At 67.3% G+C, this 56,260-nt stretch carries 53 protein-coding genes and 1 pseudogene (1 of these 54 cut by a window edge); all 54 read right to left on the reverse strand.

The window, feature by feature from the left end; translation table 11 throughout:
* On the reverse strand, window positions 1-1,845 hold a 1,845-nt coding region (locus AC5P6X_RS19990), incomplete at its 3' end, for a methyl-accepting chemotaxis protein (RefSeq protein WP_495215582.1).
* Between the two features lie 370 nt (window positions 1,846-2,215).
* Entirely contained in the window at window positions 2,216-4,207 is a 1,992-nt protein-coding gene (locus AC5P6X_RS19995) for a chemotaxis protein CheA (RefSeq protein WP_005409520.1), read from the reverse strand.
* A 45-nt stretch (window positions 4,208-4,252) separates the two neighbouring features.
* Entirely contained in the window at window positions 4,253-4,618 is a 366-nt protein-coding gene (locus AC5P6X_RS20000) for a response regulator (protein WP_005409521.1), read from the reverse strand.
* Window positions 4,615-4,923, reverse strand: coding sequence for an STAS domain-containing protein (locus tag AC5P6X_RS20005; RefSeq protein WP_005409522.1), 309 nt, complete (start codon window positions 4,921-4,923; stop codon window positions 4,615-4,617). Before AC5P6X_RS20005 ends, AC5P6X_RS20000 begins: the two co-directional genes overlap by 4 nt.
* A gap of 286 nt (window positions 4,924-5,209) precedes the next feature.
* Window positions 5,210-6,424: a chemotaxis protein CheW gene (locus AC5P6X_RS20010; RefSeq protein WP_049448934.1), complete on the reverse strand. Its 1,215-nt coding sequence runs from the start codon at window positions 6,422-6,424 to the stop codon at window positions 5,210-5,212.
* Window positions 6,421-7,203 (reverse strand): ParA family protein, encoded by a 783-nt coding sequence (locus AC5P6X_RS20015; RefSeq protein ID WP_012480096.1) that lies wholly within the window; start codon window positions 7,201-7,203, stop codon window positions 6,421-6,423. Before AC5P6X_RS20015 ends, AC5P6X_RS20010 begins: the two co-directional genes overlap by 4 nt.
* 4 nt (window positions 7,204-7,207) lie before the next feature.
* Window positions 7,208-8,224 (reverse strand): flagellar motor protein MotD, encoded by a 1,017-nt coding sequence (gene motD / locus AC5P6X_RS20020; RefSeq protein ID WP_005409526.1) that lies wholly within the window; start codon window positions 8,222-8,224, stop codon window positions 7,208-7,210.
* 1 nt (window position 8,225) lies between these two features.
* Entirely contained in the window at window positions 8,226-8,966 is a 741-nt protein-coding gene (locus AC5P6X_RS20025; RefSeq protein ID WP_005409527.1) for a flagellar motor protein, read from the reverse strand.
* A gap of 101 nt (window positions 8,967-9,067) precedes the next feature.
* Window positions 9,068-10,897 (reverse strand): chemotaxis protein CheA, encoded by a 1,830-nt coding sequence (locus tag AC5P6X_RS20030; RefSeq protein WP_099604697.1) that lies wholly within the window; start codon window positions 10,895-10,897, stop codon window positions 9,068-9,070.
* 2 nt (window positions 10,898-10,899) lie between these two features.
* Window positions 10,900-11,505: a protein phosphatase CheZ gene (locus tag AC5P6X_RS20035; RefSeq protein ID WP_010482455.1), complete on the reverse strand. Its 606-nt coding sequence runs from the start codon at window positions 11,503-11,505 to the stop codon at window positions 10,900-10,902.
* Complete coding sequence (gene cheY, locus AC5P6X_RS20040) at window positions 11,505-11,897, reverse strand: chemotaxis response regulator CheY (RefSeq protein ID WP_005413247.1); 393 nt, start codon at window positions 11,895-11,897, stop codon at window positions 11,505-11,507. Before cheY ends, AC5P6X_RS20035 begins: the two co-directional genes overlap by 1 nt.
* A gap of 57 nt (window positions 11,898-11,954) precedes the next feature.
* A complete protein-coding gene (locus tag AC5P6X_RS20045; protein WP_005413248.1) occupies window positions 11,955-12,698 on the reverse strand; it encodes an RNA polymerase sigma factor FliA in 744 nt (247 codons plus the stop codon).
* Window positions 12,695-13,582: a MinD/ParA family ATP-binding protein gene (locus AC5P6X_RS20050; RefSeq protein WP_005409532.1), complete on the reverse strand. Its 888-nt coding sequence runs from the start codon at window positions 13,580-13,582 to the stop codon at window positions 12,695-12,697. The genes AC5P6X_RS20045 and AC5P6X_RS20050 overlap by 4 nt, the downstream gene beginning before the upstream one ends.
* Window positions 13,569-15,185, reverse strand: coding sequence for a flagellar biosynthesis GTPase FlhF (gene flhF, locus AC5P6X_RS20055; RefSeq protein ID WP_123958534.1), 1,617 nt, complete (start codon window positions 15,183-15,185; stop codon window positions 13,569-13,571). The genes AC5P6X_RS20050 and flhF overlap by 14 nt, the downstream gene beginning before the upstream one ends.
* A gap of 145 nt (window positions 15,186-15,330) precedes the next feature.
* Window positions 15,331-17,391 carry a flagellar biosynthesis protein FlhA gene (flhA, locus tag AC5P6X_RS20060; RefSeq protein WP_169449112.1) on the reverse strand — a complete coding sequence of 687 codons (2,061 nt, stop codon included), beginning with the start codon at window positions 17,389-17,391 and terminating at the stop codon, window positions 15,331-15,333.
* Window positions 17,392-17,435: 44 nt separating this feature from the next.
* Window positions 17,436-18,566: a flagellar biosynthesis protein FlhB gene (flhB, locus tag AC5P6X_RS20065; RefSeq protein WP_049448926.1), complete on the reverse strand. Its 1,131-nt coding sequence runs from the start codon at window positions 18,564-18,566 to the stop codon at window positions 17,436-17,438.
* 84 nt (window positions 18,567-18,650) lie between these two features.
* Window positions 18,651-20,900, reverse strand: coding sequence for a CocE/NonD family hydrolase (locus tag AC5P6X_RS20070; RefSeq protein ID WP_049448924.1), 2,250 nt, complete (start codon window positions 20,898-20,900; stop codon window positions 18,651-18,653).
* 116 nt (window positions 20,901-21,016) lie between these two features.
* Window positions 21,017-23,152 (reverse strand): putative bifunctional diguanylate cyclase/phosphodiesterase, encoded by a 2,136-nt coding sequence (locus AC5P6X_RS20075; protein WP_495215583.1) that lies wholly within the window; start codon window positions 23,150-23,152, stop codon window positions 21,017-21,019.
* A 164-nt stretch (window positions 23,153-23,316) separates the two neighbouring features.
* On the reverse strand, window positions 23,317-24,108 hold the full coding sequence (gene fliR / locus AC5P6X_RS20080) for a flagellar biosynthetic protein FliR (protein ID WP_005409539.1): 792 nt from the start codon (window positions 24,106-24,108) through the stop codon (window positions 23,317-23,319).
* Between the two features lie 13 nt (window positions 24,109-24,121).
* The gene (locus AC5P6X_RS20085) at window positions 24,122-24,391 is read right to left on the reverse strand and encodes a flagellar biosynthetic protein FliQ (protein ID WP_005413254.1); all 270 of its coding nucleotides are present in this window, start codon (window positions 24,389-24,391) and stop codon (window positions 24,122-24,124) included.
* An 82-nt stretch (window positions 24,392-24,473) separates the two neighbouring features.
* Window positions 24,474-25,253, reverse strand: a complete 780-nt coding sequence (fliP, locus tag AC5P6X_RS20090) for a flagellar type III secretion system pore protein FliP (RefSeq protein ID WP_005409541.1) — start codon at window positions 25,251-25,253, stop codon at window positions 24,474-24,476.
* A gap of 1 nt (window position 25,254) precedes the next feature.
* A complete protein-coding gene (fliO, locus tag AC5P6X_RS20095) occupies window positions 25,255-25,674 on the reverse strand; it encodes a flagellar biosynthetic protein FliO (RefSeq protein WP_005409542.1) in 420 nt (139 codons plus the stop codon).
* Entirely contained in the window at window positions 25,671-26,006 is a 336-nt protein-coding gene (gene fliN, locus AC5P6X_RS20100) for a flagellar motor switch protein FliN (protein ID WP_005409543.1), read from the reverse strand. The genes fliO and fliN overlap by 4 nt, the downstream gene beginning before the upstream one ends.
* Window positions 26,003-27,007: a flagellar motor switch protein FliM gene (gene fliM / locus AC5P6X_RS20105; protein ID WP_005409544.1), complete on the reverse strand. Its 1,005-nt coding sequence runs from the start codon at window positions 27,005-27,007 to the stop codon at window positions 26,003-26,005. The genes fliN and fliM overlap by 4 nt, the downstream gene beginning before the upstream one ends.
* A gap of 10 nt (window positions 27,008-27,017) precedes the next feature.
* Complete coding sequence (locus AC5P6X_RS20110; RefSeq protein WP_005409545.1) at window positions 27,018-27,533, reverse strand: flagellar basal body-associated FliL family protein; 516 nt, start codon at window positions 27,531-27,533, stop codon at window positions 27,018-27,020.
* 223 nt (window positions 27,534-27,756) lie between these two features.
* The gene (locus AC5P6X_RS20115; RefSeq protein ID WP_049448917.1) at window positions 27,757-28,914 is read right to left on the reverse strand and encodes a flagellar hook-length control protein FliK; all 1,158 of its coding nucleotides are present in this window, start codon (window positions 28,912-28,914) and stop codon (window positions 27,757-27,759) included.
* Window positions 28,914-29,381 (reverse strand): flagellar export protein FliJ, encoded by a 468-nt coding sequence (gene fliJ, locus AC5P6X_RS20120; protein WP_005413256.1) that lies wholly within the window; start codon window positions 29,379-29,381, stop codon window positions 28,914-28,916. The genes AC5P6X_RS20115 and fliJ overlap by 1 nt, the downstream gene beginning before the upstream one ends.
* Before the next feature lie 3 nt (window positions 29,382-29,384).
* Window positions 29,385-30,770 carry a FliI/YscN family ATPase gene (locus AC5P6X_RS20125; protein WP_005413257.1) on the reverse strand — a complete coding sequence of 462 codons (1,386 nt, stop codon included), beginning with the start codon at window positions 30,768-30,770 and terminating at the stop codon, window positions 29,385-29,387.
* A complete protein-coding gene (locus AC5P6X_RS20130; RefSeq protein ID WP_005409549.1) occupies window positions 30,767-31,408 on the reverse strand; it encodes a FliH/SctL family protein in 642 nt (213 codons plus the stop codon). Before AC5P6X_RS20130 ends, AC5P6X_RS20125 begins: the two co-directional genes overlap by 4 nt.
* Window positions 31,405-32,391 (reverse strand): flagellar motor switch protein FliG, encoded by a 987-nt coding sequence (gene fliG, locus AC5P6X_RS20135; protein ID WP_024958226.1) that lies wholly within the window; start codon window positions 32,389-32,391, stop codon window positions 31,405-31,407. Before fliG ends, AC5P6X_RS20130 begins: the two co-directional genes overlap by 4 nt.
* A gap of 7 nt (window positions 32,392-32,398) precedes the next feature.
* On the reverse strand, window positions 32,399-34,042 hold the full coding sequence (gene fliF, locus AC5P6X_RS20140; RefSeq protein WP_322533749.1) for a flagellar basal-body MS-ring/collar protein FliF: 1,644 nt from the start codon (window positions 34,040-34,042) through the stop codon (window positions 32,399-32,401).
* A gap of 13 nt (window positions 34,043-34,055) precedes the next feature.
* On the reverse strand, window positions 34,056-34,421 hold the full coding sequence (gene fliE, locus AC5P6X_RS20145) for a flagellar hook-basal body complex protein FliE (protein WP_005409552.1): 366 nt from the start codon (window positions 34,419-34,421) through the stop codon (window positions 34,056-34,058).
* Window positions 34,422-34,867: 446 nt separating this feature from the next.
* A complete protein-coding gene (locus AC5P6X_RS20150) occupies window positions 34,868-34,990 on the reverse strand; it encodes a hypothetical protein (RefSeq protein ID WP_262408386.1) in 123 nt (40 codons plus the stop codon).
* A gap of 211 nt (window positions 34,991-35,201) precedes the next feature.
* Window positions 35,202-36,679, reverse strand: a pseudogene (locus AC5P6X_RS20155) (sigma-54 dependent transcriptional regulator).
* A complete protein-coding gene (locus AC5P6X_RS20160) occupies window positions 36,676-37,053 on the reverse strand; it encodes a response regulator (protein ID WP_005409556.1) in 378 nt (125 codons plus the stop codon). The pseudogene AC5P6X_RS20155 and the gene AC5P6X_RS20160 overlap by 4 nt, the downstream one beginning before the upstream one ends.
* A gap of 14 nt (window positions 37,054-37,067) precedes the next feature.
* On the reverse strand, window positions 37,068-38,477 hold the full coding sequence (rpoN, locus tag AC5P6X_RS20165) for an RNA polymerase factor sigma-54 (RefSeq protein ID WP_088435876.1): 1,410 nt from the start codon (window positions 38,475-38,477) through the stop codon (window positions 37,068-37,070).
* Window positions 38,478-38,915: 438 nt separating this feature from the next.
* Window positions 38,916-39,548 carry a response regulator gene (locus AC5P6X_RS20170; protein WP_005413261.1) on the reverse strand — a complete coding sequence of 211 codons (633 nt, stop codon included), beginning with the start codon at window positions 39,546-39,548 and terminating at the stop codon, window positions 38,916-38,918.
* A gap of 92 nt (window positions 39,549-39,640) precedes the next feature.
* Window positions 39,641-40,219 (reverse strand): PilZ domain-containing protein, encoded by a 579-nt coding sequence (locus tag AC5P6X_RS20175; RefSeq protein WP_005413262.1) that lies wholly within the window; start codon window positions 40,217-40,219, stop codon window positions 39,641-39,643.
* Complete coding sequence (locus tag AC5P6X_RS20180) at window positions 40,216-40,509, reverse strand: hypothetical protein (RefSeq protein WP_005413263.1); 294 nt, start codon at window positions 40,507-40,509, stop codon at window positions 40,216-40,218. Before AC5P6X_RS20180 ends, AC5P6X_RS20175 begins: the two co-directional genes overlap by 4 nt.
* A complete protein-coding gene (fliS, locus tag AC5P6X_RS20185; RefSeq protein ID WP_005409561.1) occupies window positions 40,506-40,922 on the reverse strand; it encodes a flagellar export chaperone FliS in 417 nt (138 codons plus the stop codon). The genes AC5P6X_RS20180 and fliS overlap by 4 nt, the downstream gene beginning before the upstream one ends.
* Before the next feature lie 128 nt (window positions 40,923-41,050).
* Window positions 41,051-42,469 carry a flagellar filament capping protein FliD gene (gene fliD, locus AC5P6X_RS20190; RefSeq protein WP_043033573.1) on the reverse strand — a complete coding sequence of 473 codons (1,419 nt, stop codon included), beginning with the start codon at window positions 42,467-42,469 and terminating at the stop codon, window positions 41,051-41,053.
* A gap of 440 nt (window positions 42,470-42,909) precedes the next feature.
* Window positions 42,910-44,088 (reverse strand): flagellin, encoded by a 1,179-nt coding sequence (locus AC5P6X_RS20195; RefSeq protein WP_322546834.1) that lies wholly within the window; start codon window positions 44,086-44,088, stop codon window positions 42,910-42,912.
* A 72-nt stretch (window positions 44,089-44,160) separates the two neighbouring features.
* The gene (locus AC5P6X_RS20200; RefSeq protein ID WP_005413267.1) at window positions 44,161-45,381 is read right to left on the reverse strand and encodes a flagellin; all 1,221 of its coding nucleotides are present in this window, start codon (window positions 45,379-45,381) and stop codon (window positions 44,161-44,163) included.
* Between the two features lie 417 nt (window positions 45,382-45,798).
* Window positions 45,799-47,001, reverse strand: coding sequence for a flagellar hook-associated protein FlgL (gene flgL / locus AC5P6X_RS20205; RefSeq protein ID WP_329755682.1), 1,203 nt, complete (start codon window positions 46,999-47,001; stop codon window positions 45,799-45,801).
* Window positions 46,998-48,878 carry a flagellar hook-associated protein FlgK gene (gene flgK / locus AC5P6X_RS20210; RefSeq protein WP_005413269.1) on the reverse strand — a complete coding sequence of 627 codons (1,881 nt, stop codon included), beginning with the start codon at window positions 48,876-48,878 and terminating at the stop codon, window positions 46,998-47,000. Before flgK ends, flgL begins: the two co-directional genes overlap by 4 nt.
* An 8-nt stretch (window positions 48,879-48,886) precedes the next feature.
* A complete protein-coding gene (gene flgJ / locus AC5P6X_RS20215; RefSeq protein WP_099605992.1) occupies window positions 48,887-50,086 on the reverse strand; it encodes a flagellar assembly peptidoglycan hydrolase FlgJ in 1,200 nt (399 codons plus the stop codon).
* A gap of 1 nt (window position 50,087) precedes the next feature.
* A complete protein-coding gene (locus tag AC5P6X_RS20220; RefSeq protein ID WP_329755683.1) occupies window positions 50,088-51,230 on the reverse strand; it encodes a flagellar basal body P-ring protein FlgI in 1,143 nt (380 codons plus the stop codon).
* A gap of 2 nt (window positions 51,231-51,232) precedes the next feature.
* Window positions 51,233-51,925 carry a flagellar basal body L-ring protein FlgH gene (gene flgH / locus AC5P6X_RS20225; RefSeq protein WP_005409570.1) on the reverse strand — a complete coding sequence of 231 codons (693 nt, stop codon included), beginning with the start codon at window positions 51,923-51,925 and terminating at the stop codon, window positions 51,233-51,235.
* A 22-nt stretch (window positions 51,926-51,947) separates the two neighbouring features.
* Entirely contained in the window at window positions 51,948-52,733 is a 786-nt protein-coding gene (gene flgG / locus AC5P6X_RS20230) for a flagellar basal-body rod protein FlgG (RefSeq protein WP_088435880.1), read from the reverse strand.
* Window positions 52,734-52,835: 102 nt separating this feature from the next.
* A complete protein-coding gene (locus AC5P6X_RS20235) occupies window positions 52,836-53,585 on the reverse strand; it encodes a flagellar basal body rod protein FlgF (RefSeq protein ID WP_005409572.1) in 750 nt (249 codons plus the stop codon).
* 32 nt (window positions 53,586-53,617) lie between these two features.
* Window positions 53,618-54,841 carry a flagellar hook protein FlgE gene (gene flgE / locus AC5P6X_RS20240; RefSeq protein ID WP_005409573.1) on the reverse strand — a complete coding sequence of 408 codons (1,224 nt, stop codon included), beginning with the start codon at window positions 54,839-54,841 and terminating at the stop codon, window positions 53,618-53,620.
* Window positions 54,842-54,873: 32 nt separating this feature from the next.
* Window positions 54,874-55,557 (reverse strand): flagellar hook assembly protein FlgD, encoded by a 684-nt coding sequence (locus AC5P6X_RS20245; protein WP_005413273.1) that lies wholly within the window; start codon window positions 55,555-55,557, stop codon window positions 54,874-54,876.
* 23 nt (window positions 55,558-55,580) lie between these two features.
* On the reverse strand, window positions 55,581-55,988 hold the full coding sequence (flgC, locus tag AC5P6X_RS20250) for a flagellar basal body rod protein FlgC (RefSeq protein ID WP_005409575.1): 408 nt from the start codon (window positions 55,986-55,988) through the stop codon (window positions 55,581-55,583).
* A gap of 3 nt (window positions 55,989-55,991) precedes the next feature.
* Window positions 55,992-56,260, reverse strand: partial view of a flagellar basal body rod protein FlgB gene (gene flgB / locus AC5P6X_RS20255; RefSeq protein WP_005409576.1) — the 3' portion only. Its footprint extends 127 nt past the window's final position; the window shows 269 of its 396 coding nt (coding positions 128-396); its start codon lies off the right edge, out of view — the gene reads right to left on this strand; the stop codon is at window positions 55,992-55,994.

The following is a 56,260-nucleotide window of genomic DNA, read 5'->3' on the forward strand; positions in this document are numbered from 1 at the left end:
CTGGTGCACCAGGCTGGAGCCTTCGGCGACCTTGCCGACCGAATCATCGATCAGGCCCTTGATCTCCTTGGCCGCCGCAGCCGAACGCTGGGCGAGGGTACGCACTTCGCTGGCGACCACGGCGAAACCACGGCCCTGCTCGCCGGCACGCGCGGCTTCCACTGCGGCGTTCAGCGCCAGGATGTTGGTCTGGAAGGCAATGCCGTCGATGACGCTGATGATCTCGGCGATCTTCTTCGACGAGGCTTCGATGGCCGACATGGTGGTGACCACCTGGCCGACCACCTCGCCGCCCTGCGAAGCCACGCCATGCGCGCCGATGGCGAGCTGGTTGGCCTGGCGGGCGTGCTCGGCGTTCTGGCGCACGGTGGAGGTCAGTTCCTCCATCGAGGCGGCGGTCTCTTCCAGGTTGGCGGCCTGCTGCTCGGTACGGCGCGACAGGTCACTGTTGCCGGACGCGATCTCGCCAGCGGCGAGGGTGATGCTGGAAGCACTGGCCTGGATCTGGCCGACGATCTGGGTCAGCTGTGCGACGGTGGTGTTGGCGTCGTCACGCATGCGCGCGAACACGCCGTTGAACTGGCCGTCCATGCGTGCGGTCAGGTCGCCGGCGGCGATCGACTGCAGCAGCTGCGAGAGCTGGCCGAGGTTGCCGTCGGCCACCTGCATCATGCTGTTGAGCTGCTCGATCATCACGCGGAAATCGTGATCGAAACGCTGCGCATCACCGCGCTGGCTGAAGTCGCCGACGGCGGCGGCCGAGGCCAGCTGCTGGATCTGTGTGTTGATGGCCAGCAGGCTGGCCTTGGCCGCGTCCATCGACTCGTGCAGGATCGCGCGGCTGCCTGGCAGGCGGCGGGCGTCCGGGGCGAGGTTGCCGATGGCGTACTGGTTGAGCACTTCAATGGCATCGACGATCGCATCGAGGTGTTCGAAGATCACCGTGTTGATGCCGCTGGCCAGCTGGCCGTAGACGCCCGGGAAGTCTTCCGGAATACGGTGGCTGATGTCCGGGCCGGCATGCATCTGTGCCATCAACTGGGTCTGTTCGCTGAAGCGGCGCAGCATCGCGGTCATGTCGGCGGTGGCCGCCAGCATGCGGCCAGCCTCGTCCTTGCCGGTGCTCTGGGTGGTGACGCTGAGGTCGCCGCGTGCGACGGCCTGGATGGCGTTCACGGCCTTGCCCAGGGGGCCGGTTACTGCACGTGAGATGACGATGGCCAGCGCAGCGGCCACAAGGGACAGCAGGACGATGCAGCCGATGATGGCGATCATGCTGTTGCGATGGGTGGCGTTGGCGTCGGCGATCTTGCCGTCCATCTGGCCGGCGATGTGGGTGCCCAGGGCCTTCATCGCAGCGAACAGGTCGCGACGCGCCGGGCGCGACTGCTCGTCGGATATCTGCTGGGCCCGAGCGCCATCACCGGCGGCCACGGCGTCGCGCATCGCCTTGTTGGCGGCGAAGTAGCGGTCCAGCTGTGCGCTGGCCGCGCGATAGAGTTCACGCTCCTTGGCCAGCGCCGGCAGCGCCGAGTACGCCGCCAGCTCGTCATGCACGGCCTTGGCGGTGTCGTCCATGCGCTTGTTGTAGTCGGCGACCTTCTCCGGCTGGTCGAGCATGCTCAGCTGTGCAAGTTCATAGGTGCGGAATTCTCCCAGCTGCGAGCGCGCCTCGCCCAGGTGCTGGACCGAGGGGATGTCGTTGCCAGCCATCTCGCGCAACTGCGCGTTGGCTTCGCTCAGGCGCAGCAGTGCGAAGGCGCCGAGGATCAGGGTCATCAAGGTGGTGAGGGTGAACCCCACGGCCAGCTTGCGGGCGATGGGCAGATCTTGGAACCACTTCATGCAGGGTGCTCCAGGTGGGCAGAGTGCCGGCGTCTGTGCGCCGGTTCGGGGGTGGTTGCAGAGCGAACGGGGGTGCCCGGTGGGGTTCGGTGACGACCGTCATTGCGAAATAACGGCGCCGTCCGCGTGGACTTTATGGACGCAGATCACATTCGGTTGCGTAGGGATGACAGCGCGAAAGCGTTGCAGCGGCGTACTTTCGCTTGGATGAAGTAGTTGCGCCCGCAACCAACATGGCGACGGATTTCACAGAAGGGATGGGGTCGGATCCCTTTCCTGCGGAAAGGGATCCGACCCCCTTGGCAGAGCGCGCACAAACAAAAACCGCCGCCCCGAAGGGCGGCGGTCCAGTACACGCATGCAGCGTGGATCAGGCGGCCTGCGGCATCCGCAACGAGCGCACCAGTCCGCCGATGTCGACGATCAACGCGACGCGGCCGTCGCCAAGGATGGTGGCACCGGACACCCCGCCGATACGGCGGTAGTTGTTCTCGATGTTCTTCACCACCACCTGCTGCTGGCCGACCAGTTCATCCACTTCCAGTGCGATCTTCTGGCCATCGCCTTCGACCACGACCACCAGCGATTCACTGCCCGGCGCACGGTTGCCGTAGCCGTAGTACTCGCTCAGCGAGAGGATCGGCAGGTACTCGCCACGTACGCGCAGCACGCGGCCTTCGCCGGCCATGCTGCGGATGTCCTCGGCCTGCGGCTGCAACGCCTCAAGCACATAGGCCAGCGGCAGGATCAGGGTTTCGCCGGCAACCGCCACGGTCATGCCGTCGAGGATGGCCAGGGTCAGCGGCAGGCGGATCAGCGTGCGGGTGCCAGTACCCAGGCTGCTTTCGATCTGGACCTCACCGCCCAGTGCCTGGATGTTGCGGCGAACCACGTCCATGCCGACGCCACGCCCGGACAGGTCGGTGACCGCATCGGCAGTGGAGAAGCCTGGCTGGAAGATCAGGTCCCAGACCTGCGAATCGGTCGGGTTGTCCGGTACGGCCAGGCCGCGTTCGGTGGCCTTGGCCAGGATCTTGGCGCGATCCAGGCCGCGGCCGTCGTCGCTCACTTCAATGACGATATGGCCGCCCTGGTGCGAAGCGGCCAGGGTGATCGTGCCGGTTTCGTCCTTGCCCGCGCCGCGACGCACGTCGGGCATTTCCAGGCCGTGGTCGATCGAGTTGCGCACTAGGTGCACCAGTGGATCGGCGATCTTTTCGATGAGCCCCTTGTCCAGCTCGGTGCCCTCGCCGACGGTGCGCAGGCGCACCTGCTTGCCGAGGCGGCTGGACAGGTCGCGGACCAGGCGCGGGAAGCGGCGGAACACCGCGTCGACCGGCAGCATGCGCACGCCGATCACCGCTTCCTGCAGATCGCGGGTGTTGCGTTCCAGCTGGTCCAGGCCGGCGAACAGGCTCTCGGCGTGGACCGGGTCCAGCGCGTGCGAGACCTGCTTGAGCATGGCCTGGGTGATGACCAGTTCGCCGACCAGGTTGATCAGCGCATCGACCTTGTCGACGCTGACGCGGATCGACGTTTCGGCTTCCTGGGTGGCAGCACCGCCGGCGGCAGGCGCAGCAGGCGCTGCCGGCACGACGGCAGCAGGTGTGGAAGGGGATGCAGCAACGGGCGCCTGGGTTGCCAGGCTCGGCGGCGCTGCCGGACGGATGTCCAGCTCGCAGTCGTCCAGCACCCAGGCGAAGGTGTCTTCGATCTTGCTGCGCGGCACCTTGCCGACCAGGCCCAGGTCCCACGCCAGGTGGGCCTCGAGCGGGTCGAGCTGGGCGAAGCCCGGCAGGCGTTCCATGCGCGCGGCCACCTGCAGCGAGCCGAGGTGTTCCAGTTCGCGGATGATGCGCAACGGGTCGTTGCCGCTCATGAACAGCGAGGGTGCCGGGGTGAACCCGATCTGCCAGGCTTCCGGCGTATCGTCCACCTTGGCTGCGGCAGCGGCCGGCGCGCTCGGTGCGGCCTGGCCGGAGAGAACGGCTTCGAGGCGCGCCTTCACTGCGGCGACCGCCGCGGGGTCTGCGGCCTGGCCATGTTCGGCTTCGCGCAGCAGGGCGCGCAGTACATCCACCGAGGACAGCATGGCATCGACGGCATGGCCTTCCAGGGCCCGCTTGCCGGCACGCAGCTCATCGAGCAGCGTTTCCAGCACGTGGGTCAGGCCGGCGATGGCATCGAAGCCGAAGGTGCCGGCGCCGCCCTTGATCGAGTGGGCGGCGCGGAACACCGAATTGATGATCTCCGCGTCCTGCTGCCCCGATTCCAGGGCCAGCAGGCCAGCCTCCATCGCGTCGAGGCCTTCGCGGCTCTCCTCGAAGAAGGTGGCGTGGAAGCGTTGCAGGTCCATGCTCATGGCAGTGGTGGTCCGGAAGCGAAGAAGGGGAGCGGTGCGGGGCGATCAGCCCAGCACTTTCTGCACGGTGGCGACCAGCTGTTCCGGATTGAACGGCTTGACCAGCCAGCCGGTGGCACCGGCGGCCTTGCCTTCGGACTTCTTGTCGGCGGCCGATTCGGTGGTCAGCATCAGCAGCGGGGTGAACTTGTAGTCCGGCAGCTGGCGCAGTTCGCGGATCAGCGCGATGCCGTCCATGTTCGGCATGTTGACGTCGGTGACCACCGCGTTGAAGCGCTGGCCCTTGGCGCGACCGAGCGCGACCGCGCCGTCTTCGGCTTCTTCGACGGCAAAACCGGCCGAGGTGAGGGCGAAGGAAACCATCTGGCGCATCGACGCCGAATCGTCCACCACCAAGATACGTGCGCTCATGCAGCGTTCTCCACAGATTTCAGGTTGTCATGGGTTACGTCCAGGCCCAGGGCCTGGGTGACGCCCAGCAGGCGCGCGGCGTCACGGAAGGTTGCGGTGCAACCGTGGAAGCCGGTGCCCAGGCCTGCCTCGCGGCGGGCCTGCACGAATGCACACAGCACCTGCACGGCGGCCGTGTGGATGCGGGCGACCTGGCTTGCATCCAGGGTCAGCTCGCCTGCCTGCGCCACCAGCGGGGCGAGGCGGTTCTTGAGCTCGGTGCTGCTCTCGATGCCGAGATCCTCACCCAGTTCGACAGTGCTCATCGTTGCTCCGGACAAACGGTTCCGTGATCCATAACGGCACCCCGGCGGGGTTCTTTAGAGGAATCGACGCGGTGCGTCGGTGCGGTCGCAGCTGAAAAGGGGACGGAGGGGATCAAGTCGCAAGCGACCTGGCTCTACTGCAGCCCCCTCGGCAACGGCGACCGCGCAGTGGGGACGTAAGGTGTTGATCCAACGGATCAACTCCTTGCGTCCCCGACAGGTACCGCGTCGGCGCAAAGCGCCGAGCCACTTGCGACTTAATCCCCTCCGTCCCCTTTTTTCCAGATCAACTCAACAGCCGTGTGGCGTCCAGCAGGATCATCGGGCGCTGGCTGACCCGGGCGACGCCGCGGAACAGATCATTGGAGATCTGGCAGATGCGGGCGGTATCCGGGGGTTCGATCTGTGAATCGGTGAGGTTGGCGACATCTTCCACTGCCGACACGCGCAGGCCGATGGTCTCGCCGTCCTCTTCCAGCACCACGATGCGGGTCAGGGCATCGTCTTCTGCCGCTGCGGCGCCGAGGTGCAGGCCGAGGTCCATCACCGGCACCACCTGGCCACGCAGGTTCATGATCCCGAGCATCGCCGGTGCCGTGCCACGCAACGGCAGCAGTGGCACCGGCAACACCACTTCCTGCACTTTCAGCAGTTCCAGCGCATAGGCCTGAGTCCCGCAGCGCAGGCGCAGCCAGCGCGAGGTGCGCTCGCCGGCGCGGCGGTTCTGCGGGTGCGGACTGCTGGCGGGCTGGTGCGCCTGCGCCTGCAGCTCCTGCCAGGTACCGGGACGGTTGGTGGCCGGGGCATCCAGGGCGACGCGGGGCGGCGGCGCGGCGGCAGCACGCGCGGCCGGGGCGGGCGCGGGTGCAGGGCGCGGTGCCGGGGGCGCAACCACGGCCGGTGGCGGCGTGGGGACATCCTCGCCACCAGCAGCGGCTTCGAACGCAGCCTGCAGACCGGGGCTGTCAGTGTGGGCGAGCTGATGGCTGTCGGCCGCGTCGGTCTCGTAGATCACTTCGTCGGGCAGGTCGTCCCAGGTGGGCTCCGGGCCGGCCTTGGCCGGGGCCGTCTCGTGGATCACCTCGTCAGGCAGGTCATCCCAGGTCGGTTCGCGCTCGGGAGCGGCGACCGGCATTGCGGCGGCCTCGAAGGCGGCTTCCAGTGCTGCGTCGTCCTGTGCAGGGGCAACGGCAACAGCGTCCGTCTCATAGATCACTTCAGCGGGCAGATCGTCCCAGGTGGGCTCGCGCTCGGCCGTTGTGGCCGCCTCGAAGGCGGCTTCGAGCGTGGCGTTGTCCACGGCAGGCTCCGCGGCGACGGTGTCGGTTTCGTAGATCACCTCGGCCGGCAGGTCATCCCAGGTCGGCTCGCGTTCCGGTTCCGATGTGCTGTCCGGAGCCGGGGCGGCGCTGTCCGGCGTTGGCAGCACGACGGCCGCCGGGGCGATCGCTTCGCCCAGCAGTTCGTCCAGGTAGTCGTCCAGTACGCCGGTGCTGTTCATGCGGCCTGCTCCAGGGCACGGGCATCCTCAACGAGGATCCAGTTCAGTGCGCGGCGATAGGCGGCCAGGCCGCGGCCCGGGTAGTCCTCACCAACGCTGGGCAGGGTCAGGCCTGCGGCATTGCTGATGCGGGTGTCGATCGGAATGGCGTCTTCCCAGACGCGGGTGCCGTGGCGATCCTGCATCGTGCGCAGCGACTCGTTGCCGGCGCGGGTGCGGCGGTCGAACAGGGTCGGCAGGATCGAGATCGGCAGCGGGCGGCGGCGCGAGCGCTCGACCATCTCGCCGGTGCGGACCATGCCGTCCAGGCCATGCAGGGCCAGCGGCTCGGCCTGGGTGGGAATGATCAGGCGGTCGGCAGCGGCCAGTGCGTTGATCATCAACAGGCCAAGGGTGGGGGCACAGTCCAGCAGGATGTAGTCGTGCTGGCCCTGGTGACGCGCCAGTGCGTTCTGCAGGGCCAGGCCGAGGCCGGGCTGGTTGGCGCTGCGGCGCTCCAGCGTGGCCAGCGCCGACTGCGCGCAGACGTAGTCCAGGCCGTGGATGCTGCTGGCATGGCACAGGCTGGAAAGATCGGCCGGCGGGGCGCCGAACAGTTCCAGCACGCCCGCCGGCGGCGGATCCACCGGCACGCCGAAGGCGCGGCTGAGCGAGGCATGCGGATCGAGGTCGATCAGCAGCACGCGATGGCCAAGCGCGGCCAGGCCGCGGCCGAGGGCGAGGGTGGTGGTGGTCTTGCCGACTCCGCCCTTCTGGTTGGCGACTGCCCAGATGCGCATCGGTTTACTCCTTCATTGCCGGGGGAACGGCGGCGCCGACGCGGCTGCCAGCCGGCACCGGCGGCAACTTCACCGGTGCGATGGGGGAGGTGGGGGCGGTGGCCGGAGTTGCGGCGGCCTGTTCGGTGGTGCTGTCGTCGACGGCGCCGGTGGCCGCATTGAGGCGCTGGCCAAGCGGATCCACCGAATGCGAGGTGTCGGCCAGGATGATGACCATCACCCGGCGGTTGCGGTTGCGCCCCTGCGCGCTGTCGTTCTCTTCGCGCGGACGGAACTGGCCATAGCCAACCATCGCCAGCCGTGATGGCTGCACGCCCTGGTCGGCGAACAGGTGCACCACGCTGGCGGCGCGTCCGGCCGACAGTTCCCAGTTCGAAGGGAAGGTGGCGGTGGCGATCGGCACGTTGTCGGTATGGCCTTCCACGCGCACGCTGTTGGGCACGTCACGCAGCACCTCGGCCAGGCTGGCCAGCGTCTGCCGTGCATGCACGTCCAGCGCGGCCGAGCCGGTGGGGAACAGGATGTCGCTGTTGATCTCCACTTCGATCCACAACTCGGTGCGGCGCACGCTGATCATGCCGCGGTCGATCAGCGGCGCCAGTGCGGCGGTGAGGCGGTCGGCGATGCTGTTGAGCTGGCGCTCGGCACGGGCGATCTGTTCCTGGTTGTGCACGGAGACCGGCATGCGCATCTGCGAGGCCATCGACGGCAGCAGGGTCGGGTCGTGCGACGGCGCGGGCGCGGAGGGGCCGATCTTGGTGCCGGACTTGATCACCGAGGGGCTGTCCCAGCCGCCACCCTGCACCTGCTTGTTACCCACCTGCACCGGGTTGATGGTGCGCGGTGCGCCGCCGAAGGCATCGGTGAGCGCGTCGGCCATGATCCGGTACTTGCCCTCGTTGACCGAGGAGATCGCGTACATGACCACGAAGAAGGCGAGCAGCAACGTCATCAGGTCGGCATAGGGGATCGCCCATGCTTCATGGTTGGCGTGCTCTTCGTGGTGCTTGCGGCGGGCCATGTCAGTGCAGGAAGCCGGAGAGGTTGGTTTCGATGTTGCGCGGGTTCTCGCCCTGGGCGATCGAAATCAGGCCTTCAATGACCATTTCGCGGTCGCGGGTGTTGTGCGAGATCACGCTCTTGAGCTTGGCGGCGATCGGCAGGAACAGCAGATTGGCCGAGGCGATGCCGTAGATGGTGGCGGTGAACGCGGCGGCGATGCCGTGGCCGAGTTTGCTCGGGTCGGCCAGGTTCTTCATCACCGCGATCAGGCCGAGAACGGCACCGATGATGCCGAGCGTGGGCGCGTAGATGCCCATCGCTTCGAAGACCTTGGCGCCGGCCTGGTCCTGGTGCTCCTGGCTGCCCAGTTCGATCTCCAGCATGTGACGCATCGATTCGGGTTCAACGCCGTCCACCAGCAGCTGCAGGCCCTTGCGCAGGAACGGGTCCTGCTGCGCTTCCACCTGCGATTCCAGGCCCAGCAGGCCCTGGCGGCGGGCGATGTTGCTCCACTCGACGATCTGCTGGATCAGTTCGCGGCGATCGCTGTGCGGCGGGCGCACGACCCAGCGCACGATCTTGAACGCATGCTTGAACACCGCCGGCGAGGTGTGAAGCAGGATCGCGGCAACGGTACCGACGATGACGATCACGAACGCCGCAGGCGACCACAGCGACGCCAGGCCGGCGCCCTTGAGGATGCTGCCACCGACCAGCGAGGCCAGGGCGAGAAAGAGTCCAATGAGGCTGAGTCTATCCATGGTTCCGGTATCGGCTTGTATGAATGGGACTTGAGACACCGGGAGAATGCGTACAGACGGTAGTCACAGTTTTCGGGTCGCCGGGCCTTGCCCGGCGGCGTTCAGCGTATGCCGTCCACGTCCAGGATCAGTGCCATGCGACCATCGCCGATCAACGTTGCACCGGCATAACCGCGCAGGCCGCGCAGGGCTTTTGGCAGTGGCTTGATGACCACTTCCTCGCGCCCGCGCACCTGGTCCACGACCAGGCCGAAGCGCGCTTCGCCGGCCTGCAGCACCACGATGGTCAGCAGGGTTGACGCGGCCGGCGTCACATCCAGCCACTGGCGCAGGTCGACCAGCGGCAGGGTGTGCGAGCGGCGATCAAGCACGGCGCGGCCATCGAACCAGCCCAGCGAGGTGCGCGGCGCGTGCAGCACTTCCATCACGCGTGCCAGCGGTAGCGCGTAGACGTCCTCGCCGGCCTGCACCAGCAGGGTCGGCAGGATCGCGAGGGTGAGCGGCACGCGGATCAGGAAGCGGCTGCCACGACCCAGTTCCGACTGGATCTGGATCTGGCCGCTCAGTTCGCGGATGCGCGACTGCACCACGTCCATGCCGACGCCACGGCCGGAGATGTCGGTGACCTGCTGCTTGGTCGAGAAGCCGGGCAGGAACACCAGGTGCAGGCATTCCTCGCTGCTCAGGCGGGCGGCGGCTTCCGGATCGATCAGGCCTTTCTCACGCGCCTTCGCGCGCAGCTTCTCCGGGTCGATGCCGGCGCCATCGTCCTGCACCTCGATGCTGACGTAGTCGCCTTCCTGCTGCGCCGACAGGCGTACATGGCCCATCCGCGGCTTGCCTTGTGCTTCGCGCAGGTCGGGCATTTCCACGCCATGGTCGATGGCGTTGCGGACCAGGTGCACCAGCGGATCGGCCAGTGCTTCGACCAGGTTGCGGTCGAGTTCGGTTTCGGCGCCGACCAGCTCCAGGTCCACTTCCTTCTTCAGCGAGCGGGCGACGTCGCGGGCGACCTTGGGGAAGCGCGAGAACACCTTGCCCACCGGCTGCATGCGGGTACGCATCACCGCCGACTGCAGGCGGGCAGTGGCGATGTCCAGCGTCGATACGGCGCGGTCCAGCTCCTCGTCGCGCAGGCGTGCACGCAGGGTCTTCAGGCGGTTGCGGGAAAGCACCAGTTCGCCGATCAGGTTGACGATCGCATCCAGGCGCTTGGTGTCCACGCGCACGGTGTGCTCGGCCTCGGCCATCGGCTTGGCCGCCGGCTTGGCGGCGGGCGCCGGTACGGGCGCCGGGCGCGGTGCAGCGGCAGGTGCCGCCGCGACGGTGGCAGCAGGCTTCGCGCCTGGCGCAGCGCCGCCGTGCAGCTGGTCCAGCAGCGCTTCGAACTCGTCTTCGCTGATCAGGCCGTCGTCGGCCTTCCTGGGCGGCGCGACCGCGGTCGGTGCGTTGCCGCCATGCAGCTGGTCGAGCAGGGCCTCGAATTCGTCGTCGGTGATCAGGTCGCTGCCGGCTGCCGCAGGCGCGGCCGCAGCGACCGGCGCGGCAGTGCCACCGTTCATGTCGAACTGCGCGATCAGGTCCGGCGGCGCATAGCCTGGCTCGGTGCCGGAGGACACGGCGTCCAGCATCGACTGCAGGTAGTCCAGCGATTGCTGGGCGGCGTCGAAGTGGTGGGCCTGCAGCACCGCCTGCCCGGCACGCGCGATGCCCAGGGCCTCTTCAGCGGCGTGGCACAGTTCGACCATCGCGGTGACGCCAAGGAAGCCGGCACCGCCCTTGAGCGTGTGGTATCCACGGAACACCGCGTTGAGCTGCTCGGTGTCCTGCGGTGCCTGCTCCAGCGACACCAGCTGTTCGCCCAGGCGATCCAGGATTTCCTGTGCCTCGATGATGAAATCGGCAGTGATGTCGTCGGATACCGCGCTCATGCTTACAGCCCCAGATCCGACAACAGGTCGTCGGCGTCGTTCTGCGAGACCGCGTGGCGGTCCAGTCCCTTCAGTGCCGGCCCGGCCAGTTCCGGGTCGGTGCGATGCTGTTCCGGCGGCAGGCCGAGTGCGCCGAAGCCCTCGTGCACGCGGCGGACGATGCCGACCACGCGACGGATGATCTGCCCGGTCAGGTCCTGGTAGCTCTGGGTCAGGGCGATCTCGGTCAGGTTGTGGCGGATGCGCTCGAGCTGCGCGTCCTGGCCCGGCTGCAGGCCTTCAGCACGCAACTGTTCGGTCAGGCTGCGGCATTCCTCGGCCAGGTCCAGGGTGCGGTGCGTGGCCTGTTCGGTCATGGCCACCACGTGGTCCAGGCGTGCGCAGGCGTCGTCCAGCTCACCGGCCTCGCTGGGCACGGTCGGCAGCTCACCCAGTGCCTGCCCCAGCTCGCGGGCCAGCCGCGAGAGGCCGCTCATCATCGGCTGCGTACGCAGCGCGACCAGTCCGTCGATGCGCTGCCGCCAGGCGGCCTCGTCACCGGACTCGAGTGCGTCCAGGGCTTCCTGCAGGCGCAGGGCGAGGGCGCTCTTGTCGACCGTGGTATCCATCAGGCGCTGGCCGCCAGGCGTTCGAAGATCTTGCCGAGCTTCTCTTCCAGCGTCTGCGCAGTGAACGGCTTGATGATGTAGCCGTTCACGCCGTTCTGGGCGGCTTCGATGATCTGTTCGCGCTTGGCTTCGGCGGTGACCATCAGCACTGGCAGGGTCTTCAGCTTGGCATCGGCACGGATCGCCTTCAGCAGCTCGATGCCGGTCATCACCGGCATGTTCCAGTCGGTGACCACGAAATCGAACGGCTGGCTCTGCAGCAGCGACAGCGCGGCATGCCCGTCCTCGGCTTCGGCGGTATTGGTGAAGCCCAGATCGCCCAGCAGGTTCTTGACGATCCGACGCATGGTCGAGAAGTCATCGACGATCAGGATGCGCATGTTCTTGTTCAAAGCAGAGTTCCTTTGTTGTTCATTCCGGGCGGCCGGGGGCAGCCGCCTCGGGCATGTTCATTCTTCCAGGCCGGCGTCCGCCGCCTCGAAAATCTTGAGCCGGCCACGCAGGCGCAGCACCGCCTGGCCGTGGATCTGGCAGACCCGCGACTCGCTCACGCCGAGCACCGCGCCGATCTCCTTCAGGTTCAGTTCCTGCTCGTAGTAGAGCGAGAGCACCAGCTGTTCGCGCTCGGGCAGGTGGCCGATGGCCTTGCCCAGCTCACGGCCGAATTCACCACGCTCCAGCACCTGCTGCGGGGTCGGGCCGCCCTGGGCGACGGTGTCCAGCTCGCCCTGGTCCTCGATGCGCGACTCCAGGCTCAGCACCTGGCCACGTGCGGCGTCCTCCATCAACCGCAGGTATTCGGGCAGCGGCATCTCCATCGCGGCGGCCACCTCGGTGGCGCTGGCGGCGCGGCCGCTGCTCTGTTCTAGGCGGCGGATGGTGGCGGCGGCATCGCGGGCACGGCGGTGCACCGAGCGCGGCACCCAGTCGCCACGGCGGATCTCGTCGATCATCGAACCGCGGATGCGGATCGAGGCATAGGTCTCGAACGAGGCGCCCTGGTCGGCGTCGTAGCTGCGCGACGCTTCGATCAGGCCCATCATGCCGGCCTGGATCAGGTCGTCCACTTCAACGCTGGCCGGCAACCGCGCGGCCAGGTGGTGGGCGATGCGCCGCACCAGGTCCGAATGCTGGGCGATGACCTCGTTGGCCGCCGAGCGCTGGACTTCCCTGTACTGGGCTGCGCCTTTCATGCGGCCACCCCGCGCTGCTTGAGGATGCGCTCGAGGAAGAACTCGACGCCGCCACGCGGTTCGGTCGGCGCCTGCCAGCGTGCGGTGCGACGCGCGATCTCGGTGATCGCCAGCGCGGCCGGGCTGGACGGGTAGGCCTTCACCACCGGCTGCTGGCGCTGCACCGACAGGCGCAGCCAGTCGTCCTGCGGCACGCAGCCCAGGTAGTTCAGCGAGACATCGGCGAGGAACTTCTCGCAGACGCGGGTCAGCTTTTCGTACAGCACGCGGCCCTCGTTGGGGTCGCGCACCATGTTGGCCACTACCTGGATGCGGTCCACGCCGCGTTCGCGCGACAGCACCTTGATCAGCGCGTAGGCGTCGGTGATCGAGGCCGGCTCGTCACAGACCACCACCACGGTGTCCTGCGCGGCCTGGCAGAAGGTCAGCACGCCGTCGGTGATGCCGGCGGCGGTGTCCACCACCATGATGTCCAGTTCGCGTTCCAGCTCGGAGAACACGTTGACCAGGCCGACGTGCTCGGCCGGGGCCAGCTCGGCCATGTGCCGGCGGCCGGACGCGGCCGGCACCACCAGCACGCCGTTCGGGCCTTCGACGATGACGTCGTCCAGCGAGCAGCGGCCGGCGACCAGGTCGGCCAGCGTGAAGGTCGGGTTCAGCCCCAGGATCACGTCGATGTTGGCCAGGCCCAGGTCGGCGTCCAGCAGCAGCGTGCGCTTGCCCATGCCGGCCAGTGCCACCGCCAGGTTGGCGGACACATTCGTCTTGCCCACGCCGCCCTTGCCGCCAGTGACGGCAATGGTGCGCACAGGGCCGAGCGGCTCGCTGCGGGTGGCCGACAGCGGGAAGGTCTTGGTCAGCTTGGCGTACTCACGCGACGGCATGGTTCAACTCCGGGTTGCAGGGCATATCGGCCGCGCGGCGCAAATCTTCAAGGCGAAGTACGAGATTGGCCGCACTGGCCCGGTGCAGGTCCTCCGGAACGTCCTGGCCATCGGTCACCCAGGTGATCGGCAGGGCGTGGTCCACGGCCACTGACAGGGCGTTGCCGAAGCGGCCGGTCTCGTCCAGCTTGCTCAGCACCAGGCCCTGCAGGTTGGCGGCGCCGAAGCGGCGGACCACCTCGTCCATGTCGCCGAAGCTGGTGTTGGCCGGCAGCACCAGCAGGGTGCGTACCTGGCGGGCGGCGCGCAGCCACTGCAGCTGCGCGGCCAGCGCGCGGTCGCGCGGGCCCAGGCCGGCGGTGTCGATCAGCACCAGCTTGTAGTCCTTCAGGCGCTCCAGCAGCTGGTCCAGGTCGGTGCCGCTGTTGGCCTCGTGCACCGCGATGCCGAGCTGGCGGCCGTAGCCGTACAGCTGCTCGCGGGCGCCGATGCGGGTGGTGTCGGTGGTGACCAGGGCCACGTCGCGCGGCGCATGCTTCTCGGCGAAGCGCGAGGCCAGCTTGGCGATGGTGGTGGTCTTGCCGGCGCCGGTCGGGCCGACCAGGGCGATCACGCCGCCTTCTTCCAGCGGGTCGACCGGAGCGATCGGCAGCTTGCGCGAGATCAGCCCCAGCATCAGGCCGCGGCCACGATGGGCTTCGGTCTCCAGCGGGATCTGCATGGCCACGTCGCGGGCCAGCCCGGCGTCGAAACCGTACTCGTCCATCAGGTCCAGCGCGGTGGCGCGCACCGGGCTGCCACGCAGGCGCTCGTCGGTGAAGCGGTTCATCTCGCGCTCGATCACCTGGCGCATGCCGGCCACTTCCTGGCGCAGCTGGCGGATCTCGGCGTCGTCCTGGGCAACCACGGTCAGCGTCGGTGCCGGGGCCAGCATGGGGGCCGGGCTGGCTTCGCCGGCGGCTTCGGCCGCTGCCGGTTCGCTGGCGGCGATCCCGGGCTGCGCTTCGGTCACGGCAGCGGTCGGCAGCGGCGGCGGCTGCACGGCCGGGGCCACGCTTTCGTGATGCATGTCGCGCGGCGGGTCGATCTGGAAGCGGGCGCGGTTGGCCGGCACGGTGGCGGCCGGTGCAACGATGGCCTCGGCGAACGGGGCGAAGCTCTGTTCGGGCAGCGCCGGTTCGTTGACGGCGGCGCGCGCCAGGGTGGCGGCGAAGCCAGTGCTGCCACGGGTCGGCACGATCTCGTCGGCGCTGTCCAGGGTACGGCCGGTGGCCCCAACGGCCGCACGGGCGAGGGCGGCCACGGCCGAGGTGGTGGCGGCGACCGGTTCCGGCGCGGGGGTGCTGCTGCGGCGGCGGGTGACCGCGGCGATCACCGCGTCAGCAGCGGTGCGCGGCTTGGGTGCCGGCGGCGGTGCGACATCACGGCGCGAGGCTTCCAGTGCACGCTGCACGGCGCTCTCGTCGTAGTTGGCCGCGGCGACGATCTCGACGCCTTCCTCGATCCGGCGGTTGGACAGGATCACGGCGTCAGGACCATGTTCCTTGCGCACCAGGTTCATGGCCGAGCGCATGTCGGCGGCGACGAATCGTTTGATTTTCATGCTGTGGTCACGGGACGAAGACGGCGGGGTGGCGGTCGGAGAACTCGGGTGGTCGGTGGTCTGCACGGTGCGGGTTCCCCTTGGTATCTGTCTGTTGCGTTGGTTCGAAGGTGGTGTCTGTTTTCTGGCGCATCGGTGGGCGGCGTCAGCTGATCGTTCCGACCAGCTTCAGGCGCTTGTCCTCCGGCACCTCGCTGTAGGCCAGGACCGACAACGACGGAACGCTGTGGCGGACCAGGCGCGCCAGCGCGGCGCGCACCGGGCCCGGTACCAGCACGACCGCCGGCTCGTTTCGCGCTTCCTGCTTGCTGACACATTCGGCCAGGCTCTGGTGCAGTCGCTCTGCGAGTCCGGGTTCCAGCGCGGCGCCGTTGCCCTGCGTGGACTCCTGCAAGACACGTTCCAATTGCGGGTTGAGGGTGAACACCGGCAGCTCCGCCGACATTCCGGCGATCTCCTGCACGATGAAGCGGCCCAGCGCGGTGCGTACGGCAGCGGTCAGCACCGCCGGGTCCTGGCTGCTGGGCGCGTGTTCGACCAGCGCCTCGGCGATCTTGCGCAGCTGGCGGATCGGGATGCGCTCCACCAGCAGGTTCTGCAGCACGCGCACCACCGCCGACAGCGGCAGCGCCTTCGGCGTCAGATCTTCGACGAGCTTGGGCGCGCTCTTGGCCAGGTTGGCCAGCAGGTGCTGCACTTCCTCGTGGCCGAGCAGTTCCGGCGCATGTTCGCGGATCAGGTGCGAGAGGTGGGTGGCCACCACGGTGGCCGGGTCGACCACGGTGTAGCCCAGCGTTTCAGCCTGGGCACGCTGGTGCGGCTGGATCCAGGTGGCATCCAGGCCGAACGCGGGATCCTTGCCGGCAATGCCCTCCAGGGTGCCCAGCGCGCTGCCCGGGTCCAGCGCCAGTTCGCGGTCGGGGTGGATCTCGGCGGTGGCCACCGGCACGCCGTGCACCAGCACGCGGTAGCCGTTGGCGGGCAGTTCCAGGTTGTCGCGGATATGCACCGACGGGATCAGGAAGCCGACGTCCTGGGTCAGCTTGCGGCGCACGCCCTTGATGCGCGCCATCAGTTCGCCGCCCTGGTTGCTGTCCACCAGCGGGATCAGCCGGTAGCCGACCTCCAGGCCCAGCGGATCGACCGGGCGCAGTTCGTCCCAGCTCAGTTCGGCGGTCGGCGCAGGTGCCGCCGGGCGGCCGAGTGCATTGAGTGCGGCCGCGTCATTGCCGGCGGCTGCCGGGTCGGTGGCTGCGGCCTTGCCCTTGCGGTAGACCTTCCAGGCGATGAAGCCGAGGATCGCGGCCAGCGTCAGGAAAGCGACGTTGGGCATGCCCGGCACCAGGCCGACCACGCCGATGATGCCGGCGGTGATCGCCAGCGCGCGGTACTGGCCGAACACCTGGCCGGTCATCGCCTGGGCCATGTCCTGCGAGCGCGAGGCGCGGGTCACCAGCATCGCCACCGCGCTGGAGACCAGCAGGGCCGGCAGCTGCGCCACCAGGCCGTCACCGATGGACAGCAGGGTGTAGGTGGCAGCGGCTTCGCCGAACGGCATGCCATGCTGCAGCACGCCCACGGCCAGGCCGCCGAGCATGTTGATGAACAGGATCAGGATGCCGGCGATGGCGTCACCGCGGATGAACTTGCTGGCGCCGTCCATCGCGCCGTAGAAGTCGGCTTCCTCGCGCACTTCCTCGCGCCGCAGCTTGGCTTCTTCACGCGTCAGCAAACCGGCGTTGAGGTCGGCGTCGATCGCCATCTGCTTGCCGGGCATTGCGTCCAGGATGAAGCGCGCGGTCACTTCCGAGACGCGGCCGGCGCCCTTGGTGATCACCACGAAGTTGATGATGGTCAGGATCGCGAACACCACGATGCCGACCGCATAGTTGCCGCCGATCACGAATTCGCCGAAGGCGGCGATGACCTTGCCCGCGGCATCGTGGCCGTTCTGGCCGTTGAGCAGGATCACGCGGGTGGACGCCACGTTCAGCGCCAGCCGCAGCATGGTGGTGATCAGCAGCACGATCGGGAAGATGGTGAAGTCCAGCGGGCGCTTCACGTAGACCACCGCCAGCAGCACCATCAGCGAGATGGCGATGTTGAAGGTGAACAGAGCGTCGAGCACCGGCGCGGCCAGCGGCACCACGACCATGGCCAGCAGGGCCAGCACGATCAGCGGCGCGCCAAGGCCCTGGCGGATCATTTCCAGGGCACGGCGGGTGTTGAATCCGGTGGAGGGCTGGGCGCTCACGGGCGGCCTCCCTTGCCGAATTCATCCACCTGGATGTGCGGGGCGTCCGGCATCGGGCCAGTGCGCCAGGCGCGCAGCTGGTAGACGTAGGACAGGACCTGGGCGACGGCCGAATACAGTCTCACGGGGATTTCCTTTCCGAGTTGGCCTTCCCGATACAAGGCGCGTGCCAAAGGCGGGGCGGAGACGATCGCGACCTTGTTGCCGTCGGCCACCTCACGGATGCGCAGGGCGGTCTCATCCACGCCCAGGGCGACCACGGTGGGAGCATTCATGGTCCCACCCTCGTACTTCAGGGCCACCGCGTAGTGCGTCGGGTTGACCACCACCACGTCGGCGGTGGGCACTGCCTCCATCATCCGGCGGTTGGCCATCTGCTGCTGCAGCTGGCGGATGCGGCCCTTCACCTCGGGGCTGCCCTCGCTCTCCTTCATTTCCCGGCGCAGCTCTTCACGGGTCATCTTCAGCTTGCGCATCCAGTTCCAGCGCTGGTACGGCGCATCGATGGCGGCCAGCACCAGCATCGCGCCGGCGGTGGCCAGCAGCAGGCGCAGGGTGAAGCCGAGCCCGTCGGTGATGGCGGTCTCCAGCGGGTGGTGGATCAGCCCGCGCAGGGTGTCGAAGCCGGTCCAGACCACCAGTCCGGCGGCCACACCGACGAACGCCACGCGCAGCAGCGATTTGGTGAACTCGGCAATGGCCTCGGGGCCATAGAGGCGCTTGAGCCCGCTCATCGGGTTCATGCGGTTGATGTCGGGCAGCAACGCCTTCTGCGACCAGCGCAGGCCGCCCATCACCAGCGGGGCGACGAAGCTGGCCAGCAGGCAGACCAGCACCAGCGGTGCGATCACCAGCATGAACTGCAGCAGCAGGTCGCCGAAGTGGCCGAACAGTTCCTTCGGGTTCTGCCGCAGGCCCTGTTCCGGGCTGAGCGCCTGCTTCATCCAGGCACTGGCGCCACGGCCGATCGAGCCGCTCATGGCCATCACCGCCAGCACGCCGGCACCGAACACGGCGGCGGTGCCAAGTTCGCGCGAGCGCGGCAGGTTGCCTTGTTCACGGGCGTCGCGCAGGCGTTTTTCGGTAGGTTGTTCGGTCTTTTCGCCGGCGGATTCGTTCTCGGACATCACAGGCACTGCGGCAGGGGATGCCGGGGTGCGTGCAAGAAGTGTTCCGTGATGGGCCGTTGCCTATCCACGCATGGTATGGATCTACTGTAGGGAGTCGCTGGCGGGGCGCAGGGGAATCGTCAGAACACTGTCGCTGTGCCAATCCACCTGCAGCGGGGTGCCCGCATCAGCGGCCGATTCGTCGCTGACATCGCGGCCGCTGCCGTGGTTGACCTGGTGCATGGCGTCCTTCAGCACGTCTACCTTCACCAGCAGGCGGCTGCCGGCAGCCAGGCGGCGGGCGACCATGCGCGTGCGATCGAAGGGCAGGTGGGTCCATTGGCCGGGCTGCAGCAACTGGCGCGTGCCCGGGTCACGCACGTGGCTGGCCCGGCCCATGTAATAGGACAGCTGCATCCGGTGTCCATCGGCCATCAGCTCGTACAGGGTGACGGTGAAATCGAAGTCGCGCTTGTTGATCCTCACCTTCAGGTCGCCGGAGAAGCCGCCCACCAGATCCATCGGGCCGGTAAAGGGATCGGTGGCAAAGGACAGCGCCGTATCCCTTTCGTCCTGTGCTGCGATGATCGGGAAGGGGTAGTAGCCATGCCGCATTTCATTGCGGTCGGCCAGGTCCACGGTCTGCCCCAGCTGGCCCGGCGCTGGCGGCTGTTCCTGCAGGCGGTGGTAGCCATCGGCGGAAGCGGGTGCGGCCGACAGGTGGTAGCGGTGGTGGGCACCCGCGGCGGCGTCCAGTGTTGCCGCATGCCCCCAGCGATTGGCGCCCATCAGCTGGTAGTTCACGCGGTCAGGCACCAGCGCCGGGCGAGGGGCGCCGCGCAGCACATGGTCCAGCCACTGGAAGGTCAGTGCGGGCGTGTCGAACTGCGCGACGGCGTCCAGGTCGTATCCACGCAGCTGCATCGGCTTGAGCGCCGACTGCGCACCGCGATGGTCATAGGGGCCGATCAGCAGGGAGTGATCGGCATCGGGGCGGTGCCGCAGGTGGTCCTTGAAGTACTGCAGTGCCGAGATCTGGCCGTCGTCGTAGTAGCCGGTGATGGTCAGTACCGGGATGCGGATGTCGTCGAACTGATCGCCATAGGGAACCATCGACTGCCAGTAGGCGTCGTACGTGGGGTGATCGAGCCAGCGCTGCAGCCAGGGGTTGGATGTGCCGTCGATCTGGTCGATCTGCCGGTAAGGGCGGCCGGAGGCATACCAGCGGCGCGGCAGCTGCGACCAGCGCTCGTTCTGATCGTAGGTATCGTTGTCCAGCATCGGGCCATTGGCCACATAGAACGCCCAACCGTAGTTGGCACTCAGGAACACGTTGTTCTCCATCGGCAGGCCCTGGCCGGGGATGGCGGCAACGTAGGGCACGATGGTCTTCAGTGCGGGATGGTGATGGCGCGCTGCTGCCCAGGCGGTAAAGCCCTCGTAGCTGCCGCCATACATGGCGACCCGGCCATCGTTCCATGGCTGGTGGCTGATCCAGTCGATGGCCGCATTGGCGTCCTCGCCGTCATGTTCGTAGGGAGCGATGGTGCCCGTGCCCTGGCCCTTGCCGCGCGCATCGACCACGATGCCGGCGTAGCCATGCGCGGCGGCCAGCAGCATCTTCTGCCGATTCTTGGGTGGATCGGTGTAGATGGTGAACAGCATGGCCGCAGGCAGGGGCACCGATGCGGCGCGAGGGCGGGCCAGCTGCGCCGACAGCACGACGCCATCGCCAACGGGGATGCGCAATGCGTCGTCGATGGCGAAGCGGCGCTGCTCTTCCGCCGCGACCAGCGGAGGGGCCAGGGCAGCGGCCAGGGTCTGCGCACGCAGTACCGCCCGCAGGCGCAGCAGTTCCAGGGCGACAGCCTCGGCAATGGTCGTCGCCCCCGCCTGTGCCGCGACGGCCTGCTCCAGCTGGGCGCGCACCGGGGCTGGCTCAACCGAGAGTGCGGCACCGGCCTGCACCGCGGCAACGTCGTCGAGGGCGGCGAAGGTGGCGTGGAAGGCGCGCGCATACTCCGCTGCGTCCTGCTCGCCGGCGGTGACGAGCAGCAGCATCGGTACCCAGCGTTGCACTGCTGCGGTATCACCTTCGCCTGCAAGCGATGCGCGTGCCTGCTGGATCGATCGCCGCGCTTCGGCCGTCTGGCCCGCCGCCACCAACGCGTGGCCGCGCTGTACATCGGTCAGGCTGGGCGACTTCAGCACGCCCTTGCCAAGGGCCTGCAGGGCAGCGTCGACCTGGGCCGGGGAAGCATCGGCTGGCAATGACCACGGCAGATCAGCGGCGTTGGCGTGGCCAACAGCAAGGGCCAGCAACAGGCCAGCAAGGGGGGTGCGTAGGGCCACGGGCGCTTCCTTGGATGACGGTGGAACGGCGCATCCACGCGTGGCGTGGATCTACCGAAGGCCAACCAATGGTAGCGCCGGGCCGTGCCCGGCGGGAGCCGAGCGCAGGCTCGGCGCTACCGGGGCGCGTTGTCGCTGGGCGGTGGGCTCTGCGCCAGTTCCACCCGCGGCCGGGGCAGGTCGTGCAGCTGCATGAAGCGCGCCGCATCGACCGGCCGTCCCAGCAGGTAGCCCTGCAGGTAGTCGCAGCCCAGGCGCTCCAGGTAGGCGCGCTGGGCGGCGGTCTCCACGCCCTCGGCGACGATGTCCATGTCCAGCGCATGGCCCAGCGCCACGATCGCCGAGACGATCACCACGTCCTCTGCACTGTGTTCCAGGTCGCGCACGAACGCATGGTCGATCTTGATCTCGGTGGCTGGCAGCCGCTTCAGGTACAGCAGGCTGGAATAGCCGGTGCCGAAGTCATCGATGGAGATGCCTACGCCCAGCGCCGACAGCGCCTGCAGCAGGCGCAGGCTGGTGTCGGTATCGCGCATCACCGTGCTTTCGGTGATTTCCAGCACCAGGTGGCGCGGGGCGATGTTGTGGCGTTCGATCACCGCGCGCACATCCTGCAGCAGGTGCGGCGAACTGAACTGCACCGGCGACAGGTTCACCGACATCGACCAGCCTTCGTGACCGGCATCGTGCCAGCGCCGCAGCTGCAGGCAGGCCTGGTCCAGCGCCCAGCGCCCGATCTCGTTGATCGCGCCGCTGCGCTCGGCCAGGCGGATGAACCGATCGGGCGGAATCAGGCCATGCTCCGGATGGTGCCAGCGGATCAACGCTTCGGCACCGGCCACCTTCTGCGTGGCCACGCGGATCTTGGGCTGGTAGTGCAGGAACAACTGCTCGCTGCCGATGGCCCGGCGCAGGTCGGCCAGCAGCCGGAACTGTTGTTCGGCGCTGTCATTCATCCAGTCGGCGAACAGCACGAAGGCGTTGCGCCCGGATTCCTTGGCCTGGTACATCGCCGCGTCGGCAAAGGCCATCAGCTGCCGCTCGCTGGCGGCGTGATCCGGGCAGATCGCCACGCCGATGCTGGCGGTTACCTGCAGTTCGTTGTCCGGCAGCAGCGGTCCACTGCCGACCGCCTGCAGGATGCGCCGGGCGAGGGTTGGCAGATCCTCATCGTGCTCGATGCGCACCACCAGCACGAACTCATCGCCGCCCAGGCGCGCCAGCATGTCATGCGGGCGGAGCAGCTGGCGGGTGCGCTCGGCCACCGCCACCAGCAGTGCGTCACCCGCCTGGTGGCCATAGGCGTCGTTGACCTGCTTGAAGCCGTCCAGGTCCATGAACATCACCGCGAAGCGGCTGCCGCCCTGTTCGGCCTCGGCCAGTGCCTGCACGATGCGGCGCTGCAACAGCAGGCGGTTGGGCAGGCGGGTGAGCGGATCATGCAGTGCGGCCTGGGTCAGTTCCTGCTGCGCGTCGGTCAGCGAGGTACTCAGCATGGAATTGCGCAGCCGCAGCAGCTGCGCCTCCACCCGCTGGTCCAGCCAGGACACCACCAGCACCACCGCGAGGATCGCGACCGTCAGCACCACTACCAGCATCGCCAGCCACTCGTTCTGCAGGCCATCGCCGACCGCCGCGCCGCAGATGCTGCCTTCCGGAAAGCGTGCGGCGGCCATGCCGGTGTAGTGCATGCCAACGATGGCCAGCCCGAGCAGGCCAGCGGCTGCCAGGCGATCACCGATGCGGGTGCGCTGCGCGCGCAGGCGGAATGCCACATACAACGCAGTCCATGAGGCGGCGACCGCTACCATCAGCGAGAACAGCAGCCAGCCCGGGTCGTAGTCGATGCCAGGCTGCATGCGCATCGCCGCCATGCCAACGTAATGCATGCCGGCAATGCCGGTGCCCATCAGCAGCGCGCCACCGGCCAGCCGAGGGTGCGGCAGGGTACGCAGTGAAACCAGCCATAGCGCGAACACCGATGAGGCGATGGCCAGGGCCAGGGAGAGCAGGGTGATCGGCAGGTCGTAACCGGGCGGAATGGGCAGGTCGAAGGCGAGCATGCCGATGAAGTGCATCGACCAGATGCCCAGGCCCATGGCGAAGCCACCACCGAGGCGCCACCACCAGGCCGCGCCCTTGCCGGGTGCGGTGACCGTGCGCCCGGCCATCGCCAGCGCGGTGTATGAAGCCATCACGGCAACCAGCAACGAGATCGCCACCAGCCACGGGTTGTACGTGCCTACCAGCATTCGTCAGTCTCCCGGACCTGCCTGTCGACGGAAACCACGGTGGGGCATGCATGAGGCAGGCCGACGCAGGGCGGCGGCCACGTGCGGCATCCCCCCGGTTGCCGCGCATTCACTCTAGCGCGCAGACCCGGGGGAAGGGCAAGCGGTAAAACGTGATGATCGGGTCAGTGTGTGACCGCGTCCGCAGCCTGGAAGGCGGCATCGAACAGGCGCTGTACCGGCGGGCCCATTTCCCCGGCCAGCAGGGCCAGCAGGAACAGGCCCAGCAGCAGTGAGACCGGCAGGCCGAGCTGGATCGGATTCAGTGCCGGGGCAGCACGCGCCAGCACGCCGAAGGCGAGGTTCACCGCCAGCATCGCCACGGTCAGTGGAATGGCCAGGGTCAATGCGCCGCGCAGCACCGTCAGCAGGAAGGTCGGAGCGATGCTGAAGAAGGCGTGCGGGTCCGGCAGCGGGGCGCCGATCGGCAGCGCCCGGTAGCTGTCCACCACCAGCGAGATCAGCGCCAGATGGCCGTTGGCGGTGAAGAACAGCAGGCCGAACAGCAGGTAGAACCACTGCCCGATCACGCCGGAGGTGCCACCACGAAGCGGGTCGCTCATCTGCGCGAAGGCCAGGCCGGTGCCCTGGGCGATCAGTTCGCCGGCCATCGCGCCGGCCTCGAACACCAGCCGCAGCAGGAAGCCGATGGACACGCCGATGGCCAGCTCGCGGGCGATGGTCAGTACGGTGGCAGCATCGAAGCCGGTCCAGTCCGGAACCGGCGGCAGCAGCGGTGCCAACGCGATGGCAAGGGTACCGGCCAGGATCACGCGGATCCGTGCCGGCACCGCACGGGTGCCGACCATGGGCATGGCCATGGCCACCGCGCCGATGCGCAGCATGGTCCACAGCACGGTGCCGATCATGCCGAAGGCCTGCAGGCCGTCGGCAGCCATCTGGGTGGCGGCGTCCATCGAGGCGCGTGTCCTAGCCGATCAGGTGTGGAATGCGCTGGAACAGCAGCGTGGTGAATTCAACCAGGTGGCCGATCAGCAGGCTGCCCAGCGCGAACAGCACCGCGGTCAGTGCCGCCGCCTTGGCAACGAAGGCGATGGTCGGTTCGTTGAGCTGGGTCGCGGCCTGCACCACGCCCACCACCACGCCCACCACCAGCACGGTGAGCAGCAGCGGGCCGGCCACCCACAACACGGTGATCAGGCCGCCACGCAGTTCGGTCAAGGCAAGTTCGGGAGACATTCGGGGTCCATCTGCTTGTGTGGAGTCGAGCCGCGCTCGACTGTGCTTCTGTAGAGCCGAGCCATGCCCGACTGCCTCTCAATCACGCCGGATTGAAGCTCGCCGCCAACGTACCCACCGTCAGCACCCAGCCATCCACCAGCACGAACAGCAGGATCTTGAACGGTGCCGACACCAGCATCGGCGACAGCATCATCATGCCCATCGACATCAGCACGCTGGCCACGACCAGGTCGATGATCACGAACGGGATGAAGATCAGGAAGCCGATCTCGAAAGCGGTTTTCAGCTCGCTGGTGACGAACGATGCGACCAGTACCGGGAACGGGATCGCGTCGGGGCTGGCGTAGGTGCCGTGCCCGGCGATGCCGGCGAAGGTCATCAGGTCGGTCTCCCGGATCTGCGCCAGCATGAAGCCGCGCAACGGCGTGGTGGTCAGCGTCCAGGCGGTCTGGAAGTCGATCTCGCCATTGAGGTACGGCGCCATGCCGGTGCTCCAGGCCTTGTCCCAGGTCGGCATCATCACCATCGCGGTGAGGAACAGGGCCAGGCCCAGCAGCACCTGGTTGGACGGCGTCTGCCCGGTACCCAGCGCCTGGCGCAGCAGGCCCAGCACGATGATGATGCGGGTGAACGAGGTCAGCACCAGCAACATCGACGGGATCAGGGTGATCGCCGTCATCAGCAGCAGGGTCTGCAGCGGCAGGCTGACCGGCGCACCACCGATCTTGCCGACGTTGATGTCCGGCAGTGGCGTGGTCGGTGCGCCGGGTGCAGCGAAGGCCAGTGCCGGCAACAGGCACAGGGCGAGCATCAGCAGCCACGGCATCAGGGTGGCAAGACGGGTACGGGTGACACGCATGTCAGGGGTCCTTGCGCAGCCGCTGCTGCAGCAGCTGGGCGAAATTCGGAAGATTCTTGAAGTCCGGCACGCGCACGGGCGCGGGCGGCGGCAGCGGTTCGGGCAGGGTGTGCAGGGTGTTGATGCCGCCGGCGGTGACGCCCAGCAGCAGCTGCTGGCCGTTGACCTCGACCACCACCACGCGCTCCTTGGCACCGACACTCAGGCTGGCCACCACCTTCATGCCTTCGGCCGGGCGGAAACCACTGCCGGGCAGGCGCTTGAGCAGCCAGCCGAGGCCGATGACCAGCGCCAGCACTGCCAGCAGCGCCAGCACCGCGCCGAACAGGCTCGGTGCGGCGGCTGCGTGCTGGCCGATCTGCGGGCCGGCCGGAGCGGCGGTCTTGCCGACCGCCAGCAGGGTGGAGGCCAGCAGGCTCAACGCAGTCTCCGGATCCGCTCGCTCGGGCTGACCACATCGGTCAGGCGCACGCCGAAGCGGTCATTGATCACCACCACTTCGCCATGGGCGATCAGGGTGCCGTTGACGAACACATCCAGCGACTCGCCGGCACCACGTTCCAGTTCCACCACCGAACCCTGGTTGAGCTGCAGCAGGTTGCGGATCGGCAGGCGCGCGCGACCGACTTCCAGCGACAGCGTCACCGGTACGTCGAGGATCACGTCCAGGTTCAGGTCCGGGCCGTTCGCCTCATCGGCCTGCAGGCTGCTGAACTGGGCCGGAGTGGGTTCGAGGGCGTCGATATCGTTCATTGCGGGTCTTCCTGGATGACGGGTACGCGCGGGCGGGTGCCCGGCGGATGGGTAGCGGTGATCTTCACGGCGTTCATGCCGTTGGCGATGCCGAACTCGCCGGTGAACACCGGGATGTTCTCCACGCACACCGGCACCTGCGGGCTCAGCTCGATCGGCAGGATGTCGCCGACCTTCAGCTGGGTCAGGTCACGTAGGGTCATGCGCTTGCTGGCCAGTACGCTGGACAGGGTGACTTCGGCGATGTTGAGCTGTTCACGCAGGGTCTTGCCCCAGCTCTCGTCGCGGTCGTTGCGGTCGCTCTGGATGCCGGCGTCGAGCAGCTCGCGGATCGGCTCCAGCATCGAATACGGCAGGGTGACGTGGATGTCGCCACCGCCGCCATCGAGTTCGACGTGCAGGCGGCACACCACGACGTATTCGCGCGGCGTCACGATGTTGGCGAAGTGCGGGTTGATCTCCGAGTTGATGTACTCGAAGTCGACGTCCATCACCGGTGCCCAGGCCTCGCGCAGGTCGGCGAAGGTCTGCTTCAGCAGCAGGTGGATCACCCGCATTTCGGTGGCGGTGAACTCGCGGCCTTCGATGCGGGTGGGGTAGCGCCCGTCGCCACCGAAGAAGTTGTCGACGATGGCGAACACCAGGGTCGGCTCGAACACGATCAGGCCGGTACCGCGCAGCGGCTTGAAGCGGATCAGGTTCAGGTTGGTCGGCACATACAGCGAGTGCATGTAGTCGTTGAACTTGATCAGCTCGATGCCGCGCACCGACAGCTCGGCCGAGCGGCGGATCAGGTTGAACAGGCCGATCCGCCACAGGCGCGCGAAACGCTCGTGGACCATTTCCAGGGTTGGCATGCGACCGCGGATGATGCGGTCCTGGCTGGCGAAGTCGTACGAGCGCGCTTCGCCTGACGGCGGTTCCGGATCGGTTTCGACCGCGCCACTGTCCACGCCGTGGAGCAGGGCATCGATCTCGTCCTGGGACAACAGATCATTCATCGGTGGGCCCTTACTGGGTCACGAAGCTGGTGAACAGCAGGTCGTCGGCACCATTGCTGCCGGTCTCGGCCTTGAGCACTTTCTGCACTTCGGCCAGCGACGCAGCCTGCAGCTTCTGCTTGCCGGCGACATCGGCGATCTGGTCCGGGCTGACCTGCGAGAACAGCATCAGCAGGCGTGCGCGGATGGCGGGTGCATGGGTCTTGATCGCTTCCAGCGCAGCCGGGTCACGGGTCATCAGCTGCACTTCCAGCTGCAGGTAGCGCGGACCGTCGACCGGGCCGTTGAGGTTGACCACGAATGCGGGGTCCAGCGCGAAGTACTGTGCCGGTGCCGGAGTGCTGGCCTTCTTCGGCGCCTGCGCGGTCTTCTCTTCGTGCTTGGACTGGGTGAAGAACCAGACGCCGCCACCGGCGGCAGCGGCGGCCAGTACGGCCACCAGCGCGGTGATCAGAATCGGACTACGCGGCTTGGCGGCCTTGTCCTTCTCGGCGGTCTTCTTGGTTTTGTCAGCGGCTGCGGCCACGGGGTGAAGCTCCTGAGGGTTGCTTCACCGGGATATGCAAGGGGTGTGCCGAAGGCGGGGCAGAGGGGTGCGACGGAATTCCGTCGGGGGGGCGGTGGGGCCGTGCGGAGCAAGCTCCGCACCCACCAACGCGATACTGGCAGGTGCGGCTCTATTGCCCGGGTGCCCTGGTGGCTGCCGACCGCCCGGCCCTGGTGGGTGCCAACCTTGGTTGGCACGCCTGTCAGGCGTATGCGTCCAGCAACCCGCGCTGGCGGATCAGCTGTGCGGACGACACGTTGGTGTCGCCCGGCGACGGTTCTCCGTCACCGGCGGTCCCACCGTTGCCAGATGCTCCCGACGCATTGCCGTCACCCCCCGGGGCCTGGTGGCCAACATCAGCGTGTGCCAGCTGGAAGCCCTGTTCGCCCAGCAGCTCGCGCAGGCGCGGCAGGCTGCTTTCCAGTGCCTGCCGCACGTCCACGTGCGGGCTGCTGAAGCTGGCATGCACCTTGTCGCCGTTCAACTGCAGGCGCACGTCGACCGGGCCCATATCGTCCGGGCTCAGGCGGATATGGGCGTGGCCGATTTTCTGGTCGGCCAGCCAGCCCAGGCGTGCGCCAATGGCCTGGTCGAAGCCGTCGTCACCCAGCACGGGCTTGGGCGTGGGTTCGCCATTGAAGATCGCGTTGCCGGTGGCGAGCGCCGCCTTCAGGTCCTGTACGGCGGCCCCCGCCGGTGCATGCAGCAGTGGTGCACTGGCGCGGTCGCCAACGGCGGCCACGTCACTGCCTTCGCCGCGCTCGCTGCGCTTGCCGGGCAGGATCATCTCCGGCAGTGGCAGCGCGCTGGCATCGTCCGCGCTGGTCGCCGCCGGTTTGCCGTCGGCCGTCGCTGCGGCGGCCGTTGCTGGGGCAGTTGCAGGCAGTGCCGGATTCGCGGCAGGGGCAACGGGCAGTGCGCTGCCGTCGCTGGCCTGCGACGGTGCAGCGGTGGTCGGCAGGGCAGCGGCCGCATCCACGGGCGTCGGCATCGCCAGCACCAGGCCGGCCAGACCGAGCGGCGGCCAAGGGGCGTCTTCGGTCGCGGCGGATTTGTCCTTGTCGGTAGCGGGTGCAGCCGGGGTCACGGCAACGGGCGCTGGCGGCGGCGCTTCAGCGGTTACCGCTTCGGCGTCGCTGCGTTCGCCTGGTGCCTGGCCACTGCTGTCAGTGGTCGACGGCTGGCTCGTCGTGGATGGCGACGGCGTGGTGGCGCTGCCGGCAGGGCCGGGTGCAGAGGGCGCGCCGTCCTGCAGCAGCTGGCTGAAGTCCTTTCCGCCTTCGCTGCGCGGGGCGCGCGCCGCACTGTTGCTGGTGGCCGGCGTGGCAGGGTTGGCACTGCCGGCGAGTGGGGAGGGCATCACGAGCGACCTCCCTGCTCGGTGCCGTCCTGGTCTTCGGCCTGGACAAGGCGCGCGCGGCGCGCGCCGATATCGTCCATCTCGCGCTGGTCGCGGCGGTCGGTCACCACTTTTTCCTGCGCGCGGTAGCTCGCGGCCAGCTGTTCCAGCACGGCCTTGTCACGGCTGGCCAGGATCAGCCGGGCGCGCTCGGCTTCCACCTTTTCGCGGTTGCCATTGACCGTGGCCTGCTGCTGTTCGACGGCACTGTCCAACCGGTCGAGGAAAGCGCGTCGGTTCAGCAGCTGCGCCGGGCTGGTGGCGGCCATCTGAGCGTTGGCGTACTCCTCGGCGTAGCGGCGCAGTTCGTCCAGTCGCGATAGATGGGTATCGAGCACGCGCTGGCGTTCGGCAAGGTCGCGGGCAACCGCGTCCTCGTGTTCCTGGGCCCGCTTGAGCAGGGGATCAATGCGCTTGGACTGGTTCATGGCTTAACTCTCTTGTTCCACCAGGCGCTGCAGCGCCGCCTGGCTGTGCGGGAGATCTGCGGCCTTGGCAACGTCCTGGCCGAGGAACTCCATGATTTCCGGCCAGCGTTCCAGGGCTTCGTCGGTGGCCGCGTCGTTGCCGCGCTGGTAGGCACCGATGGCGATCAGGTCACGGTTGGCCGAGTAGGCCGAGACCAGTCGCTTCAATTTGCGGATGCGCAGGCGCCACGGCTCGTCGGCGATTTCCGTGACCACGCGGCTGACCGACGATTCGACGTCGATGGCCGGGTACAGGCCGCTGTCGGCCACGCGCCGCGAGAGCAGGATGTGGCCGTCGAGGATCGCGCGCGCCGCATCGGCGATCGGGTCCTGCGGATCATCGCCCTCGGTCAGCACCGTGTAGAACGCAGTGATCGAGCCACGGCCCTTGGCGCCATTGCCGGCGCGTTCGACCAGTGCCGGCAGCTTGGCGAACACCGACGGCGGGTAGCCGCGGGTGGTCGGCGGCTCGCCCACCGACAGGCCGATCTCGCGCTGTGCTTGGGCGAAGCGGGTCAGCGAGTCCATCAGCAGCAGCACGTTCAGTCCCTGGTCGCGGAACCATTCGGCGATGGCGGTAGCGCGGTAGGCACCGTGCAGGCGCGCCAGCGGCGGCCGGTCGGCGGGACTGGCCACTACCACGGCGCGGCGCAGGCCTTCCTCGCCCAGCGTGGTCTCGACGAAATCGCGCACTTCGCGGCCACGTTCACCGATCAGGCCGACCACGATCACGTCGGCGGCGGTGTAGCGGGTCATCATGCCCAGCAGCGTCGACTTGCCGACGCCGGAGCCGGCGAACAGGCCGACACGCTGGCCGCGGCCGATCGGCAGCAGCGCGTTGATCGCGCGCACGCCCACGTCCAGCGGCTGGGTGATCGGTTCGCGCGCCAGTGGATTGATCGACACGCCGGCCATGCCGACATGGCCTTCGGCGCGGATCGGGCCCTTGCCGTCCAGCGGCACGCCATCGCTGTCGATGACGCGGCCAAGCAGGCCTTCGCCCACTTCCACGCCACCGCGGCGCGCCGATGGCACCACGCGGGCGTTGGGCAACAGGCCATGCAGCTCGGCACTGGGCATCAGGTAAGTGCGCTCGCCGGCGAAGCCGACCACTTCGGCATCGACCCAGCCGCCGTCGACCACTTCCACCTTGCAGCTGGCCCCCAGCGGCGCCTCGCAGCCGACGGCTTCCAGGGTCAGTCCGACCGCGCGGCGCAGCACGCCTTCGCGGATCAGGCCACGGCCATGCGCGGTATCCACGCGCAGGCCGTCGAGCCGGCGGGCCAGGCGCAGGTTGCGGGCCATGGCCCAGTCGGCCGGTGGCGGCGTCGGCTGCGGATCGGGATTCATGCATTGGCTCCGGTCTGGCGGATCACCGCGTCCAGCGCGCCGCGCAGGCGGGCTTCCAGGGTGCCGTCGATGCGCACGGCTTCGGCGTGCACGCGAAGATCGCCGCGGCTGAGGCTGGTGTCTGGCACCAGGCGCTGTTGTGGCGGCAGGCTCAACAGCGGGGCGAGGGCGGCGATGTCGTCGGGGTGCAGTCGCACTTCGACCTCGCGGGTGCTGCCACCCACCGCGTCGATGGCCTCACCGACCAGCTGTGCCAGCAGTGCCGGGTCAGCTTCGTAGGCGCGGCCGACTAGCGCACCGGCGATGCGTACCGCCAGTTCGCCCAGTGCGCCGACCACTTCGTTCTCCAGCCGCACCAGCGGTCGGCTGAAGTTGTCGAGGATGCCTTCGATCTGCGCGGCGAGGCGACGCACTTCGGCTTGGCCCTGGCCGTAACCTTCAGCATGGCCGTGCTGGAAGCCTTCCTTCTCGGCGCTGTCCTGGATGGCCTGGATTTCCTCCAGGGTCGGCAGCTGCAGCGGCGGCTCCGGCTCGTGTTCCGGGTCCGGCTCGGTGAGTTCGAACGCATCCTCCTGCTCCAGCACCGGTTCGGGCTGGGCCAGCAGGTCCGGGGCAAGCCAGCGCACGACGTTGCTCACAGCATGGCCTCCGCGCTGCCACCGATGGTGACGGTGCCTTCATCGGCCATGCGCTTGACGATGGCCAGGATCTCGCGCTGTGCGCCTTCCACGTCGGACAGGCGCACCGGGCCACGGGCTTCCATGTCTTCCAGCAGGATTTCGGCCGCGCGCTGCGACATGTTGCGGGTGATCTTGTCGCGCACCTTGATGTCGGCACCGCGCAAGGCCAGGCCCAGGCGCTCGCCGCTCACTTCGCGCAGCACCAGCTGCATCTCGCGGTCGTCGAGGTCGACCAGGTCGTCGAACACGAACATCAGGTCCTGGATGCGGTTGCTCAACGGCGCATCGATGCGCGCGATCTCGCCCAGGATCGCCTGGTCCTGGCCGCTGTCCATGAAGTTCAGGATGTTGGCCGCGCACTGCACGCCGCCGATGTTGGACGATTTCAGGTTCTGGTTGCCGGCGAACTGGCGCTCCATGATCTCGTTGAGTTCATTGAGCGCGTTCGGCGGAATGCCGTCGAGGGTGGCGATGCGCAGCAGCACGTCGACGCGGGTACGGTCCGGCAGCAGTTTCAGCGCGTCGGCGGCCTGGTCGGTTTCCAGGTGCGCCATCACGATGGCGATGATCTGCGGGTGCTCGTTGCGCACCAGGTCGGCCACCGCACGCGGGTCCATCCACTTCAGCGCGTCCAGGCCGGTGGTGTTGCGGCCGAGCAGGATGCGGTCGATCAGGTTGCCGGCCTTCTCGCTGCCCAGCGCCTGCACCAGCATGTTGCGGATGTAGTCGTCCGAACCCACGCCCAGCGAGGTCTTCGAGCCCAGCTCCTGGCCAAACTGGTCCATCACCCGTTCCACCTGCTCGCGGGTGATGTCGGTCATGGTGGCCATGGCGATGCCGATCTTCTGCACTTCCTTGGGTTCCATGTGGCGCAGCACTTCGGCTGCGTCCAGTTCGCCCAGCGAAAGCAGCAGTACGGCGGCGCGCTGCACGCCGGTCAGTTGAGCCTCAGTCATTGGCCACCCAGCCCTTGACCACCTGGGCCACGCGCTTGGAGTCGGTCTTCACGGCTTCACGCGCCATCCGCAGTCGTTCCTCATATGAATCCACCGGCAGGGCCAGTGCATCCGGCCCGGCCAGGCTTGCCCGGTCGGCGCCCAGCGCCGGCAGCGGGGTGCCATCGTCATCGACCAGCTGAACGTCCGCGGTATGCGGTTCCAGTGCCTGCTCGTCGTTCTTCTTCTGGCCGGTGATCGCGCGCAGCGCCGGGCGCAGCACGCCAAACAGCAGTGCCAGCACCACCACCGCGCCGAGCAGCATGCGGCCGGCATCGTGCACCCACGGCAGCTCCCACCACGCCGGGCCTTCGACCGGCGTGGTGTCACGCACGAACGGGGCATTCATCACCGACACGGTGTCGCCACGCTCGGCGTTGAAGCCGACGGCCTGCTTGACCAGCGCTTCGACGCGGGTCAGTTCGGCAGCCGACAGCGGCTGCGGGCTCATCTTGCCGTTGGCACCGGCACGCGGCACGTTGTCCACCAGCACCGCCACCGATACGCGCTTGATGCGGCCGGCCGGCTGGCGGGTGTGCTGCAGGGTGCGGTCCAGCTCGTAGTTGCGGGTGGCGTTCTTGCTGCTTTCGGTCGGGGTCTGCGCGGTGGCCGGTGCAGCCTGCTGGCCCGGCGGGCTGTTGCTGGTGGCACCCGGCACACCCTGCGGGCCAGGGGTGCTGGTGGTGTTCTCGCTCATCTGCTCGCTGCGCAGCTTCTGCGGCTCACCGTTGTAGAGCTCGCGGGCCTCCTCGGTTACCGAGAAATCCATGTCCACGCTCACTTCCGGGTTGACGCGGCCAGGGCCGGTCATCGGTTCCAGCAGCTCGCGGATGCGCTGGTTGAACGAGGTTTCCTGGCGGCGCACCTGCTCGAACTGGGCAGCGTTGACCGCCGCTTCGCTGTTCGGGTCGGTGATGCTGAGCATGCGCCCACTCTGGTCGACCACGGTCACCCGCTCCGGCGCGAGATCCGGGATGCTGGCCGCAACCATGTGCACGATGGCATCCACCTGGCTGCGTTCCAGCTGCTGGCCACCACGCAGTTCCAAGGTGACCGAGGCACTGGCTACGTCGCGCTGGCGGGTGAAGGCGCTGGGCTTGGGAATGGCCAGGTGCACGCGCGAATCGCGCACCGGGCGCAGCGTGTTGATGGTGCGCGACAGTTCGGTTTCCAGCGCGTGCTGGTAGCGCGCGCTTTCGACGAACTGGCTCACACCGAAGCCCGGGTCGCGTTCCATCAGCTCGAAGCCGAGCTTGCCACTGTCGGTCAGGCCGGAACCGGCCAGCTTCAGGCGGGCGTCGTGCAGGTTCTTTTCCGGCACGGTGATGCCACCGGTGGCCGGGTCGAGCGCGAACGGAATCTGCGCGGCGCGCAGCAGGTCGGTCGCTTCAGCGGTGGCCTTCTGGTCCAGGCCGGTGTACAGCGGGACCATGCCCGGCTTCTGCGACCAGAAGAACACGGACAGGCCTGCCGCCACCGCCACCGCGATCATCGCCATCAGGCCCAGCCGACGGGTGATCTGCAGGCTCTGCAGGCGGTCGAACCATTGCCCGGCCTTTTCGGCGTTCAGGCTGTCCTTGGAGAGCGTCAGTGCCATGCGTCTCTATTCCTTACAGCGGCATGTTCATCACGTCCTGGTAAGCCTGGACGAGACGGTTGCGGACTTCCACGGTGGCGCGGAAGGCGATCTGGGACTGCTGCGAGGCGACCATCACCTTGGCGAGGTCGGCGCTGGGGTCGCCCATTTCGAAGGCCTTGGCGAGGGCGCCGGATTTCTGTTGCGCATCGTTGACGCCGGCAATCGCACCACGCAGGGTTTCGGTGAAGCTGGCCGGCTGGGCCTGCGGTGCATCCAGCACCGTGCCCGGCAGGGCGTTGCTGCGAGGCGTTTCGCCCAGCGGGTTGAGCGCCGGCTGTCCCATCTGGGTCTGATAGGAGCGGATCTGCGAAAGGATCGAAGTGACGGAGTGGGACATCTGCAACGGTTCCAGAAACAGGGATGGGGTTGTCTGCTGTAGCCAGTGCAAGTGCCGTGCCGAAACCGGTTTTCGATTCAGTGAAGTGAGGGTGGGGGTGTTTGGTGGCAGGGCTGCGCCCTGCACCCGCAGAGGCCACGTCAACATCAACGTCAAAATCGGGCTATCCGTGGGGTGGCGGGGTGGGGCCGGTTACGGGGGACGCCGTAAATCCGTCCATGGAGGCTCGGTCGCGCCATCCATGGCGCTCACGCCCCCGCAACCGGACCCCCCCGCCTTCGACAGTTGGCCGCGATCTATTGGAACCTGCTGCTGATGGTGCTTCTGATGGTGCTTCTGATGATGGTGGGTGCCGACCGTTGGTCGGCACGGGGTCGGATCCCGTTGCAACGCAACGGGCTCTGGCTCCGGTCGTGGCGCCATTTAACCGGCGTCGGTTTTCTGGCCTATGGCTGCAGGGTCCATCGGCCGGAATTCTGGCGCTGGTCGAGCGTGGCGGGCGGTGTGCAGCCGATTGCGGTGGCAATGCCGGGGCAGAGCAGGGCGGCGAGCAGGGTGAGGCGATGCATGGTGGAGCCTCGTTGGGAGGTCCCACTCCATCCCCCGGAACGCGGCAACGTTGTCTGTAGGAATTCGTGCAGATGCGCGGCGTTGTCAGCGCGCGGCCACGGTCTCTATCCACGCATGGCGTGGATCTACTGACGTCGTGCAGCGGTGCCAGAAACACCAACGCCCGGGCAAGCCCAGGCGTTCGTGCCCCCTTCATGCTGGTAGCGCGCTTCAGCCGGCCAGTTCGGCCTGCTCGCGTTCGATGCCGTACTTGCGCAGCTTTTCCACCAGGGTGGTGCGGCGCAGGCCGAGCAGCTGGGCGGCGTGGGCGACCACGCCCTGGGTACGTTCCAGTGCTTCGTTGATCAGGCCCAGTTCGATGTTGGCCATGTGGTTGCGCAGGTCCATGCCTTCGTCGGGCAGGGCGGCCGGTGCCGCCGGGCGATTGACGGCGATGCCGTGCTCCAGCGCCGGCTGGTTGCCGCTGCCGGGCGTGTGGAACGAGAAGCTGCGCAGGTCCAGTCGTTCTTCGCTGGTGGCGGGCTGTGCCGGCGCCGGCGTAGCGACGGCGGCCAGCGCGGCATCGCCACGGTAGCGGGCCGGCAGGTCCTGTACGCGCACCGATCCACCCGGATGCAGCACGGCCAGGCGCTCGACCAGGTTGGTCAGCTCGCGCACGTTGCCCGGCCATTCGTAGCCCGCCAGTGCCTGCAGGGCTTCCGGGGTGAAGCGCACTTCGCCACGGCCGGTGCGCGCCAGCTGTGCGGCGATGGTTTCCACCAGTGCCGGCAGGTCCTCGCGACGCTCGCGCAGCGCGGGTACTTCAATGGGGAACACGTTGAGGCGGTAGAACAGATCCTCACGGAACTTGCCTTCGGCGATCCGCGTTTCCAGATCACGGTGGGTCGCGGCCACGACACGCACGTTGCAGCGGATGGTCTGGTTGCCACCGACGCGCTCGAAGCTGCGTTCCTGCAGCACGCGCAGCAGCTTCACCTGCATCGGCAGACTCATGTCGCCAATTTCGTCCAGCAGCAGGGTGCCGCCCTCGGCCATCTCGAAACGACCCTTGCGCGCGGTCAATGCGCCGGTGAAGGCACCCTTTTCGTGACCGAACAGTTCGCTTTCCAGCAGGTCGGCCGGAATGGCGCCGCAGTTGATCGCCACGAACGGGCCATCACGGCGCGGCGAGCGCTGGTGGATGGCGCGCGACACCACTTCCTTGCCGGTGCCGGATTCGCCCAGCACCAGCACGGTGGTGTCGAACGCGGCCACCTGCTCGATCATGGTGCGCAACGCAGTGACCGCCGGGCCGTTGCCGGTCGGCCCCTGCTCCTGCGCGGCACCTGCCTGGTGCTCGGCATCCAGGCGCTTGAGGCTGGCGCGGCGCAGCAGCGCTTCCATCTGCGCGTGGCGCAGCGGCGTCTCCAGTGGCCAGATGTTGGCTTCGTGCAGCCCGTGCTGCTGCGCGAAGGCTGCGGCATCACCGTCGGCCAGCAGTACCGGCGGTGGCAGGCTGCTGCCGCCCAGCCAGTTGTAGAGTGCGGTGCTGGCGGCGTTGTCGTCCAGGCTGCCGACGATCACTGCCATCCAATCGTTCTGGCGCTGCCGGCCCAGATCGAATTGAAGTCCATGAACTCCAGCAGGGCAACGGTGCGCTCTGCACGCACGGCGTCGTTGTCCAGCACAAGGATGCGCGATTCGCTCACGACTGTTCCTCCCTGAGGCCTTCCAGGATCGGCATGACTTCCTGGATGTAGGACAGCTTGCTGACGAAATTGTCGGCACCGGCACGCAGCGCGTGCTCGCGGTGCTCGGCGTCGTCGAAGTGGCTGGCGATCACGATGTACGGTGCGTCGTCCTGCGACTTGATCAGGCGGGTGGCCTGCAGGCCGCCCATCTCAGGCATTGCCAGATCCATCAATACGACCTGCGGGCGCAACGTTTCCGAACGCTCGATCGCTTCCAGGCCGTTGCCGGCGCTGCCGACGATCTGCAGCCAGTCGATCTTGCGGAAGTGGCGCATTGCCGCGTTGATGAAGCCCTCGTGGTCATCGACCAGCAGGACGGTAAGCTTGTTCATGTGCAACATCCTTTTCAGCCCACCCGGGCCAGCTGTGGTTGCCTGGCGCCGAGCCGGCGCCGTTCACGGGCCGGGGCGATGTCCAGTTGTTCCCGGTATTTTGCGACGGTTCGGCGGGCAATGTTCACCCCCTGGCGTGACAACAGGCCGGCGATCGCCTCATCGGCCAGTGGCCGACCGGCCGGTTCGGCGTCGATCAGGCGGCGGACCATGGCCTTGACCGCCTGCCCGGAGACGCTGGCGCCTTCCAGTCGGACGGCGAAGAAGTGCTTCAGTTCGAAGGTGCCGCGCGGGGTCTGCAGGAACTTGCCGGTGGTGATGCGCGAGACGGTGGACTCGTGCATGCCGATTTCCTCGGCCACTTCCTTCAGGGTCAGCGGTGCCATGGCTTCCTCGCCACGCACCAGGAACGCGGCCTGGCGCTCCACTATCACCCGCGCGGTGCGCAGCAGGGTGTCGTAGCGCATCGACAGGCCGCGGCTGAACCAGCGCGCTTCCTGCAGCATCTCGCGCAGTGCCGGGGCGGCCTCACTGGTCTCTGCCAGCGCCTGTTCGTACTGGCTGTTGATGGAGACGCGGCGACTGGTGGCCGGGTTCAATGCCACTTTCCACTGGCCATCGGCGTGCCAGGCGACCACATCCGGAACCACAACGGCACTGCGTTCCGGCAGCAGGCTGTCGCCTGGGCGTGGCTGCAGCGACAGGATCAGGCGTACCGCTTCGCGCACATCGTCGATCTCGGCGTCGTGCTGGCGGGCGAGGGCGGGGTAATCATGTGCGGCCAGCGCATCGAGCGCGCCGTCCAGGATGCGCGTGGCCAGGTGGCGGGCAGGCACCGCGCCGTGCAGGCTGCGCAGCTGCGCCTGCAGGCCCTCGCGCAGGTCCTGGGCGGCCATGCCGGCCGGGTCACCGTGCAGCAGCTGCTGGCGGATGGCTTCGACGCCGTCGGCGTCGATGTCGAACTGGGCGCTGGCCAGCAGCTGCAGCTGGCCCAGTGGCGCCTGCAGGTAGCCAGCCTCGTCGCAGTGGTCCAGCCAGAATGCGGCCACTGCCAGCTGGCGATCATCCATGTCCAGCGACAGGCGCTGCAGCACGCGCAGCTGCGGGTCGGTGGATTCGCCGGCGGCGATGCGCGCCATGCGGTCGTCGTCGCCGTCCTGCCAGCTGGCGCCGGCCACGTCCCACATCGACGACTCCGGCAGCTCGTCGAACGCGGCGGTTTCCAGCGTCGCGGTGGCAACGTCGGTGGCGTCGGCGGCCGGTGCTTCGGGCTCTTCGATTTCCAGCAGGGGATTGGAGTCCAGCAGGCGCTGGATTTCCTGTTCCAGGTGCAGGCCATCAAGCTGCAGCAGCCGGATCGACTGCAGCAGCTGCGGGGTGAGGTGAAGTTGTTGGCCCAGCTGGGTCGAGAGTGCAGCCTTCATCGTGGTTCCCCGGCGCCGCTCCCCGGCGCCTTGTGGAACGCATCTTGCTTTTGATCCGGCGGTGGCGGAATCGGGGGGTTCCTGAGGAGCTTCGTGAATTTCCTGACGGCGTGTAGGGGTATTCCCTACAGCGGCGCGGAATGTTGACGATGATCGCTGCTAAGTTGCTGATTTCCGGTGCAAGGCCCGGATTGATCGGGCTGCGCCGTGTACGGATTCCTGTCGGGGAGTGTCGGGCTGACGGGAATTCGACGCTGGGTGCGGGTTGGCTGCGTCGGCTGTCGATAGAGACGATCACCGGTAGAGTCGACTGTCAGTCGACTGCTCTCCGATCAGACCAAGGAAAAGTCCCGCGCTCCGCGCGCAAGTCGACTGACAGTCGACTCTACCAACAGCCCACTCTACCCAGCCATCGCTTGGTCACGCCGAGGCTGGCGCTTACTCCAGCTCGTGCTGATGGCGCGCGGCCAACAGCAGCAGATCGTTGGCGCGACGGCAGCCCAGTGACTCCATCATGCGTGCGCGGTGGGTTTCCACTGTCTTGACGCTGATGCCGAGGTCGGCGGCGATTTCCTTGTTGCTCTCACCCTTGCCGATGCGGCGCAGGATCTCGCGCTGGCGCGGCGACAGCGCGGCGATGCCGGTGGGCTTCTCGCGGCCGAGCATCGGTGCCAGCATCTTGGCGGAGATCTGCGGGCTCAGGAACACCTGGCCGGCATGCGCCGCGCGAAGCGCCAGCTCCAGTTCCTGCGGCGCCGCATCCTTGACCACGAACCCGACCGCGCCGCGGTCGAGGGCATCGCGCACGTGCGCGGCGTCGTCGTGCATGGTCATCATCACAACCCGGGTACCGGGCGCGCGCAGCCGGATATCGCTGAGCGCTTCCAGACCCGTACGGCCAGGCAATGACAGGTCCATCAGGACCACGTCCGGGGCGTGCTGCAGGGCCAGCTGCAGCGCCTGTTCGGCGTTGCTGGCCTCTGCAACCAGCTGCACGTCGGCAAACCCCTGCAGCAGCCGCGCCAGGCCGGCGCGGACCAGGGTGTGATCGTCGACGATGAGAACTCGCACAGGCACGCAGCAGGTCCGTGTAGGGGAGTCCACCTTAACTTAGCTGAACGGGCGCGCCAAGGCTTGCCCGCCAAGCGCGATGGTGGCAGGTTTCAGCGCGCCCGGCGTGCCTCGGCCACCTGACGCCGGTGCAGGCGGAACAGGTGGCGCTCCATGGCCATTTCCAGGCCATCGCCAAGGCGCTGGAAGCGCAGCCACAGATAGTGGCCGCCGCCGCCATCGGCCGCTTCGGCAATCACTTCCACCGGCAGGTCGATATGGTCGGGCAGCCAATCACTGGGCTGCAGACGGACCAGGCCCGCCTGGCCGGGGCTGGCGCCACTGCGCGGGCCCAGTTGCAGGCGGATGCCGCGGCGCGACCAGCGCACCGGGCGCAGGGTCAGTTCCTGGCCCTGCTGGCGGACCAGGCGGCCAAGCAGCACCATCGCCAGATCCAGCTTCGCCTCCAGCCGCTGCAATTGCAGGCTGGCTTCATTGCGGTCGTCATGCTCGTCAACGCGACTGTCTTCAACCAGCGCCAGGCTGCGCAGCAGGCCCTCGGCACTGCCGGTACGGCCGGTGCCACTGCCTGCCTGGAATTCGGCGGGCAGTGCCAGCTCGCAGCTGAGCGTTTCGTCGAACAGCTCGCTTTCGGCGGGATGGTGCAGCGACGTTGTCGGCAGTTGGGTCATGCCAGCGATTCTGCCTGCAGGTAGGCATGGGCCGCGCGAAGAGAGCGCTGGCCGTCATTCATCAGTGCTGCCACCGCATCGCGACGCTGGCGCAGCAGGCCCAGCAGGTTCTGCTGGCGCTCGAACAGCGCACTGAGCGGTGCGTGGTCGTCCGAGGTCAGCGGCTGGCTGAGCAGGGCATGCAGCGTGCTGTCGTGACCGTCGAGCAGGCTGTCGGCCTGGTCGAGGGCGTCTTCGCCCAGGGCCTTTTCGAAGGCGTCCAGCTGGGCGTGCAGTTCGTGCAGGCTCATGGCGCCACCGCGGCCGGGCGGCGCTGTTCCTGCGGGATTGCATTCCAGGCGCTGTCGATCTCGCCCAGCAACTGCAGGGATTCATCGAGGGCGGCACGGTCGTTGTGCAGGTTGGCCTCGGTCAGGCGCTGCAGCACGTAGTCGTAGAGTGCCGACAGGTTCCCGGCGATTTCACCGCCAGCCTCATGATCCAGCGAGCCATTGAGGTGGCCGACGATCGCGCAGACCTCGCCGATCGCCTTGCCCTTGCCGGCCTGGTCGCCGCGCTCGAGGCTGGCCAGGGCGCGCCGCACGCGCTCCAGCGCGCCGGCCAGCAGCATCGCCACCAGCTTGTGCGGATCGGCATCGGCGACCGCACTGGTCACTCCCACCTGGCGGTACTGCTCGGCATATTGACGGCTGGAACCGTACATTCGTGATTCTCCTTGCGCGGGGTGCCGCCGGCGGGTCGTGGGGACCGTTGCCGGCGGTGCGGCGTTGATTGCTGTTGCGTCCGTTATCGGTGCGTTACACGCCAAACTTGAGCGTTGCACGCAGTCCTTTAGCGGTTCAGCTGTGCCAGCTGCTGCTGCAGCGACGTATTGCTCTGCTGCAACTTGCCCATCAGGCTGTCCAACGCGATGAACTGCTTCTTGTAGCGCTCTTCCACGTTCTTCATGCGTGTGTCGAGGTCCTTGCGGCGCTTGTCGATGTTGTCCAGCGTGGTGTTGAGGCCCTTGGTGCGGGCGACGAAGGCGCCTTCCTTGCCGACCGTGGTGCTGACGTAGCCGTCGACCATGGTGTAGAGCGTGCCGGCACCGCCGGTGTCACCGGTGATTGCCGAGCGGATCTTCTCGGGCTGACTGGCCAGCGCGGCGGCAAACTTGGTGGCGTCCAGCACCAGGCTGCCGTCGGCGTTGGGGTAGCCACGCGTCTGCAGTCCCAGCGTTTTCGGGTCCAGGCCATCGGCGGACAGTTCCTTCAGCACGCCCGACATCACCGAGCGCAACTGGCTGGAGGCACCACGCATCTGCGCGTCGCCGGTCAGCGTGGCGGCTTCCTTGGTCTTGGCGTCGTACTTGGTCTCGGTGTTGATCGCCGCGATTGCTGCGTTGTAGGCGGTCACGAACTCCTGCATCACCTTGGTGGCTGCAGTGGTATCGGTGCTGATCACGACGGTGCTCTTGCCCTTGACCTTGAGGTTCAGGGTCAACCCCGGCACGGCGTCGGCCACGGTGTTGCTGGCGCTGACCACCGTGACGCCATCGATGGTCAGCTCGGCATCGGCTGCCGCGGTGTTTTCCTGGAGGCTGCCCACCAGTGCGGTCAGTTTCGGGTCGCTGCCGCCGTATTCGAGCTTGATGGCATTGGCGGCGCCGGTCTTTTCCTGGGCAATCGACAGGTACTGGTTGTCGCCCGAGGCGATCAGGGTCGCCTGCACGCCTTCCTTGCGGCCTGCGGCGTCGATCTTGTTGCGCACGGTGGTCAGCGTATCGCCGGCTTCCACCTCGACCTTCATCGTCTTTGCCTTGTCGCCGACGCCAACGGTCAGCGTCAAGGTTCCGGCGCCGAAGGTGTCGGTCTTCCCTACCGAGGTATTGGCAATCAGCTTGTGTGCGGTGGCAAGGGATTTCACCTCCACCTGGTGGGTGCCATTGGAGGCCGCTGCCTTGGTCGTCCCCAGGTCGTACAGTGCCACCGAGGCCGTCAGCACGTCGTCGGTGTTGGCCGGTTGGGCCTTGCCGGTGGCGGTCACGGTGCGGGTATCGAAGGCGGTGGTGGCCTTCAGTGCGGTCAGCGCGGTCTTCAGCTTGTCGAAGGCTGAAGTGACAGTGCCGATCGACGACAGCTGCATCTTGGCCTTGGACTGCTGCAGGTTCAGCGCGTTGTCGGCGGGCTTGCGGTCGGCTGCGACCAGCTGGTTGACGATGTCCGAGATGTTCAGTCCCGAGCCAATGCCACCGTATCCAAAGCTTGCCATGTGATTCTCCTGGTATCCGGGCCTGGCCGTCGTGCGGTGGCCCGTCGTCAACGAAAATAGCGGCCTGCGCCGCTGGGTCTTGAGGACTTCGTTGATGCACGTGCCGTGCCAATGGTCTGGCGCAGGTTCTGGCACGCGGGTTGCAGGAAGGATGGGGCAGGGTGCGGGTAGGTTCACCGCGGGCTGCCGGGAGTCTGCAAAAAGCCCTCCCCCAATGCAGGGGAGGGATCAGGCTACTGACAATCGGGGGGAGACGAAGCCGCCCGGTACGTACAGTCAAAGGTACAGCGCTGAAAGAGAGGTCCGCAGGAGCGGGCGATGCCAAGCCGGTTCGGGAGTGATCCCGGGCCGGGCATGGCCCGCGCCTTCGTGCATCGTGGCTTCCCGGTTGCCGCTACCGTCGGTTCGACCCGACGGTAGCGGCGCCTTCTTGCCGTGGATCAGCGCAGCAGGCTGAGCACGCCCTGCGGCACCTGGTTGGCCTGGGCCAGCATGGCCGTACCGGCCTGCTGCAGGATCTGGGTGCGGGTCAGCTCTGCGGTTTCCTTGGCGAAGTCGGTGTCCTTGATGCGGCTACGCGAAGCCGACAGGTTTTCCGACGAGGTCTGCAGGTTGGCCACCACCGAGGTGAAGCGGTTCTGGATCGCACCGAGGTCGGCGCGGGTGCTGTTGATCGCACCCAGGGCCTTGTCGACCACTTCCAGCGCCTGCTGGGCGCCGAGCACGGTGCTCACGTCCAGCTTCTGGACGTTGGCCGAGGTATCGGTGCCGGCAGTGTAGGCGCCCGCAGCTGCCGCGGTGCCCCAGGTCTTGGCGGTCGCGTCGTAGTCGCTGCGCATCAGGGCGATATCGGCGGCGGCGACAGCCTTGCCTTCCTTCACCGAGCTCAGCTTCAGGGTGCCGTCGGCATTGGCTTCGGCGTAGATGCCGGCCTCGCCGATCTTGGCGTTGATGGCGGTGGCGACGGCCTTGGAGGCATCGGCCGTGGTGGCGCCGGCCTTCACTTCAACCGTGCCGATATCCACGCCCATCACGGTGCCGGAGAAGCGGGCGCCGTCGGTGCTTGCGGCCAGGGCAGCGGTCGCACCGGTGGCGAAGGTCGAGGTGCCCAGCGAGCCGGCCTTGGCATCGATGGTCTTGTCGATGGCGATGGCCTGGCCGGCATTGGCGCCGACCTGGAACAGCTGGCTGGAGAACGAGCCGTCCAGCAGCTTGGTGCCGTTGAAGTCCGACTGCTTGGCGACGCGGTCGATTTCCGAGACCAGCTGGGTCACTTCAGCCTGCAGCGCCTTGCGGTCGCTGGCCGAGTTGGTGGCGTTGGAGGCCTGCACCGACAGCTCGCGGACGCGCTGCAGGTTGTTGCCGATTTCGGTCAGCGAACCTTCGGCGACCTGGGCCAGCGAGATACCGTCGTTGGCATTGCGGATGGCGACGTCGGTGCCGCGGATCTGCGTGCCGAAGCGCTCGGAGATCGCCAGGCCGGCGGCGTCGTCCTTGGCGCTGTTGATGCGCGAACCGGAGGACAGGCGCTGGATGGTGGTGGCCAGCGAGCTGCCGCTGGTGCTCAGGTTACGCTGAGCATTCAACGACATCGTATTGGTGTTGATGACTTGTGCCATGAGGAGAGGTCCTTGAGCGGTTGCACGTGAGTTGGGTTAGACGCCCCCGACGTGCCCCGGGGGCGGCTCATGTCAGCGCTGCAACAGGCTGAGCACGTTCTGCGGTACCTGGTTGGCCTGGGCCAGCATGGCCGTACCGGCCTGCTGCAGGATCTGGGTGCGGGTCAGTTCGGCGGTTTCCTTGGCGAAGTCGGTATCGCGGATGCGGCTGCGCGAGGCCGATAGGTTCTCCGAGGAGGTCTGCAGGTTGGCCACCACCGAGGTGAAGCGGTTCTGGATCGCGCCGAGGTCGGCGCGCACGCTGTTGACCGATTCGAGGGCCTTGTCGACGATCGACAGCGCCTTCTGTGCGCCTTCGGCGGTGGTGACGTTCAGGTCCTTGACGAAGTTGGCCGTGGCGCCAGTCAGCAGGCCGCCGTTGGTGCTGGTTTCGGTCAGGCCCAGGCCAGCGATGGTCGCGGCGGTGGCGCCAGCCGGCGGGGTTGCGGCACTGACGCCCAGGGTGAAGGTCTGGCCGTCCTTGACCGAGGCCAGGCTGATCACACCGGCATTGACCGAGGCCATGACGCCGGTTTCGCCCAGCTTGTTGTTGATCGCGGCGGAGGTGGCCGAGGTGATCGATTCGCCCGCCTTCACGGTGAAGTCGTTGATGGTGACCGTGGTGGCGGTGCCGCCCGGCGGGGTCACCGAGATCTGCAGGCCGGAGTAGGTGGTGTCGGCGGTGGCCTTGTCGGCGGCGGCCAGGCTGGTGCCGGTGTAGCCGTTGGCGAAGGTTGCCGCGCCCAGCGAATCGGCCTTGGCGTTGACCACGCTGTTGATGGCGATGGCCTGGCCGGCGTTGGCGCCGACCTGGAACAGCTGGCTGGTGAAGGAGCCGTCCAGCAGCTTGGTGCCGTTGAAGTCAGCCTGCTTGGCCACGCGGTCGACTTCCGAGACCAGCTGGGTCACTTCAGCCTGCAGGGCCTTGCGGTCGCTGGCCGAGTTGGTGGCGTTGGAGGACTGCACGGCCAGTTCACGGATGCGCTGCAGGTTGTTGCCGACTTCGCTCAGCGAACCCTCGGCGACCTGGGCCAGCGAGATACCGTCGTTGGCGTTGCGGATGGCCACGTCCAGACCGCGGATCTGGGTGGTGAAGCGCTCGCTGATCGCCAGGCCGGCCGCGTCGTCCTTCGCGCTGTTGATGCGCAGGCCGGACGAGAGGCGCTGGATGGTGGTAGCGAGCGAGCTGCCGCTGGTGCTCAGGTTGCGCTGAGCGTTGAGCGACATCGTATTGGTGTTGATTACCTGTGCCATGGGGTCGTCTCCTCTTATATGGAACCCGTTGGTGAATGAAACGAAGCGCCGCCTGTTTTTTTGTGTGGCTGTGTGCTTCGCTGTTGCCAAATGAATAACGGCGCTTTGTCAACAACCTTTAGCCGTGAATTCCGTCGACGCTGAAATCCGGTGCCGGAGGCTGTTTTTCCGGGGTTTTCCAGCCCTGGCCGGGCGTGAAGGCGACCCCGGAAGGGGCGGTTGGGCATGCCCAACCAGCGCTGATGAAGGTATCGGCGGGGCAGGGCCGGGCTTGATGGGCAATCACGGAAAATGCGTGCAGCACGTTTCCGGTAGCGCCAGCCCACGCCCGGCGAGCGCGACGGAACGGGCGCGCAGAAACGAAAAAGGCCGCGATGCAGGGCATCGCGGCCTTTCAGGGGTGACGCAGGAGATGCGTCAGCGGATCTTGTTGAACAACGACATCGACTGCATCTGCGAGAAGATCGTCTGTGCCGCCTGCAGCGCGGTGCTCTGCAGCTGGTACTGGCTCAGTGCATCGGCATAGTCCAGGTCGCGCATCTGCGACAGCGTGGTCTTCAGGGTCACGCTGTTGGCTTCACGCATGTCGGCGGCATTGTCCAGTGCCTTCAGCTGCGCACCGCCGGCCGCACGCGAATCGATCATCCGCTCCGACGCACGGGCCACATCGCGCAGGGCGCTCTGCAGTTCGTTCTGCTGCGCGCTCATCTTGGCGGTGGTGCCGGTGTCGGCATCAAGCGCGGCAATCAGCTTGTCCATGGTGTCGAAGATGTCGCGGCTGGTTGCCGGCTTCACACTGAAGCTGTCACCGGCAGCGGGTGCGCCGGTGATCTGCAGGCGGACTCCGTTGACTTCCACGTTGTCACCAGCCTTGAACGTGCCGGTGCCGGTCACGTTGCCAGCGCCGTCCAGTAGCTGGTACTGGTCGGCGGCGGTGAAGCGGATGCTGAAGGACTGGCCGTTCCAGCTGTCGCTGCCATCGCGGGTGATGTTGGTCAGCACGCCGTTGCCGGTATTGCCGGCCGCGGCGACACCATCGACGAAGCCGTCGCCGGTAGGAATGCGCATGAAGATTTCGCTGCCGGGCAGGGCATCCCGCACATAGGTATCGGGGCCGACTTCAATCTGGCGCTGGGTCTGGTCGCCACGGTAGACCACCTTGCCATTGATCTTGGCGAACGGCGGATCGCCATCGTTGGTGCCGCCGAACACGTAGCGGCCGGTGCCGTCGTCGGCGTTGGCCAGCGACAGCAGGCCCTCGCGGATCTGGTTCAGTTCGGTGATCAGCGTTTTCTTGTCGGCGGCGCCCAGTGCCGGATTGCTGGCCTGGATGGTCAGGTCGTTGACGCGCGCCATCAGGTCGTTGACCTGGGCCAGGGCGTTCTCCTGTACGCCCAGTCGGTTCTGCACGTTGCCGGCATTGAGTTTCATCCGGTCCAGTGCGGCCAGGCTGCGGTCAAGCCCGACCGCCGCACCAGCGGCAACCGGATCGTCCTTGGCGCTGACGATCTTGCTGCCGGTGGCGATCTGCTGCTCCAGGTGGCTGAGCTTGGCCTGCTTGGCCATCATCAGCGACACGGACTGGTTGAACATCATGCTGGTGGAGATACGGCTGCTCATCGACGGACGGCTCCCAGGATGGTCTGGAACATGCTGTCGGCGGTGGAGATCAGCTGTGAGGCTGCCTGGTAGGCCTGTTGCAGGCGCAGCATGTCGGCCGCCTCCTCGTCCAGGTTGACGCCGGATACCTCATCGCGCGCTTCCTGCGCCTTGTCATTGATCACCAGCTGCGCTTCCAGCGAATACTCGGCCGAGCGGGCGGCTGCACCGACCTGGGTGGTCAGGCCACCCAGGGCGCCGTTGAGGGTGACCGTGCCGCTGTTGAATGCCTTGGCGCTCTCCACCTTGGACAGCCTGGAGGCGTTGCTGTTGTCCGACGAGCCCGCCGGAGTCGGGGTGATGTTGAAGGTGTCGCCGACCTTCGGCGCACCGTCCAGCACGAAGCTCCAGCCGTTGGCACTGATGGTCTGGCCGGGCGTGTAGGTCTGCGGCGGGCCCCCATCGATGGTGTAGGTGGTGGCCGAGGTGAACACGATCGCGGCCGGATTGCGCAGGTTGGCGTTGGTCGAATCGCTGACGGTGACACCGCTCAGCTTGCCGGTGCCCGTGTTGGACGTCGCCGCCGCGCCCTTCACCGCAGCGGCAGCGGCGATGCGCGACGGATCGGTGATCGCCACTTCCATGCTGCCAGCCACGCCTGCGGTCGGCTGCAGCAGGAAGCGGTCGTTGGCCGCCGGGGTACCGCCGACCACCAGCTTGACGCCGTTGATCACCAGTGGATCGGCCGCCGTACCGGTGCCGGTCAGCGGAACGTTCGCACCGGTGTCGGCACGACTGGCCTTCCAGTTGGTGCCATCGAACTGCAGCACCACGTTCTGCGCGTCCAGCTTGCCGAGGTCGCCGTAACTGGCGCTGAGGCTGGCGGTGCCGGTGTTGGCATTGTTGGCGGTGACGCGTGGATTGCCGATGTTGAAGAAGTCACCCCCGAGCTGGCCATACAGGTCCACGCCCTGGTGATGCACCTGGTTGAAGCTCTCGGCCAGGCCTACCGCCAGCTTGCCCAGCTCGGCCTGGGCAGGCGTCAGCACGGTGTCGCGGAATTCCAGCAGGCCGCCGATCTGGCCACCGACCGCCTTCGGGTCGAGCCGGATGGTGTTGCCCTGCGTTTCCAGCGCCAGCTGCAGGCGCTCCGGCTGGTACGGGTCGGCCACGGTGGTGACCTTGGTCGCCGTGGTGCCCACCACCAGCGCGTTTCCGCCAGCGGTATAGACATTCATGATGCCGCCGTCCTGGATCACTGCGGTGCCACCGGTGTAGCCGATCAGCTGGGTGATCAACTGGTCGCGGCGGTCGAGCAGGTCCGGTGCGGCGGTAGCGATGTTGGTGCCTATCGCACCGTTGATCTGCGCGATCTCCTGCGCCAGCCGGTTGACCTCGGTGGCACCGGCCAGCAGGCCGTTGTTGACCTCGCTGTTGAGGTTGTTCAGGTGCGTGTTGAGCTGGACGAAGCGGTTGGCCAAAGCCTTGCCACCATCCAGCATGTTCTGGCGGTCGGCGGTGCCGGCCGCGTTGGACGACAGGCCGCTGACCGAATCGAAGAACTTCGACCAGACGCCGGACACGTTGGTTGCCGCGTCGGAGAACAACGAATTGACCCGGTCGGCCATGCCGGAGAGCTGCTTCAGGCGCGCCAGCTCGCCGCTGCTGTCGAGCAGGCGCGAGATCGCCAGCTGGTCGGCGGTACGGCGGATGTCGGTGATGCGGGTGCCGTTGCCGACCGTGCCGTAGCCGTAGTTCTGGGGATCAGCCGTGGCGAAGTTGACCTTCTGCCGGCTGTAGCCCGGGGTATTGAGGTTGGCCACGTTGTGGCTGGTGGTCGCCAACGCACGCTGGAAGGCGAGCAGGGCACCGGTACCGGTGGAAAGTACGCTGGACATGGGGTTCCTCAACGACGGGTGATACCCAGCGCCGCGGTTGCGGTGCTGGCGAAGGTCTGGCCAAGGCGCGAGCCGGCATCGGCCACGGCGCTGACGGCGCGCTCGATGGTCGGTCCGCCGGCGATCGCGGCGATCTTGGCCGCGTAGCGCGGGTCGGTGGCATAGCCGGCGCGCTGCAGGCCACGGGCGAAGCCCTGCACGTCGGTGCCGGCCTGCAGGGCCTGCTGGTAGCGCGGGCTGGTCTTCAGCAGGCGCACGTAGTCGGCAAAGCTCTCGGCCGGCGAACTGTAGGCACGGAAGCTGGCGGTCTCGTTGCGGCGCACGCCATCGACGTACTCGTGGGTGCCGGCCACGGCGCGCTGGCCGTTCCAGCCATTGGCCTTGATGCCGAACAGGTTGTGCGAGGTGCTGCCGTCGGCATGCTTGATGTGGCGCTTGCCCCAGCCGGTTTCCAGCGCCGCCTGGGCGACCAGGGCGCGGGCATCCACGCCCAGTTCCTTGGCCGCACGCTGCGCGTGCTGCCAGATGCTGGCGACGAAGCCTTCCGGGGTGTGTTCACCCAGCTGCGCGACGGCGGTGCGGGTCGCCATCGCATCGGCCGGGCTGATGGCCGTGCCGCGGTTGCTGGCGGTAGCCGACCACTGGTCGCTGTTGGCAGCCCAGTCGTCGCCTTGCAGGCCGCCGATGTAAGGATCTTCGGTACCCAGCGAGCGGTGCATGCTGCTGCTTTCGCGCCCGGCGATCAGGTCCAGCGCCTGTTCCATCGGTGCAACCGCCGCGTGTGCGCCGGACTGCGCGCCGGCGGCCATCTGCTGCAGCAGGCGCACGGCCTGGCTGCCGTCTTCCAGCGGCAGCGACGGTGCCGGCTTGGCCGGTGCATTGAGCTGATAGGCACGGCTGGCCTTGGCCGGGTCCACGCGGGTATCCAGTGCCGGGCCATCGGCGGCCTGGCCGGACAGCTGCCGGCTGATCATGCCGGACAGGCCAAGGCCCTTGCCGCGGGTCATCGCCTCGGCAATCTTCTGGTCGTACATCTCGCGGAACATCTTGTTTTCGCCGGGGAACAGCGAGTCGCCGAAGCTGGCGTCACGCATGCTCTTGACCAGCATCTGCGCGAACTGGCCCTCCAGTTGGCGCGCGACCTTGTCGATCTTGGCCGGATCGTTCTGTTGCGCCGGGTGCAGATCGAATGCGGGAGTGATGCGCATATCAGATCACCTCGAGCTCGGCACTCAATGCGCCGGCCTGCTTCAGGGCTTCCAGGATCGCGATGAGATCGCCCGGTGCCGCACCAACCGCGTTCACCGCGTGCACGATCTCGTCCAGGGTGGTGCCGCCGCTGAACTTGAACATGCGGCTGCCGTCGTTGGTGGCGGTGATGGTCGACTGCGGGCTGGCCACGGTACGGCCGCCGGACAGGGCATTGGGCTGGCTGACGTTGGTGTTTTCCTGGATCGTGACGGTCAACGAACCGTGCGAGATCGCCGCCGGGCCGACCCGCACCTGCTGGCCGATGACCACGGTGCCGGTACGCGAATTGACCACCACCTTGGCCGGGGCGCTGCCCGGGGTGAGCTCCAGGTTCTCGATGCGCGCCAGCAGGCCGATGCGCGCGCCCGGGTCGGTCGGTGCGGTGACCGCGACGGTCACGCCATCGACTGCACGCGCCGCGCCTTCGCCGAAGGCGTTGTTGAGCGCGGCGACCATGCGCGAGACCGTGGTGAAGTCGTTGTTGTGCAGGTTCAGGGTGATGTCGCCACCGTTGGCCAGCGGATCGGGCAGGGCGCGTTCAACCGTGGCACCGTTGGGAATGCGGCCGACGCTGGGCACGTTCACCGAGACACGGGAACCATCCTTGCCCTGCGCACCGAAGCCGCCGACGATCAGGTTGCCCTGGGCGATGGCATAGATCTGGCCATCGGCACCGCGCAGCGGTGCCATCAGCAGCGAACCGCCCCGCAGCGAGACCGCGTTGCCGATCGAGGAGACCGTGATGTCGATCGGCTGGCCGGGCTTTGCGAACGGCGGCAGCTCGGCGTGGATGGCGACCGCCGCCACGTTCTTCAGCTGCGGATTGACGTTCGGCGGCACATTGACGCCCAGCTCGCCGAGCAGGTTCTTCAAGCTCTGCACGGTGAAGGGTGCCTGGCTGGTGCGGTCGCCGCTGCCATCCAGGCCGACCACCAGGCCATAACCCACCAGTGCATTGCCGCGCACGCCGCCGACCTGTGCCAGGTCCTTGATGCGCTCGGCGCTGGCCGGGGCCACCACGGCGAAGACCATGAACACGCCATAACAGAGCGACGTCATGCGTCGCTGCCAGGAAGAAGAGGAGAAGAGTTTCATGGCCATACTCAGAACGGCGTCAGGCCGGAGTTGAAGAAGCGGCTCAGCCAGCCCATCGCGTTGGACTGCGCGACCGGGCCGCGGCCGCCGTAGACGATGCGGGCTTCGGCCACGCGGCTGGACGGAATGGTGTTGTCCTGGCTGATGTCGCCCGGGCGCACGATGCCCTGCACCTGCACCAGTTCATCGCCCTGGTTCAGGCGCAGGTTCTTCTGCCCCTGTACCACCAGGTTGCCGTTGGGCAGGCGCTGGATCACCGTCACCGTGACGCTGCCCTGCAGGCGGTTGCTCTGCGCGCTGTTGCCCTTGCCGGTGAAGTCACGTGCGCCCTTGGCCGTCGCACTGAGGATGTCCTTGCCGCCCAGGGTGACCGGCGCACCGAGGATGGACGGCGTGCCCAGGCTCAGGTTCGATTCCTTGTTGGTGGCGGTATTGGCACTGGTCTGCGCGGTGGTGTTTTCCAGCAGGGTGATGGTCAGCAGGTCGCCGACATCGCGCGCGCGACGGTCCGAATACAACTGCAGGGTCGGGCCGGCCGCGTAGATCGCGCCGGCGGTCGGTTCGGCCTGCGGTGGCATGATCGGCTGGATCGGTGCCATTGCCGGATAGGGGCGCACATCGCCGGCAATCACGCAGCCACCGAGCAGGGCAGCCACGGTGCAGGCGAGGGCAGTGCGGGCGAAGTTGGAAATGGGCGACATGGCAGTTTCCCGGTTTGGCCGGTCAGAGCTTGTTGTTGAGGTAGCCGAGCATCGAATCGGTGGTGGAAATCGCCTTGGCGTTCATTTCGTAGGCGCGCTGGGTTTCGATCATCGACACCAGCTCTTCCACCACGTTGACGTTGCTGCCTTCCAGCGCACCCTGTTCGACGATTCCGAGCCCATTCATGCCGGGATTGCCGCTCTGCGCCGGGCCGGAAGCGGTGGTCTCCAGGTACAGGTTCTGGCCACGCGCCTGCAGGCCGGCCGGATTGACGAAGTCGGTCAGGGTCAATGCGCCGACTTCCACCGAGGCTGCGCCGTCGGCCATCTTCACGCTGATGGTGCCGTCGTTCCCGATGGTCACCGACTGGACGCCTTCGGGAATCTGGATGCCGGGCTGCACCGGGTAACCGCTGTTGGTGACCAGCTGGTTGTCCTGATTGAGCTTGAACGAGCCATCTCGGGTATAGGCCGAGCTGCCATCGGGCATCTGCACTTCGAAGAAGCCACGGCCATTGACCATCACGTCGAGGGCGCGACCGGTCTGCTGGGGAGCGCCCTGTTCGAAGTTCTTGGCGGTGGCGACCACGCGCACGCCGGTGCCGAGCTGCAGGCCGGTCGGCAGCTGCGTCTGCGCCGACGAGGAGCCGCCGGGCTGGCGCACCTGCTGGTACAGCAGGTCTTCAAAACTGGCACGGTCCTGCTTGAAGCCGGTGGTGTTGGTGTTGGCGAGGTTGTTGGAAACCACCGACATGCGCATCTGCTGCGCATCCAGTCCGGTTTTCGCGATCCACAATGCCTGGTTCATCTTCGGTGTCCTGTCTGGTGAAGCCGGCCGCGTGGTGCGGCCCTTGAATGTGGGTGTGCAAGCGGTGTGCCAGCGCCGCTGTCAGGCGGCGCCGGAATTCCGTCAGCTGCCCAGGCGCAGCATGCTGTTGGCGCTGCGCGCGTTTTCGTCGCCGTGCTTGATCACCTGCACCTGCATTTCGTACTGGCGCTGCAGCTGGATCATCTGCACCAGCGCGCCAGCGGCGTCCACGTTGCTGCCTTCCAGCTGGCCGCTGTGCACGGCCGTGCCCTGTGCCGGGGCGAACGGCTGGCGCGGGTCGGTGTTGCGGAACAGGCCATCCAGGCCACGCTCAAGGCGCTCGTCCGGCGCCTGCACCACTTTGATGCGGCCGATCTGCGCCATCGTCTGCGGGCCTTCGCCCTGCGGGATGATCGAGAGCGTGCCGTCGGCACCGATTTCCATCGCCTGGTAAGGCGGAATGGCGATCGGGTTGTTGTTGTCATCCAGTACCGGACGGCCGCTGGAGGTCACCAGCTGGCCGTTCGGCGTCACCGACAACGCCGCGCCGCGCGTGTACGCCTCGCTGCCGTCGCTGGACTGCACGGCCAGCCAGGTGCCGGTCTGCAGGGACAGATCCAGCGGCTTGCCGGTGATGTGCTGCGAGCCGGGCGTACGGTTGAAGCCGGCGTCGACGTGCAGCGCATCCACCCGCGAGGCAAAGCCCGGGCCCTTGATCGGGAAGGCTTCGGTATTGGCCAGCGCTTCCTTGAAGCCAGGGGTGTCCGAGTTGGCGAGGTTGTGGCTGAGCGTTCCCTGCGCCTGCAGGGAGGCGCGGGCACCGGTCATCGCCACGTAAAGGGCTTTATCCATGCGGGGAGTTCCGTGACAGGGTCAGCAGCTCATCAACGGATGTTGATGACGGTCTGGGTGATCTGGTCCTGGGTGGTGATCATCTGCGCGTTGGCCTGGAAGTTGCGCTGCGCGGTGATCATGTTGACCAGCTGCTCGGTGAGGTCGACGGTGGATGCTTCCAGCGAGCCTGCCTGGATCTTGCCGAGATTGGAGGTGTCCGGCATGCCGGTGCGCGGGGTGCCCGAGCTGAAGGTGTCCACCCACAGGTTGTTGCCCTTCGATTCCAGGCCCTGCGGATTGTTGAAGGTGGTCAGCGCGACCTGGCCCAGCGGCTTGTCGGCGCCATTGGAGTAACGCGCGTAGACCACGCCGGTTTCCGACACGGTGATCTCATTGAGCTTGCCGGCGGCGTAGCCATCCTGCTGGGTGTTGCGCAGCGCGAACTTTTCGCCGTACTGGGTCGAGCCGCTCACGTCCAGCGTCATGTTCAGCACGCCGGCACCGGTGGTCGGGGTGAAGGTGCCGAGGCTGACCTTGCCGTCCGCCGGTGCGGTCAGCTTGCCGCTGTTGTCGAAGGTGACCGGGGTCGGCGCGCCGGCCGGCTGGCCGTCCACGTAGTTGCGCACGGTCCACTCGTTCGGGTTGGCACCCTTCACGAAGTACGAGACCTGGATGTGGCTGACGCCCAGCGAGTCGTACACGGTGATGCCGCCGCTGGAGTGGTTGTAGCTGTTGGAGTCGGTCGGATCGAAGGTGGTGACCGTCGGCTGCTTCGCGTTGGCCGGCAGGGTAAAGCCGACCTTCACTTCGCTGGTCTGCTTCGGCGGGCTGTCGGTGGTCAGCAGCTGCAGGTCGACCATGCGGCCGGCATCGAAGTTGGTGCCATCGGCATTCGGCGCGAACACCTGCAGGCGTGCGCCCTGCGGGTTGATCACGTAGCCGGACGGATCGGTCTGGAAATTGCCGGCGCGCGAGTACACGCGGGTGCCGTTCATGTTCATGGTGAAGAAGCCTTCACCGGAAATGGCCATGTCCAGGCTGCGGCCGGTCTGTTCGTTGTGGCCCTGCTTGAACTGCTGGGCAACGTTGGAGACACGGACGCCCGAACCCACGGCGTTCTTTGACAGACCATAGCCGGTGGCCGAGAACAGATCGGCGAACTCGGCGCGCGATTCCTTGAAACCGGTGGTGTTGACGTTGGCGACGTTGTTGGCGGTGACGCTCAGGTCGGAATTGGCGGCATTGATGCCGGACAGCGAGACATTGAAGCCCATGGGATGCTCCTGGTAAGTGCGGGGTGTGCGGCTCAGCTGACGCGGAGCACGTAGTCGATCGGGGCCGTGCCCAGGCCCTTGAGGTTCAGGTACAGGCCGTCGGAACCGACGGTTACGCTTTCCACCGGCGCCTGCACGTAGGTGGACAGCTTGGTGCTCTTGCCGGCGGTATCGACGTGGTTGGCAACGATGGAATACTTGCCCGGCTCCATGCGCTTGCCGTTGGCATCCTTGCCGTCCCACTGGAACGCAGTCTCGCCGGCGGCCTTGGCTTCCACGCTCAGCGAGGTGACCTTGGCGCCGGTGGCATCGGTGATGTCGACGGTGATGATGCCGGCCGAGGGCGCGGCCACCGTGCCTTCAACGTTGCCTTCCTTTTCCAGCACCAGCTTTTCCGACGGCACCAGCACCTGGTGGCCGACCAGCGCCGCACCACGCAGCACCTGGTCGCTGGCCATCGATTCCTGGAAGCCCTTCACCGTCTTGTTCAGATCGGTGATGCCCTGCACGGTGGACATCTGCGCCATCTGCGCGACCATCTGCGTGTTGTCCATCGGCTTCAGCGGATCCTGGTGCTGCAGCTGTTCGGTCATCAGGCGCAGGAAATCGGCCTGGTCCAGCGTGTTCTTCTTCTTGGTGGCGTTGCTGTTCGGGGCGTTCAGACCGAGTGCGGTGTAGACGTCCTGGTTGGTCTGGTTGTTGACGGCGGTGGTCATGGCGGTATCCGGTACTGCGGGCCTCAGCGGCCCATGGTCAGGGTGGCCAGGGCCAGTTCCTTGGCGGTGGTCAGCATCTCCACGCCGGCCTGGTAGTTGCGCGAGGTCGAGATCAGGTTGACCATCTGCGCCACCGGGTCGACGTCGGGCTGGTAGATGTAGCCATCGCCATCGGCCAGCGGGTGGCCCGGCTCATAGCGCTTGATCGGCGCCGCATCGCTCTGGGTGATCTCCTTCACCTTCACCGAGGTGATGTTCGGATCGTTCTTGCTGGTGACGGCCTGGAAGATCGGCTCCAGCGGCTTGTACACGGCGTCGGCGGAACCGGCGACGGTATCGGCGTTGGAGAGGTTGGAGGCGATGGTGCTCATGCGCACCGACTGCGCCTGCAGCGCGGAGCCGGCGATATCGAAGATCGGCAGGTTGCTCATGGCTTATTGCCCCGTGATCGCGGTCAACATGGAACGCACCTTGCTCTCGACGAAGCTGAGCGAAGCGCGGTACTCGAGCGCGGCGCGGCCATAGGCCGCACGCTCGGCATCGGGATCGACGGTGTTGCCGTCCAGGCTGGGTTGCACGCCTTCGCGCGCGATCTGGAACGGGTTCAGGCCACTACTGATTTCGTAGTGCTGCTCATGGGTGGTGGCCATCAGGCCATTGGCATCCTGCCCCTGGGCATGGCGCAGGGCGGCATCGAAGTCCA

Source organism: Stenotrophomonas sp. YJH_SMC_40 (assembly GCF_059368615.1).

What these genes read in the sequence shown, in the direction of transcription:
- flhB (WP_049448926.1), bottom strand. Translation starts at nt 18,566, where the DNA reads ATGTCCGAGAACGAATCCGCCGGCGAAAAGACCGAACAACCTACCGAA.
- fliE (WP_005409552.1), bottom strand. Translation starts at nt 34,421, where the DNA reads ATGTCCCACTCCGTCACTTCGATCCTTTCGCAGATCCGCTCCTATCAG.
- AC5P6X_RS19995 (WP_005409520.1), bottom strand. Translation starts at nt 4,207, where the DNA reads ATGAGCATGGACCTGCAACGCTTCCACGCCACCTTCTTCGAGGAGAGC.
- flhA (WP_169449112.1), bottom strand. Translation starts at nt 17,391, where the DNA reads ATGATCCGCCAGGGCCTTGGCGCGCCGCTGATCGTGCTGGCCCTGCTG.
- fliM (WP_005409544.1), bottom strand. Translation starts at nt 27,007, where the DNA reads ATGAATGATCTGTTGTCCCAGGACGAGATCGATGCCCTGCTCCACGGC.
- AC5P6X_RS20180 (WP_005413263.1), bottom strand. Translation starts at nt 40,509, where the DNA reads ATGAGCCTGCACGAACTGCACGCCCAGCTGGACGCCTTCGAAAAGGCC.
- AC5P6X_RS20115 (WP_049448917.1), bottom strand. Translation starts at nt 28,914, where the DNA reads ATGCCCTCCCCACTCGCCGGCAGTGCCAACCCTGCCACGCCGGCCACC.
- AC5P6X_RS20000 (WP_005409521.1), bottom strand. Translation starts at nt 4,618, where the DNA reads ATGAGCGCACGTATCTTGGTGGTGGACGATTCGGCGTCGATGCGCCAG.
- flhF (WP_123958534.1), bottom strand. Translation starts at nt 15,185, where the DNA reads ATGAAAATCAAACGATTCGTCGCCGCCGACATGCGCTCGGCCATGAAC.
- fliF (WP_322533749.1), bottom strand. Translation starts at nt 34,042, where the DNA reads ATGGCACTGACGCTCTCCAAGGACAGCCTGAACGCCGAAAAGGCCGGG.
- flgG (WP_088435880.1), bottom strand. Translation starts at nt 52,733, where the DNA reads ATGAACCAGGCATTGTGGATCGCGAAAACCGGACTGGATGCGCAGCAG.
- AC5P6X_RS20005 (WP_005409522.1), bottom strand. Translation starts at nt 4,923, where the DNA reads ATGAGCACTGTCGAACTGGGTGAGGATCTCGGCATCGAGAGCAGCACC.
- AC5P6X_RS20175 (WP_005413262.1), bottom strand. Translation starts at nt 40,219, where the DNA reads ATGACCCAACTGCCGACAACGTCGCTGCACCATCCCGCCGAAAGCGAG.
- fliJ (WP_005413256.1), bottom strand. Translation starts at nt 29,381, where the DNA reads ATGAACCAGTCCAAGCGCATTGATCCCCTGCTCAAGCGGGCCCAGGAA.
- fliP (WP_005409541.1), bottom strand. Translation starts at nt 25,253, where the DNA reads ATGCGTGTCACCCGTACCCGTCTTGCCACCCTGATGCCGTGGCTGCTG.
- AC5P6X_RS20035 (WP_010482455.1), bottom strand. Translation starts at nt 11,505, where the DNA reads ATGGATACCACGGTCGACAAGAGCGCCCTCGCCCTGCGCCTGCAGGAA.
- AC5P6X_RS20085 (WP_005413254.1), bottom strand. Translation starts at nt 24,391, where the DNA reads ATGTCTCCCGAACTTGCCTTGACCGAACTGCGTGGCGGCCTGATCACC.
- AC5P6X_RS20015 (WP_012480096.1), bottom strand. Translation starts at nt 7,203, where the DNA reads ATGCGCATCTGGGCAGTCGCCAACCAGAAGGGCGGAGTCGGCAAGACC.
- flgL (WP_329755682.1), bottom strand. Translation starts at nt 47,001, where the DNA reads ATGAGCAGCCGTATCTCCACCAGCATGATGTTCAACCAGTCCGTGTCG.
- flgC (WP_005409575.1), bottom strand. Translation starts at nt 55,988, where the DNA reads ATGAGCAACCTGCCGATCTTCGATATCGCCGGCTCCGCGCTGCAGGCG.
- AC5P6X_RS20160 (WP_005409556.1), bottom strand. Translation starts at nt 37,053, where the DNA reads ATGAACAAGCTTACCGTCCTGCTGGTCGATGACCACGAGGGCTTCATC.
- flgE (WP_005409573.1), bottom strand. Translation starts at nt 54,841, where the DNA reads ATGGGCTTCAATGTCTCGCTGTCCGGCATCAATGCCGCCAATTCCGAC.
- flgK (WP_005413269.1), bottom strand. Translation starts at nt 48,878, where the DNA reads ATGTCCAGCGTACTTTCCACCGGTACCGGTGCCCTGCTCGCCTTCCAG.
- flgH (WP_005409570.1), bottom strand. Translation starts at nt 51,925, where the DNA reads ATGTCGCCCATTTCCAACTTCGCCCGCACTGCCCTCGCCTGCACCGTG.
- motD (WP_005409526.1), bottom strand. Translation starts at nt 8,224, where the DNA reads ATGGCCCGCCGCAAGCACCACGAAGAGCACGCCAACCATGAAGCATGG.
- fliN (WP_005409543.1), bottom strand. Translation starts at nt 26,006, where the DNA reads ATGAACGATATCGACGCCCTCGAACCCACTCCGGCCCAGTTCAGCAGC.
- AC5P6X_RS20125 (WP_005413257.1), bottom strand. Translation starts at nt 30,770, where the DNA reads ATGAATCCCGATCCGCAGCCGACGCCGCCACCGGCCGACTGGGCCATG.
- fliS (WP_005409561.1), bottom strand. Translation starts at nt 40,922, where the DNA reads ATGTACGGTTCCAGCCGTCAATATGCCGAGCAGTACCGCCAGGTGGGA.
- AC5P6X_RS20075 (WP_495215583.1), bottom strand. Translation starts at nt 23,152, where the DNA reads ATGCTGGTAGGCACGTACAACCCGTGGCTGGTGGCGATCTCGTTGCTG.
- AC5P6X_RS20200 (WP_005413267.1), bottom strand. Translation starts at nt 45,381, where the DNA reads ATGGCACAGGTAATCAACACCAATACGATGTCGCTCAACGCTCAGCGC.
- AC5P6X_RS20220 (WP_329755683.1), bottom strand. Translation starts at nt 51,230, where the DNA reads ATGGCCATGAAACTCTTCTCCTCTTCTTCCTGGCAGCGACGCATGACG.
- AC5P6X_RS20150 (WP_262408386.1), bottom strand. Translation starts at nt 34,990, where the DNA reads ATGCATCGCCTCACCCTGCTCGCCGCCCTGCTCTGCCCCGGCATTGCC.
- AC5P6X_RS20245 (WP_005413273.1), bottom strand. Translation starts at nt 55,557, where the DNA reads ATGACCACCGCCGTCAACAACCAGACCAACCAGGACGTCTACACCGCA.
- AC5P6X_RS20025 (WP_005409527.1), bottom strand. Translation starts at nt 8,966, where the DNA reads ATGGATAGACTCAGCCTCATTGGACTCTTTCTCGCCCTGGCCTCGCTG.
- flgJ (WP_099605992.1), bottom strand. Translation starts at nt 50,086, where the DNA reads ATGCGCATCACTCCCGCATTCGATCTGCACCCGGCGCAACAGAACGAT.
- AC5P6X_RS20010 (WP_049448934.1), bottom strand. Translation starts at nt 6,424, where the DNA reads ATGAACAGCACCGGCGTACTGGACGACTACCTGGACGAACTGCTGGGC.
- fliD (WP_043033573.1), bottom strand. Translation starts at nt 42,469, where the DNA reads ATGGCAAGCTTTGGATACGGTGGCATTGGCTCGGGACTGAACATCTCG.
- fliR (WP_005409539.1), bottom strand. Translation starts at nt 24,108, where the DNA reads ATGGACGCCGCCACCCAGATGGCTGCCGACGGCCTGCAGGCCTTCGGC.
- rpoN (WP_088435876.1), bottom strand. Translation starts at nt 38,477, where the DNA reads ATGAAGGCTGCACTCTCGACCCAGCTGGGCCAACAACTTCACCTCACC.
- AC5P6X_RS20195 (WP_322546834.1), bottom strand. Translation starts at nt 44,088, where the DNA reads ATGGCACAAGTCATCAACACCAATACGATGTCGTTGAATGCTCAGCGT.
- AC5P6X_RS20045 (WP_005413248.1), bottom strand. Translation starts at nt 12,698, where the DNA reads ATGAAAGGCGCAGCCCAGTACAGGGAAGTCCAGCGCTCGGCGGCCAAC.
- AC5P6X_RS20050 (WP_005409532.1), bottom strand. Translation starts at nt 13,582, where the DNA reads ATGCCGTCGCGTGAGTACGCCAAGCTGACCAAGACCTTCCCGCTGTCG.
- AC5P6X_RS20030 (WP_099604697.1), bottom strand. Translation starts at nt 10,897, where the DNA reads ATGAGCGCGGTATCCGACGACATCACTGCCGATTTCATCATCGAGGCA.
- AC5P6X_RS20235 (WP_005409572.1), bottom strand. Translation starts at nt 53,585, where the DNA reads ATGGATAAAGCCCTTTACGTGGCGATGACCGGTGCCCGCGCCTCCCTG.